General features: G+C 59.4%; 57 protein-coding genes (1 of these 57 cut by a window edge). 36 read left to right on the forward strand and 21 right to left on the reverse strand.

The genetic code is table 11. The features are described from left to right. The first annotated feature begins 335 nt into the window (after nt 1-335). A complete protein-coding gene (locus tag AWB64_RS15705) occupies nt 336-1145 on the forward strand; it encodes a class II aldolase/adducin family protein (RefSeq protein ID WP_060856363.1) in 810 nt (269 codons plus the stop codon). A 56-nt stretch (nt 1146-1201) separates the two neighbouring features. Here the strand turns inward: AWB64_RS15705 and AWB64_RS15710 are convergent, their stop codons facing one another. Next, nucleotides 1202-2191 (reverse strand): ABC transporter substrate-binding protein, encoded by a 990-nt coding sequence (locus AWB64_RS15710; protein WP_099050548.1) that lies wholly within the window; start codon nt 2189-2191, stop codon nt 1202-1204. A 230-nt stretch (nt 2192-2421) separates the two neighbouring features. Between AWB64_RS15710 and AWB64_RS15715 the strand changes: the two genes are divergently transcribed. From AWB64_RS15715 to AWB64_RS15730, 4 genes are all read left to right on the forward strand, one after another. Next, complete coding sequence (locus tag AWB64_RS15715) at nt 2422-3126, forward strand: PadR family transcriptional regulator (protein ID WP_060856365.1); 705 nt, start codon at nt 2422-2424, stop codon at nt 3124-3126. A gap of 41 nt (nt 3127-3167) precedes the next feature. After that, the gene (locus AWB64_RS15720; protein ID WP_060856366.1) at nt 3168-3983 is read left to right on the forward strand and encodes a siderophore-interacting protein; all 816 of its coding nucleotides are present in this window, start codon (nt 3168-3170) and stop codon (nt 3981-3983) included. A gap of 49 nt (nt 3984-4032) precedes the next feature. Beyond that, on the forward strand, nt 4033-5286 hold the full coding sequence (locus AWB64_RS15725; RefSeq protein ID WP_060856367.1) for an MFS transporter: 1254 nt from the start codon (nt 4033-4035) through the stop codon (nt 5284-5286). Nucleotides 5287-5721: 435 nt separating this feature from the next. Continuing rightward, the gene (locus AWB64_RS15730; RefSeq protein ID WP_060856368.1) at nt 5722-6591 is read left to right on the forward strand and encodes a DMT family transporter; all 870 of its coding nucleotides are present in this window, start codon (nt 5722-5724) and stop codon (nt 6589-6591) included. A gap of 75 nt (nt 6592-6666) precedes the next feature. Here AWB64_RS15730 and AWB64_RS15735 read toward each other — a convergent pair whose 3' ends face one another. From AWB64_RS15735 to AWB64_RS15755, 5 genes are read right to left on the reverse strand one after another with little or no spacing between them, the layout of a single operon-like run. Beyond that, on the reverse strand, nt 6667-7074 hold the full coding sequence (locus AWB64_RS15735; RefSeq protein WP_060856369.1) for a RidA family protein: 408 nt from the start codon (nt 7072-7074) through the stop codon (nt 6667-6669). 45 nt (nt 7075-7119) lie between these two features. Further along, nucleotides 7120-8085, reverse strand: a complete 966-nt coding sequence (locus AWB64_RS15740; protein ID WP_060856370.1) for an agmatinase — start codon at nt 8083-8085, stop codon at nt 7120-7122. A gap of 52 nt (nt 8086-8137) precedes the next feature. Continuing rightward, nucleotides 8138-8800: an amino acid ABC transporter permease gene (locus tag AWB64_RS15745; RefSeq protein ID WP_060856371.1), complete on the reverse strand. Its 663-nt coding sequence runs from the start codon at nt 8798-8800 to the stop codon at nt 8138-8140. Continuing rightward, complete coding sequence (locus AWB64_RS15750) at nt 8790-9473, reverse strand: amino acid ABC transporter permease (protein ID WP_060856372.1); 684 nt, start codon at nt 9471-9473, stop codon at nt 8790-8792. Before AWB64_RS15750 ends, AWB64_RS15745 begins: the two co-directional genes overlap by 11 nt. 13 nt (nt 9474-9486) lie before the next feature. After that, nucleotides 9487-10335, reverse strand: a complete 849-nt coding sequence (locus AWB64_RS15755) for a transporter substrate-binding domain-containing protein (protein WP_060856373.1) — start codon at nt 10333-10335, stop codon at nt 9487-9489. 123 nt (nt 10336-10458) lie between these two features. Between AWB64_RS15755 and AWB64_RS15760 the strand changes: the two genes are divergently transcribed. Next, complete coding sequence (locus tag AWB64_RS15760) at nt 10459-11343, forward strand: LysR family transcriptional regulator (protein WP_060856374.1); 885 nt, start codon at nt 10459-10461, stop codon at nt 11341-11343. Nucleotides 11344-11347: 4 nt separating this feature from the next. On the opposite strand, the gene AWB64_RS15765 is transcribed toward AWB64_RS15760, so the two are convergent. Then, complete coding sequence (locus AWB64_RS15765; RefSeq protein ID WP_060856375.1) at nt 11348-12268, reverse strand: DMT family transporter; 921 nt, start codon at nt 12266-12268, stop codon at nt 11348-11350. Nucleotides 12269-12411: 143 nt separating this feature from the next. Between AWB64_RS15765 and AWB64_RS15770 the strand changes: the two genes are divergently transcribed. Both AWB64_RS15770 and AWB64_RS15775 read left to right on the forward strand, forming a co-directional pair. Continuing rightward, nucleotides 12412-13329, forward strand: a complete 918-nt coding sequence (locus tag AWB64_RS15770) for a LysR family transcriptional regulator (RefSeq protein ID WP_060856376.1) — start codon at nt 12412-12414, stop codon at nt 13327-13329. Between the two features lie 90 nt (nt 13330-13419). After that, nucleotides 13420-14208, forward strand: a complete 789-nt coding sequence (locus AWB64_RS15775; protein ID WP_060856377.1) for an aldolase — start codon at nt 13420-13422, stop codon at nt 14206-14208. A gap of 68 nt (nt 14209-14276) precedes the next feature. On the opposite strand, the gene AWB64_RS15780 is transcribed toward AWB64_RS15775, so the two are convergent. The 6 genes from AWB64_RS15780 to AWB64_RS15805 all read right to left on the reverse strand — a co-directional run bounded on the left by AWB64_RS15780 (nt 14277) and on the right by AWB64_RS15805 (nt 20040). Then, complete coding sequence (locus tag AWB64_RS15780; RefSeq protein WP_060856378.1) at nt 14277-14780, reverse strand: HPP family protein; 504 nt, start codon at nt 14778-14780, stop codon at nt 14277-14279. 59 nt (nt 14781-14839) lie between these two features. Beyond that, nucleotides 14840-16042, reverse strand: a complete 1203-nt coding sequence (locus AWB64_RS15785; RefSeq protein ID WP_060856379.1) for an NAD-dependent formate dehydrogenase — start codon at nt 16040-16042, stop codon at nt 14840-14842. Between the two features lie 202 nt (nt 16043-16244). Next, entirely contained in the window at nt 16245-17174 is a 930-nt protein-coding gene (locus AWB64_RS15790; RefSeq protein ID WP_060856380.1) for a LysR family transcriptional regulator, read from the reverse strand. 63 nt (nt 17175-17237) lie between these two features. Then, nucleotides 17238-17894, reverse strand: a complete 657-nt coding sequence (locus AWB64_RS15795; protein ID WP_060856545.1) for a M24 family metallopeptidase — start codon at nt 17892-17894, stop codon at nt 17238-17240. A gap of 83 nt (nt 17895-17977) precedes the next feature. Continuing rightward, nucleotides 17978-18628, reverse strand: coding sequence for a response regulator (locus AWB64_RS15800; RefSeq protein ID WP_060856381.1), 651 nt, complete (start codon nt 18626-18628; stop codon nt 17978-17980). Beyond that, nucleotides 18625-20040 carry a cache domain-containing protein gene (locus tag AWB64_RS15805; RefSeq protein ID WP_060856382.1) on the reverse strand — a complete coding sequence of 472 codons (1416 nt, stop codon included), beginning with the start codon at nt 20038-20040 and terminating at the stop codon, nt 18625-18627. Before AWB64_RS15805 ends, AWB64_RS15800 begins: the two co-directional genes overlap by 4 nt. 285 nt (nt 20041-20325) lie before the next feature. On the opposite strand from AWB64_RS15805, the gene AWB64_RS15810 reads away from it, so the two are divergent. From AWB64_RS15810 to AWB64_RS15830, 5 genes are all read left to right on the forward strand, one after another. After that, entirely contained in the window at nt 20326-20529 is a 204-nt protein-coding gene (locus tag AWB64_RS15810; protein ID WP_060856383.1) for a DUF3311 domain-containing protein, read from the forward strand. Then, nucleotides 20529-22016: a monocarboxylate uptake permease MctP gene (mctP, locus tag AWB64_RS15815; protein ID WP_060856384.1), complete on the forward strand. Its 1488-nt coding sequence runs from the start codon at nt 20529-20531 to the stop codon at nt 22014-22016. Before AWB64_RS15810 ends, mctP begins: the two co-directional genes overlap by 1 nt. A 332-nt stretch (nt 22017-22348) precedes the next feature. Continuing rightward, the gene (locus tag AWB64_RS15820) at nt 22349-23215 is read left to right on the forward strand and encodes a cytochrome c oxidase assembly protein (protein ID WP_060856385.1); all 867 of its coding nucleotides are present in this window, start codon (nt 22349-22351) and stop codon (nt 23213-23215) included. A gap of 359 nt (nt 23216-23574) precedes the next feature. After that, complete coding sequence (locus AWB64_RS15825; protein WP_075643292.1) at nt 23575-25011, forward strand: O-antigen ligase family protein; 1437 nt, start codon at nt 23575-23577, stop codon at nt 25009-25011. 243 nt (nt 25012-25254) lie between these two features. After that, the gene (locus AWB64_RS15830) at nt 25255-25929 is read left to right on the forward strand and encodes a hypothetical protein (RefSeq protein WP_060856387.1); all 675 of its coding nucleotides are present in this window, start codon (nt 25255-25257) and stop codon (nt 25927-25929) included. A 14-nt stretch (nt 25930-25943) separates the two neighbouring features. Here AWB64_RS15830 and AWB64_RS15835 read toward each other — a convergent pair whose 3' ends face one another. Then, nucleotides 25944-26840 (reverse strand): LysR family transcriptional regulator, encoded by an 897-nt coding sequence (locus tag AWB64_RS15835; protein WP_060856388.1) that lies wholly within the window; start codon nt 26838-26840, stop codon nt 25944-25946. Nucleotides 26841-26932: 92 nt separating this feature from the next. Here AWB64_RS15835 and AWB64_RS15840 point away from each other — a divergent pair, with 92 nt between their 5' ends. The 10 genes from AWB64_RS15840 (at nt 26933) to AWB64_RS15885 (ending at nt 36566) form a co-directional block, all read left to right on the forward strand. Next, on the forward strand, nt 26933-27901 hold the full coding sequence (locus tag AWB64_RS15840) for an NAD-dependent epimerase/dehydratase family protein (RefSeq protein ID WP_060856389.1): 969 nt from the start codon (nt 26933-26935) through the stop codon (nt 27899-27901). 517 nt (nt 27902-28418) lie between these two features. Beyond that, a complete protein-coding gene (locus tag AWB64_RS15845) occupies nt 28419-30785 on the forward strand; it encodes an ATP-binding protein (RefSeq protein ID WP_060856390.1) in 2367 nt (788 codons plus the stop codon). A gap of 22 nt (nt 30786-30807) precedes the next feature. Then, a complete protein-coding gene (locus AWB64_RS15850; protein WP_060856391.1) occupies nt 30808-31530 on the forward strand; it encodes a methyl-accepting chemotaxis protein in 723 nt (240 codons plus the stop codon). A gap of 15 nt (nt 31531-31545) precedes the next feature. Further along, a complete protein-coding gene (locus tag AWB64_RS15855) occupies nt 31546-32088 on the forward strand; it encodes a hypothetical protein (RefSeq protein ID WP_060856392.1) in 543 nt (180 codons plus the stop codon). Nucleotides 32089-32143: 55 nt separating this feature from the next. Next, nucleotides 32144-32509, forward strand: a complete 366-nt coding sequence (locus tag AWB64_RS15860) for a response regulator (protein WP_060856393.1) — start codon at nt 32144-32146, stop codon at nt 32507-32509. Between the two features lie 158 nt (nt 32510-32667). After that, a complete protein-coding gene (locus tag AWB64_RS15865) occupies nt 32668-33243 on the forward strand; it encodes an RNA polymerase sigma factor (RefSeq protein WP_060856394.1) in 576 nt (191 codons plus the stop codon). A gap of 11 nt (nt 33244-33254) precedes the next feature. Then, a complete protein-coding gene (locus tag AWB64_RS15870) occupies nt 33255-33572 on the forward strand; it encodes a hypothetical protein (protein ID WP_060856395.1) in 318 nt (105 codons plus the stop codon). After that, nucleotides 33569-33904 carry a 4Fe-4S binding protein gene (locus tag AWB64_RS15875; protein ID WP_060856396.1) on the forward strand — a complete coding sequence of 112 codons (336 nt, stop codon included), beginning with the start codon at nt 33569-33571 and terminating at the stop codon, nt 33902-33904. The genes AWB64_RS15870 and AWB64_RS15875 overlap by 4 nt, the downstream gene beginning before the upstream one ends. Before the next feature lie 168 nt (nt 33905-34072). Beyond that, a complete protein-coding gene (locus AWB64_RS15880; RefSeq protein ID WP_060856397.1) occupies nt 34073-35368 on the forward strand; it encodes an L-fuconate dehydratase in 1296 nt (431 codons plus the stop codon). Nucleotides 35369-35516: 148 nt separating this feature from the next. Beyond that, the gene (locus AWB64_RS15885) at nt 35517-36566 is read left to right on the forward strand and encodes a HoxN/HupN/NixA family nickel/cobalt transporter (protein ID WP_060856398.1); all 1050 of its coding nucleotides are present in this window, start codon (nt 35517-35519) and stop codon (nt 36564-36566) included. 16 nt (nt 36567-36582) lie between these two features. Here the strand turns inward: AWB64_RS15885 and msrC are convergent, their stop codons facing one another. Both msrC and AWB64_RS15895 read right to left on the reverse strand, forming a co-directional pair. Beyond that, nucleotides 36583-37074 (reverse strand): free L-methionine (R)-S-oxide reductase MsrC, encoded by a 492-nt coding sequence (gene msrC / locus AWB64_RS15890; protein WP_060856399.1) that lies wholly within the window; start codon nt 37072-37074, stop codon nt 36583-36585. 54 nt (nt 37075-37128) lie between these two features. Next, entirely contained in the window at nt 37129-37785 is a 657-nt protein-coding gene (locus tag AWB64_RS15895; RefSeq protein WP_060856400.1) for a 4'-phosphopantetheinyl transferase family protein, read from the reverse strand. A gap of 141 nt (nt 37786-37926) precedes the next feature. Between AWB64_RS15895 and AWB64_RS15900 the strand changes: the two genes are divergently transcribed. Beyond that, a complete protein-coding gene (locus tag AWB64_RS15900; RefSeq protein WP_060856401.1) occupies nt 37927-38520 on the forward strand; it encodes a nitroreductase family protein in 594 nt (197 codons plus the stop codon). A gap of 122 nt (nt 38521-38642) precedes the next feature. Further along, a complete protein-coding gene (locus AWB64_RS15905; RefSeq protein WP_157766636.1) occupies nt 38643-39350 on the forward strand; it encodes a hypothetical protein in 708 nt (235 codons plus the stop codon). A gap of 119 nt (nt 39351-39469) precedes the next feature. Here AWB64_RS15905 and AWB64_RS15910 read toward each other — a convergent pair whose 3' ends face one another. Together AWB64_RS15910 and AWB64_RS15915 are read right to left on the reverse strand one after the other, a co-directional pair. Then, nucleotides 39470-39760 (reverse strand): H-NS histone family protein, encoded by a 291-nt coding sequence (locus AWB64_RS15910; protein WP_060856403.1) that lies wholly within the window; start codon nt 39758-39760, stop codon nt 39470-39472. A 700-nt stretch (nt 39761-40460) separates the two neighbouring features. After that, nucleotides 40461-41357: a DMT family transporter gene (locus tag AWB64_RS15915; RefSeq protein WP_060856404.1), complete on the reverse strand. Its 897-nt coding sequence runs from the start codon at nt 41355-41357 to the stop codon at nt 40461-40463. 110 nt (nt 41358-41467) lie between these two features. Here AWB64_RS15915 and AWB64_RS15920 point away from each other — a divergent pair, with 110 nt between their 5' ends. Next, entirely contained in the window at nt 41468-42865 is a 1398-nt protein-coding gene (locus AWB64_RS15920) for an aminotransferase-like domain-containing protein (RefSeq protein ID WP_060856405.1), read from the forward strand. Between the two features lie 3 nt (nt 42866-42868). Here AWB64_RS15920 and AWB64_RS15925 read toward each other — a convergent pair whose 3' ends face one another. Next, entirely contained in the window at nt 42869-43939 is a 1071-nt protein-coding gene (locus AWB64_RS15925; protein ID WP_060856406.1) for an NAD(P)H-dependent flavin oxidoreductase, read from the reverse strand. A 125-nt stretch (nt 43940-44064) separates the two neighbouring features. Here AWB64_RS15925 and AWB64_RS15930 point away from each other — a divergent pair, with 125 nt between their 5' ends. The 3 genes from AWB64_RS15930 (at nt 44065) to AWB64_RS15940 (ending at nt 45825) form a co-directional block, all read left to right on the forward strand. Then, the gene (locus tag AWB64_RS15930) at nt 44065-44952 is read left to right on the forward strand and encodes a LysR family transcriptional regulator (protein WP_060856407.1); all 888 of its coding nucleotides are present in this window, start codon (nt 44065-44067) and stop codon (nt 44950-44952) included. 98 nt (nt 44953-45050) lie between these two features. Beyond that, a complete protein-coding gene (locus tag AWB64_RS15935) occupies nt 45051-45497 on the forward strand; it encodes a MerR family transcriptional regulator (RefSeq protein ID WP_060856408.1) in 447 nt (148 codons plus the stop codon). Beyond that, complete coding sequence (locus AWB64_RS15940; RefSeq protein ID WP_060856409.1) at nt 45421-45825, forward strand: carboxymuconolactone decarboxylase family protein; 405 nt, start codon at nt 45421-45423, stop codon at nt 45823-45825. The genes AWB64_RS15935 and AWB64_RS15940 overlap by 77 nt, the downstream gene beginning before the upstream one ends. Before the next feature lie 33 nt (nt 45826-45858). On the opposite strand, the gene AWB64_RS15945 is transcribed toward AWB64_RS15940, so the two are convergent. Beyond that, nucleotides 45859-46839 (reverse strand): LysR family transcriptional regulator, encoded by a 981-nt coding sequence (locus tag AWB64_RS15945; RefSeq protein ID WP_244164081.1) that lies wholly within the window; start codon nt 46837-46839, stop codon nt 45859-45861. Nucleotides 46840-46937: 98 nt separating this feature from the next. Between AWB64_RS15945 and AWB64_RS15950 the strand changes: the two genes are divergently transcribed. The 4 genes from AWB64_RS15950 to AWB64_RS15965 all read left to right on the forward strand — a co-directional run bounded on the left by AWB64_RS15950 (nt 46938) and on the right by AWB64_RS15965 (nt 50961). Beyond that, a complete protein-coding gene (locus AWB64_RS15950) occupies nt 46938-48122 on the forward strand; it encodes a M20 aminoacylase family protein (RefSeq protein WP_060856411.1) in 1185 nt (394 codons plus the stop codon). Between the two features lie 23 nt (nt 48123-48145). Further along, nucleotides 48146-49420 carry an MFS transporter gene (locus AWB64_RS15955; RefSeq protein WP_060856412.1) on the forward strand — a complete coding sequence of 425 codons (1275 nt, stop codon included), beginning with the start codon at nt 48146-48148 and terminating at the stop codon, nt 49418-49420. A gap of 227 nt (nt 49421-49647) precedes the next feature. Then, nucleotides 49648-49860, forward strand: coding sequence for a DUF1059 domain-containing protein (locus AWB64_RS15960; RefSeq protein WP_060856413.1), 213 nt, complete (start codon nt 49648-49650; stop codon nt 49858-49860). A 45-nt stretch (nt 49861-49905) separates the two neighbouring features. Further along, nucleotides 49906-50961: a class I SAM-dependent methyltransferase gene (locus AWB64_RS15965; protein WP_060856414.1), complete on the forward strand. Its 1056-nt coding sequence runs from the start codon at nt 49906-49908 to the stop codon at nt 50959-50961. Nucleotides 50962-50980: 19 nt separating this feature from the next. Here the strand turns inward: AWB64_RS15965 and AWB64_RS15970 are convergent, their stop codons facing one another. After that, complete coding sequence (locus tag AWB64_RS15970; protein WP_060856415.1) at nt 50981-51829, reverse strand: CerR family C-terminal domain-containing protein; 849 nt, start codon at nt 51827-51829, stop codon at nt 50981-50983. 98 nt (nt 51830-51927) lie between these two features. Here AWB64_RS15970 and AWB64_RS15975 point away from each other — a divergent pair, with 98 nt between their 5' ends. The 3 genes in view from AWB64_RS15975 to AWB64_RS15985 are tightly spaced (at most 23 nt apart) and all read left to right on the forward strand, a layout consistent with a single transcriptional unit that may run on beyond the window. Further along, a complete protein-coding gene (locus tag AWB64_RS15975) occupies nt 51928-53067 on the forward strand; it encodes an HlyD family secretion protein (RefSeq protein WP_060856416.1) in 1140 nt (379 codons plus the stop codon). After that, on the forward strand, nt 53060-54652 hold the full coding sequence (locus AWB64_RS15980) for an MDR family MFS transporter (RefSeq protein ID WP_060856417.1): 1593 nt from the start codon (nt 53060-53062) through the stop codon (nt 54650-54652). The genes AWB64_RS15975 and AWB64_RS15980 overlap by 8 nt, the downstream gene beginning before the upstream one ends. 23 nt (nt 54653-54675) lie before the next feature. Further along, nucleotides 54676-56038 carry the 5' portion of an efflux transporter outer membrane subunit gene (locus AWB64_RS15985; RefSeq protein WP_060856546.1) on the forward strand. The gene runs 104 nt beyond the window's last position, so only the first 1363 of its 1467 coding nucleotides appear in the window; the start codon lies at nt 54676-54678; its stop codon lies off the right edge, out of view.

Below are 56038 nucleotides of genomic sequence, written 5' to 3' on the forward strand. Positions count from 1 at the left end.
CACTGAGTTGTTCATAGCTTTGTCCCATGCAACATATCCTATTTCAAAGGTGTTGCACTTGTACCTTGAAAACGCCCTTCGTTTCTTTTTCGCCGTTGAAAAAAGAAATGAAGTCCCGCCACGGATAGTGGCTAACAGTGCTAAATAAATCAGGCAAACCAAACCGCGCGAAAGCTCCGACCGACAGGAAGCGCCCCTCAAATGCACCCTCAAATCATGCACATCCGATATGGTTATCTGCAATCAATATTTAACCGAAGAATAAGTGAATGTTAGCCTTTGAGTAGATCCACCGGACAGCCGCCCCCGGCTCAAACGCCCAAGGACATTCACCAATGAGCACCCTCCCCGCCACCTCCATCCTCAAGCTCCACACCAAACCCATCCGCAAATTCTGGTTCGACGAAGCCCCTCCCCCGGCATCGCTCGCGGCAGAACGCCGGCATCGTCTCGAGCGTTTAGCGGGCGCATTCCGCCTGTTCGCCCGATATGGTTTCGACCAGGGCCTCGCCGGTCACATCACGGCGCGCGACCCTGAATGGACCGATCACTTCTGGGTCAACCCTTTAGGGCGGCACTTTTCACGCATGCGCGTTTCCGACTTGCTGCTCGTGAATAGTGAGGGCGAGATCGCAGTGGGAAAGGGACCGGTCAATCAGGCCGCATTTGCCATTCATGCCGCGATTCATGAAGCACGCCCGGACATTGTCGCGGCGGCGCACACCCATTCGCTATATGGCAAGGCATGGTCGACACTCGGCCGCAAGCTCGATCCGCTGACGCAGGACTCGTGCTCATTCTATGAGGATCACGAACTATTCGATGATTTCCAGGGGGTCGTTCTCGACACGAAAGAAGGCGCCCGCATTGCCAACGCACTCGGTTCGAGCAAGGCTGTGATACTGAAAAACCACGGCATCCTGACCGCAGGCCCGACAGTGGAAGCCGCCGCATGGTGGTATCTCGCGCTCGATAACGCATGTCACACCCAACTGTTGGCGGAGGCTGCGGGCAAGCCTCAACCCATTCCACACGAAGTCGCCGCGCTCACGCACGAGCGCGTGGGACGTCCCGGCGGCGCGCTGTTTTCATTCCAGAGCTTGTACGAAGGGCTGGTGGAAGCCGAACCGGACTTGCTGGACTGACAAAACCCTGAGCGTGGACCGCCAACCCTCCCACCGTCCACGCCTCGCAACCTGTTTCAGGCCTTCGCTATCTGCGTATCCGATATCGCCCGGACATCGATCCGCCTTGGCAGGATGGCATCGCGAAACGCACTATCCGCCACCTTTTGCAGCGCGACGATATCGCCATCGGCGACGAAGCGCTGCTTCAGCGCGGAGCGCGCGGTAATCGTTTTAGCGGCATCGAGCGGGAGGCGCGTCAGGGATGCATACACACGCGCGTATTCATCGGGATTGGCAATCGCCCAGTCACCCGCGCGCTGGAAGCGCTGCAGCACGTCCGCTATCGCAAGCCGCTTCAATGGATTTGCTGCCGCCTCGCCCGACGCCGTAATAAACCCCAATCCACTATTTATCCCGGTCCCGTCGCGCAGCACTCGCGCGCCGTGCTGCACGGCAGTGCCGAAATACGGATCGAAGGTCGCCCATACCTCGATACTGCCAGAAGCAAACGCAGTGAACGCATCGACCGGCAACACGAATCGCACCGATACATCGTCACGCGAAAGCCCTGCCTCTGCGAGCGCCCCATAGAGCTGGAATTGCGAAATGCTGCCCCGCGCCGACGATACGAACACCGTGCGTCCCTTGAGATCCGCGACGCTGCGCAGCTTCGAATTTGCAGGCACGAGAATGCCCAGTTGCGCCCCGGAGCCCACCCGCGTCGCGACGATCTTGAGCGTGGGATCGCCGACAGCCGCCGCCAGCACGGGCAAGTCGCCCGCCGGAGCGATATCGACCGCGCCGGCGCGCTGCGCTTCGAAAAGCGGCGCCGCACCTTGAAAATTGGCCCATTTGAACGCGTACGGCGTGCCATCGAGCACTTTCGCAGCCTCGGCCAGCGCGCGCGTGCCGCCCGCCTGATCGCCTAGGACTAGCGTGACGGAGGATAGCGCGGCGGCGCTTACTGACAACGGCGCCAATACACCGACTGCCGCCATCGCCGGGGCGGCTCCCAACAAGCGCAACGCGCGGCGCCTCGCGGCGAAAGCTTCGAAACCAGCCATATGCATCGACCCTCATGGACAAAACCAGCGCCCAGAGTATCGATGCGCGTGCGCCTTGAGAATTATTCAATTCCCATATGGTTATGAGGCTTTATGGCCTAAGCAATGCATGTTCTTCGAGTGCGTGGGAAGGACGACCGGACTACCAAAAAATCAAAAAAAACCGTTGACACGCTATCTTAAGATATATATCTTAAGATCTGTTTTACGATAATCCACGGAGTTCCACGATGAGACGCCATCACACACGCGCATACGATTCCTCGATTTTTGAAGGCCACCCCGCCCTGCATTCGCTCTGGCACGCGATTGGCCGCCACCATCATCGCCATCATAACGACGACCGCTTCGGTGGCCATGGCGGCCCCGGTGGTGGCGGATTCGGCGGCGGCGAGGACGGCATGCCCCGAGGCCGAAAATTCACATCCGACGACCTGCAACTGCTTCTGCTCGCCCTGCTCGCCGAGCAACCGCGCCACGGCTACGAGTTGATCAAGGCGCTCGAAGTCCGCTCGAACGGTTTTTACACGCCGAGTCCGGGCATGGTCTATCCGGCGCTGACCTATCTGGAAGAACTTGGCTACGCGACCGTCGAACTGGAAGGCAACCGCAAGCGTTATGCACTCGCGGAACCGGGCCGTGAGCATCTGGCGGCCAACCGCGAGCGCGTCGACATCATGTTCGCCAAGCTAAGCCACTTTGCCCGCAAGATGGATTCGGTGCGCCGCGCGTTTGCAGGCCAGGCGCCCGATGAAAACGGCGAAGGCAACGACAGCAACACGTGGCTGCCAGAATTCATCCAGGCTCGCCGCGCACTGAAACATGCGCTGCTGATGCGAACAGAAGCAAGCCCCGACGAGCAACGCCGGATCGCGGCCATTCTCATGCGCGCCACGGCTGAAATAGAAGGCAAGGCGGCGAGCGATCCAGCTTGATTGAGCCTTGTACCAACCCGCACTTTTCAAGGAAAGACAGCATGCAAAACAGACCTGATCTGGCGGTCGTTCGCGTTCGCCACGCACTCAAATTCCGCTTGCTTCAGGTCAAGCGGGTTCATCTGGTGACGCCCCATCTCGTGCGCGTCACGCTCGGCGGCGAAGATCTTCACGACTTCGAATCCGCATCGTTCGATGACCATATCAAGGTCTTCTTTCCGTCTCCCGGCGACGACAAACCCGCGTTGCCCAGCGCCGGTCCGAACGGTCCTGTGTTCGCGGAAGACCAGCCGCGACCCGTCGCGCGAGATTTCACACCGCGCCGTTTTGATCGGGAAGCACGCGAACTGGATATCGAGTTCGCGTTGCATGAAGCAGGGCCCGCGGCGACTTGGGCGAGCCAGGCACAGGTTGGACAGTATCTTGGCATTGGAGGTCCCCGTGGTTCGTTCACCATTCCCACGGGCTTCGACTGGCATCTTCTCATTGGCGACGAAACCGCGCTGCCCGCCATCGCACGTCGCCTGGAAGAGTTGCCTGCGGGAACGCGGGTTGCAGCGTTGATAGAAGTCGAGGACCCTTCCGCGCGCATCGAGTTCGATACAAGAACGGACTTGTACGCGGAGTGGCGCTACCGGAGCGAATCCGATTTCCCAGGCGGCGCGCTGTTGCTCGCGCTGCGCGAAATGTATTTGCCCAATGGCGAAGGTTATGTGTGGGCGGCGGGTGAATCGAGCGTCATTCGCGCGGTCCGCCAGCATCTGTGCACGGAACGCGGTATTGATAAAACCCGCGTTCGTGCTTCCAGCTACTGGAAACGCGGAGCGGTGGCGGTTCATGAGTCAATCGACGACTAGACAGGAATAAACAGCGCCGGGTCCGCAATAAACAATAATCAGGATGGCTATGTATAGTCTGGATACAACTCGGGAGCGGCGTCTGCTATGGCTGCTCGCGCTGACGCAATTTACCATCATCATGGACTTCATGGTCATGATGCCGCTTGGCCCGCAAATCATGCGGAGTTTTCAGATTTCCCCTGCCGCGTTTGCGACCGCGGTTTCGGCGTACTCATGGTGTTCGGGTCTTTCCGGCCTGTTGGGCGCGACGTATATAGATCGCTTCGATCGTCGTCGGTTACTGCTGGGCGTATATGCATTGTTTGCTTTGTCGAACCTTGCTTGCGCTCTTGCACCAAGCTTCTCCATCCTGCTTTTCGCGCGCGCGTTCGCGGGCATTACGGGTGGCATGCTGGGGTCGGTCGTAATGGCCATTGTCAGCGACGTCATTCCCGTTGCAAGGCGAGGCGCCGCGACCGGCACCATCATGACGGCCTTTTCGCTCGCGGCGGTAGCCGGCGTCCCTGCGGGCATCCTGCTTGGCGCGCGGTTCGGGTGGTACACGCCATTCATCCTGCTGACGGCGCTTTCGGTATTGATCTGGCTTGGCAGCATGCGCATTGTGCCCGCGCTGTCCGAACATCTGGGACGGCAACAGCCTGCATTGCGAAGCGTGTTGCCGGGGCTATGGAGGCTTCTGTCGAATCCACGTCACATGAGCGCATTTGCGATGACCTTTGTTGTCATGGGTTCGCAGATGCTGGTGATTCCGTTCATATCGCCCATACTGGTCGCCAATCACGGCGTCCAGCCAGCGCAGTTGTCATGGCTTTACATGGGCGGCGGCGCGGCGACGTTTTTCACATCGCGTTTTATCGGCCGACTTTCCGATCGCTACGGCAGCCGCAAGATGTTTCGCGTGATGGTCGCTGTCTCGCTGCTGCCAATCTTGTTTGTCACGCATTTGCCGAGTCTGCCGTACGTTGCGTTGTTACTGTTTTTCCCAGTATTCATGGTGACAGTTTCGGGCCGCATGGTTCCCATGCAGGCGCTGCTTACGACTGTTCCCGCACCCGCCAACCGTGGCGCATTCCTCAGCACGAACAGTGCACTTCAGGCGCTTGGCAGCGGCTGCGGTGCGTGGCTCGGAGGCTTGTTGCTGTCGAGCAATGCCAATGGAAGTATTCAAGGCTACGGGACCAATGGCTGGCTTGCGACTGTTCTTGTCGTGCTTGCCGCAGCGTGGATCAGCCGCGTGAAATCTTCGTCGGAGAAGCCTGTGTCTAGCGCCGTTTCCGCGGAAGCGGTCAGCGAAGCATGAGCTCGTGCAGATCAGCTTTGTTCAGTGATCTGCCACAGGACAAACCTTATTTCGTCATAACCCAGGCATTGCACAATGCATTGCTAACCGGTAATCTTGCATTTACGCAATAACAAAATCTTCATTGAATTTCGTGACCAGGCCCGCGCACATCTGCTTTGCTGGAATCGAGTTCAACTCGATGTCCGGCAGCGTGCGCACTGCCCGTCCGTTTGCGGCCTCTGTTTCTCCACCTGTCGCGTCTGCTGCAAATCCTCCCAATTCGCCTCCGAACGCTGTTACCCCAGGCGCGGTAGCGCCTCCGCGCACGCGCGTTTGCGGCTGATTATCAGCTACTGAATCCGCGGTAACCGGCTCGACCGCCGCACCTTGCGTGCCGTGGCGGCGTGACTGTGTTCGCCGTTGTTATCTATTCCCTCGACAGGTGAATGAATCATGGTCTTTATAAAAACAGCCCTCGCGGCCTATGGCTCGACGGCGCTCTTCGTGTTGCTCTGGAGTAGCGGGGCGATCGTTTCGGAAACGGGACTCCAGCATGCCAGTGCCCTTCCCTTTCTCGTCTTGCGCTTCGCGCTCGCTTCAGCCGTGCTCGCGGCTTTGGGCACATGGCGTGGGCGATGGTTGCCCGCGCCAGGAACAAGGCTTCAAGTTGCGTTCACTGGTGGCCTGCTGACCGGTGGTTATTCCACCTGCTATTTGCTCGCGCTCAACCACGGAATAACGCCTGGTGTGCTCGCCACCATTCTTGGCGTTCAGCCCGTATTGACGCTGTTGCTTGTGGAACGGCGCTGGACGACCTCTCGTGTGAGCGGGCTCTTGCTTGCGTTGAGTGGCCTGTGCCTGGTGATGCTCGGGGCGGGAAAAGTCGGATCCTTTCCAATCGTGGGACTGCTGTTCGCGTCCGCATCGCTGGGTTGCATGACGTTTGGTGCCATTTTGCAAAAGCGCGTGAAACAACAACCCATCGACGTACTGCCCTTGCAGAACGCGGTTAGCCTGATGCTTTGCGTAATGTTGCTGCCGTTGCAACCGTCGAGCATCGCGTTGAATACAGGACTGCTCCTGCCGTTGCTCTGGCTCGGCATTGTGATATCGGTATTCGCGCAGTTGTTGTTCTACCGCCTCGTGCGTGCCGGGAATCTGGTCGACGTGACAAGCCTGTTCTATCTCGTACCGGTATTTACGGCGATCATGGATTACGCGTTTCTGGGTAATCGCCTAGCGCCCGATGGCGTAGCCGGAATGGGGTCGATCCTCGCCGGACTCGTCCTTGTCTTTCGTGCAACACCTGCGCAAAGGCGCTAAATCCACGTAGGCGGCTAAATTGCCCGGAGATGGCTTTAAAAATACGTCTCCGGGCAATTGCGGTCCATGCAATGCTTAGGACTTCACCGCGATCACATCGACCTCCACCAGCCATTCAGGACGCGCAAGCGCGGTCACGGTCAGACCCGTCGATACCGCATGCACACCCTTCAACCAGCGTCCAACCACGCGATACACCGCCTCGCGATACCGCACATCGGTAAGGTAGATTGTCACCTTGCAGATATCCTCGACCTTGCTGCCAGCTTCTTCCAGCAGCATCTTCACATTGGCCATGGCTTTCTCAGCCTGCGCTGCCGCGTCGCCAATACCAACCGACTCGTACGTCTCCAGATCCTGCCCAATTTGTCCGCGCAGGAAGATCATATTGCCGGCCACAACGGCCTGTGCAAGATCATTATCGAGCGACTGTTCAGGGTACGTGACCTTCGTGTTGAACGGGCGAATGCGAGTGTGTTCCATGATGTCTCTCAGCAGATGAATCTCGGTTAGGGGCCGTTGACGGAATTAACGGCGATTGTCGAAATAGCCAGCACGGATAGCCGTGCCAATCAGGTTCAGAATCAGGCGCCCGGCCGTCATGCACGAGATCTGGTTCACATCCTTCTCAGGCTGAATCTCGACGATATCCATGCCCACCACACGTCCCTTCTTCACGAGACCGTGAATCAGCTTGCGCGCTTGCAGGAACGTCACGCCGCCCGGCGCAGGACCCGCAACGGCCGGCATGACGGAAGGATCGAGACCATCGGCGTCAATGGTCAGGTAGTAGTTGCCGCCATCGGGAATGCGCGCGAGTACCGCGTCCATGCCAATATCATGAAGCTCATAGGCGGTGATTAATTCAGAGCCGTACGCCTTGGCTGCGCGGAATTCTTCCGGACGGCCGCTGCCTTGCGCACGCAATCCAATCTGCACGATCTTTGCGACATGCTTCATTTCGGAAGCCCGGCGAATCGGGCTGGAGAGACCGTCGCGCACACCGTTCACTTCATCGCGCCAGTCGAGGTGAGCATCGACATGAACCAGCGTGATCGGGCCGAGACTGTCGAACGCGCGCAATACGGGCGTAGTAATGCCGTGATCGCCACCCATTACGATAGGCAATGCGCCCGCCGCCAGAATCTTGCGCACGACCTGTTCAACGCGCTCATAGTGGCTGCCCGGAGCGGCGAGGTCTGCGATCACATCGCCACAATCGACAAAGCGGATATCCGCGCGTTCCTGCAACAGCGGCCCGTCGATATCGAAATCATAGTGACCCGGCGAGCGCACCACGCGGTCGGTGGCCTGGCGAATGGCTGTTGGCGCGTTGGTCTGGTCGTTGGTGAAATCGGCGGCAGAATACGCGGAGCCGTAGGGCATGCCAAGCACGGCAATGTCGGCTTCGAGATTGTCGAGGTCCATCGCCAGCTCGGAATAGAGCAGCGTCTTGTGGCCCGTCTTCGGAGCAACTGTCAGTGGTTTTGCCATGATAAGGAATCCTTTATTGATGAGTTTTGACTACGCCGGGAAGAACGCAGTATCAGACGCGCCGGTAGCGGGTTGCGTAACGCTCCGACCATTGCCCGGCCACGTCGAGCAGAACGCTGCACAGCCAGTAGATGAGCGCGGTGGTGCCTAGAACTTCAACGTAAGCGAAGGTGTCGGCGGTAAGCAGGTTACTTTGATAGGTCAGCTCGGTCAGGCTCATGACCGAGAATATGGACGAGTCCTTGAACATCATGATCGTGAGGCTGGTGGTAGCCGGCGCGAGAACACCGAAGATCTGCGGCAACACCACGTAACGCTGCACTTGAATACCTGATAACCCAAGCGAGCGCGCCGCCTGCACCTGTCCATGCGCCAGACTGCCGAATGCGGCGCGCAGGATTTCGCAGAAGTAACCTCCCGTGTAAAAAGCCGTCGCGGCCACGCCGATGGCAAACGCGGGCATGGAGACGCCCAGCTTCGGCAATCCGAAAAAACTTAGATAGACGAGTATCAGGAAAGGGACGTTACGCACGATCTCCACGTAGGAGAGCGCCACTGCGCGCAGCACACGCCACGCGGACGCCCGGAAATACGCGGCAATGGTGCCGGCCACGATGCCAAGTGGAATACCGAGGACGCAAACTTGAGCCGTAACCTTCAGTCCCTTTAAAAGCGGAAGAATGGACGATTGAACAATAGCCAGATCAATGGACATTGGGCAGCACTTTCGCCACACGGCGTTCGAGTCCGCGCGACGCTGACGACGCGACAAACAGAATGGCAAAGTAGACTGCCGCCGTCGCGGAGAACACCTGCAGCGGCAAATTGGTTTGCAGCGTGGCATCTCGCGCGACCGTTGCGAGATCGTGCACCGCGATGATCGACATGAGCGAGGAGGCTTTCAACAGCATCGTGAATTCGTTGGTCAGCGGCGGTATGGAACGATAAAAAAGCTGCGGGAAAACAATGTACCTCCACACTTGAAACGCGGGCATGCCGAGCGCGCGCGCCGCCGGAATCTGTCCACGGCCAAGCGAATTCAATGCGCCGCGCAGGATCTCGGAGACATACGCCGCCGTGTTCAATGCAAGCGCAAGAATGCCTGCCTGTAGCGGCGAGATATTCAGGTTGAGCACCGCGGGCAACACGTAGTACGCCACCAGCATCTGGATCAGCGCGGGCGTGCCGCGTATCACGCTGACGTAGAGAATCACGAGCCACGCGAGCGCGCGGCCGCCATGCTGGCGTATGAGCAGCAGCGCCGCACCAATCAGGATGCCGAGCGCAAACGCGGCCACGCTCGACAAAACCGTCGTAACCGCACCCGCGATAACATCGTGGAAAAACGGCGCGAGCACGGCAAGGTGGCTGCCTAGAAAAGCAAACATGCAGCGCTCCGCCTCAGACCGCGCCTTCGGGCAGATAGCCACTGGTTGGCAGGTTCATTGTGTAACCGAACCACTTCTTTTGCATCTGCGCGAGCTGACCGCTTTTCGTCAGTTCGGTAAGCGACGTGTTGATGAACGTGCGAATTTCCAGATCCTGCGGATTCGCGACCCATGCAAGCACTTTTGGTTCGCCAATCTTGCCGATCACGCGGAATTGCCCCGGCTCTTTCTTCATCAGCACAGCAACAATGTTCGACGGCATGATGCCAATATCGAGCGTCTTGTTTGTCAACGCGACCATGACATCCGGATATGCCTGGAACAACTTGATGTCGGCGTAGCCCGCGCCCTTGCTTTTCAGCTGTGTATCAAAAGCCTGCGCAATAGGCTGCGACGACGAACCCATCTGCGTGCCAACCACATGGCCCGCCGCGTCTTCGGCCTTGGCAATGGCATTGTCGCTGGAGCGCACGACCAGCACCGTATCGACAACGCCTACCGGTTCCGAGAAAGCAAAGCGCTTCGCGCGTTCCGGGTTGATGCCCACGCTCGTCGCAACGAAGTCGAACTTGTGTGTCATCAGGCCGGGCAGCAATCCCTGAAACGGCAGGTTGACCTGGTTGAGCGTCACGCCAAGCTTGCTCGCCATGTATTCCAGAATGTCGTGACCGTAGCCCACCACTTTGCCGTTTTCCACGAATTCAAAGGGCTCGTAAGCTGCCTCGGTTCCAACTGTAAGTTTGCCTCGCTTGCGAATGTCCGCGAGCGTTCCGCCTTCCGCGAAAGCGAAAGAGGGCAAGGCCATCGCGAGCGAAACGCCGCCGGCCATGGTGATGAATTTGCGGCGGTCGAGCTTGATCATGTGATTCCCCGAAAACGTTGAAAAGCATGGATGGGGAGAAATGTAGGTAGTCAAAAAAGTTTTGAAAAACCATTTTTTCGTTGTTATGGTTCCGGAAATCAAAACCTTCTTGGGCCTGCGTCGATGAAAAAAATGGATCTGACCGAGCGCGACTTGCGTTCGCTGCGCGTATTTTGCGCGGCGGCGCAAGCAAGCGGATTCGCGGCGGCGGAGCGCGCCTTGTCAATGTCCAAGGCGTCGATCAGCAGGCATATCAACGAGGTCGAAACGCATCTCGGGCTCAAGCTATGCGAGCGTGGTCCCGGAGGATTCCAACTGACGGAGGGCGGGGAAGTCGCGCTGCGGGTAGCGTTGCAGGCACTTGAAGCGCTGGAGCGCATCAAGCCGGAAGTCGATGCCGTACGCGGAATCCTGTCCGGGCCGTTATTGCTGGGAACGTCGGAGCATGTGCTTACGCATGAGGGGTGCCGCATTTCGGAAGCGCTGGGCGAGTTGCACCGGATTGCGCCATTGGTCAGGCCGACGTTGTCGGTGATGACGTTCAGCGACCTGGGCGTGGCGCTTACCGAACGCCGCGTGCAGATAGCCATTCGTGGCGCTTACAAACGAATCCGGGCGTTTCGGCATTACCCGCTTTTTACCGAGACGCATCGCGTGTTTTATCGGCCGGCGGCTGCGGGTGAAATTCGTGCAAATGAAGACACGCGCGTTTTACCCCTTGTTTACAGGCCTCATCCGTTCGTCGAGGATGCGCTCGCGACACAGGGATTCACACAGGGACTCGAAGTGAGCGGGCTGGAGGCCGTTGCCATGATGGTCGCTACCGGCCGCTACGTTGGCTTGTTGCCCGAGCACTATGCAGCGCAGCTTTCTCCCCGTTATGAGTTCGCGGTCCTGCCCGGATCACCGTTTTATTCCATGCCCTTTTGCGCCATCGTGGAAGAAGCGCGGCCTCTCACGCGCAGCGCGGAAGCGTTCCTGAATCTTTTGCTGGAGGTGCATCGTTAAGCGATCAAGCGCTTCCAACGGATAGCTCGACAGGTGCGGTCTTGCCCCAGCGTACTGTCGCGAGCATTGACGCCACGACGATCAAGCCACCGCCAACCCACGCCATGACTGAAATTCTTTCGCCAAGCCAGAGCCACGCGAACAACGCGCCGAATGCGGGCTCGCTGCCCATCAACAATGCAACGCGGGTGGGACTGCTGCGCTTGATCGCATAGTTCTGGGCGAAGAACGCGAATAGCGTGCACGCAAGCACCAGATAAAACACGCTGATCCAGAACGGTATATGGTCCGCCAAAGCAGGGATATGTTGCCATTGCCCTGGCGCGAAAACGAGGGCCACGGCGGCGCTACCAAATGCGACCACGCCAGATTGCACGGCTGTCACGGACAATGGCGGCAACGCGGAATCGCCCATGACACGCTTGGTCACGCACACATTAAGTGCACGCAGGAACGCGGCCGCCAGTATCAGCGCGTCGCCGGGATTGAAGACGAACTTGCCGTCATTCGCCAGCAACCACGCGCCCAATAGCGAGAGCGCAACCGCGCCCCATTCCACGCGACCTGGCTTGCGCTTGAGCAGGAACCACTCCACCAGCGGCGTCAGCACGACGCACAGGCTGATCAGGAACGCGGCGTTAGCGGCGCGCGTGAGCAGCACGCCAAAAGTTTCACAAAGAAAAATTCCGAGCAACAACATGCCCGCTATCAACACGCCGCGCAAAGTCCGCGTATTAGCGTGACGCAAATGGAGCAATGCCGGCGACAACACGACAAACGTCATGCCAAACCGCAATGTCAGCAAGCCCAACACCGGATAAAACACGAGTGCGTTCTTGACGACGCCGTAGCTCGTGCCCCATACCACGGCGACCAATAGCAGCATCAAATCGGATAGCAATAACAAGCGGTCTTGCTTAGGCATGGCGGACCTCTATGAAAGAGTCCGTATTGTCGAGCGTTGCGCTTAAGGCGATAATCGGGTCCGGACGCACAGCTTTTGTGTCGCACATGCATTAATCAGGCGTCCAACTCCGTGCGTTTCACAACGCCACTGGCGACCAACCGATGAACCCTACAGAACTCTTTGCGTTGCTTCCGGATATGGCTGTATTTGCGCGCGTTGTCGATTCCGGTAATTTTTCGGTGGCGGCGCGCCAGCTTGGCAGTACGCCTTCGACCGTGAGCCGCCAGATCAAGCGCCTTGAAGAAGCATTGGCAACGCGACTGCTGGAGCGCTCTACGCGCAAGGTGCGGGTCACCGAGTCAGGCGAACAGGTGGTTCGATACTGCCGCGACATGCTGAGCGCTGCTTCGGGCGCAGTGGATGCGGCGGGCTCACTTGCCGGGCGGCCGCAAGGCAAGGTCGGTCTTAGTGCGCCGACCGCTTTTGCAAAGACCGTGATTCATCCGTTAGTGCCGGAATTTTTGCGCACGTATGCAGATGTCGATCTGCAGTTGCTTTACGCGGATCATGAGGTCGATCCGCTTCATGACGACATCGACCTTGTTATCCGGTTGACGGAACATCCGCCGCCGGGTTTGGCGGGACGGCGGCTGGGCTCGGTTCGCTGGGTGTTATGTGCATCGCCGGCTTACTTGAAGGCTCGTGGCAAACCGCTGCATCCTCGCGATCTGGCGCAGCATGACTGCCTGTACCTGGGCGAAACCGCCGATGACAATCGCTGGCGATTCCGCCGCGGTTCGGAGGCAGCGACCGTGGAGGTCCACGGGCGTTATATAGCGAATCACGCGGGGGCGAGGCTTGAGGCTGCGCTGCAAGACTTTGGCATTGCAAACCTGCCTGAGTTTACTGCTGAGGATTCGTTGTCGCGGGGTGAACTGGTGCAGGTGCTCGATGACTGGACGCTGGCGGCGCAGGCCTATGTGGGCGCGGTCTGGTTGCTTTATCCGCCGAACAGGTTTTTGCCGCCCAAGGTGCGGGTGTTGATCGATTATCTGGTTGAGAAAGGCGTTGGGGCGTAAATGGTAAAACGCCATGCGCGAGCATTAGTGCCCTAAGCCATCCGTTTCTCTTCGCTATACTCAATACACTGAAACTCCACGGCAACCATCATGGCTCACACGCTTTCAGTCGGTGCATCAAGCGAATCGTCCAAACCAATACGGCTCGATTCCGACGCGATCATGCGGGCGCGCATCGAGCTGGCGGCGTGTTTCCAGCTCGCCGCTCAGCGTGGATTCGAGGAAGGCGTTTGCAATCATTTTTCGGCGGTCGTACCAGGACACGACGACCTGTTCTTCGTCAATCCCTACGGATATGCGTTCGCGGAAATGACGGCGTCGCGCCTTCTCGTCTGTGATTTCGAAGGACATGTGATTGACGGCGTGGGCAAGCCCGAAGCAACGGCGTTTTTTATCCACGCGCGCCTGCATCGATCAAAACCGCGCCTGAAGGCGGCGTTCCATACCCACATGCCGAACGCGACTGCACTGTGTTTGCTGGAAGGGCCGCCGCTGCTTTGGCTCGGTCAAACCGCGCTCAAGTTCTATGGCCGTACCGCCGTCGACGAGCATTACAACGGTCTGGCATTGGACACGTCGGAAGGGGACCGCATTGCTTCTGCAATGGGTGATGCCGATGTGCTTTTCCTCAAGAATCATGGCGTGATGGTGGGCGGCGCGAGCATCGCAGAAGCATGGGACGATCTCTATTATCTGGAGCGCGCGGCGGAGGTACAACTAAAGGCCATGGCAAGCAATCGCCCGCTCAAACCCATACCGCATGAAGTGGCGCAGCATGCCTACGAGCAGATGCGCCTAAGCGACGCGGAAAGCGCACGCGCACATCTGGACAGCGCGCTGCGCATATTGCGCAATCAGGGAAACAGGTTCGAGGAATAGATTATTTCGAATGTTCTGGAATGACGGCAGCGCCGCTGCCGTCATTGATCAAATACAACTCGGTTGAGTTACAACCACTTATGAGGCCATCGGTGGCCGCGCACGAAGTTATTGAAGACCAGCGCAATGACCAGCAGCACGCAAACCCCCGCCAACACCGGCACGAAAAAAAATCCCGCCGATGCATTGCCGCTCAACATGATCACAAGCGGATCAGCTCCGGCTGGAGGATGGATGCAGCGTCCAAGCTGCATGAGCCCGATAGCGAGTCCAACAGCCAGCGCCATCTGCCAGATCCCCGGTCCCGCCAGCCAGAACATGGCAAGCCCGACCGCGGCGGAAAGCAAATGGCCGAAGACGAGATTGCGCGGCTGGGCAAAGGCGCTATCGGGCGCGCCAAAAAGCAGCACGCTCGACGCACCGAATGGCGCGATCACCAGGGGACTGCTTGTGACATGCCCCAGCCATGCAAGCAATCCTATTGCGCACGTCCCGCCCAGAAAACCAAATAGTGCCTGTTTGAAGTGAGTTGGAGCGACGGCTGGCGCCGCTCTTGCAATCCGCTCGTTCATAAGGTCTAACGTCCTTGCAATCTGGCACGCCGCCAATGGAGGCCGGCGTGCCGGTAACGTTATGCCTTCTTGTAACGGGCCGCTTCTTCAGAGCCCTTCGTCGCATTGCCTGCGCTGTACGAGTGGGCGCCCACGCCGGCGAGACGGCCGCCATCGACGATCAGATACTCGTCGCGAATCGGCTCGTTGGCGAACCAGCATTCGAGAATCTCACGCGTACCAGCCGCATAACGCGCCTGTGCGGAAAGCGTCGTGCCCGACGTATGCGGCGTCATGCCCTGATGCGGCATGGTGCGCCACGGATGATCGCTCGGCGCCGGTTGCGGGAACCAGACGTCGCCCGCATAACCCGCCAGTTGACCGCTTTCCAGCGCACGAACAATGGCGTCCCGATCCACGATCTTGCCGCGTGCCGTGTTGATGATGTAGGCACCACGCTTCATCTTGTTGATCATCGCTTCGTTGAAGAGATGCTCGGTTTCCGGATGCAGCGGGCAGTTGATGGTGACGATATCGCAGACTTTAGCAAGGGACTCGACAGTCGGATGCCACGTCGCGCCCAACTCGCGCTCGACGTTCTCCGGCAAGCGATGGCGATCGGTGTAATGCAGCTTGACGTCGAACGGCTTGAGGCGGCGCAACACAGCCGCACCAATGCGCCCGGCCGCTACCGTACCCACGTTCATGCCTTCCAGGTCGTATGCACGCGACACGCAATCCGCGATGTTCCAGCCGCCCTTCTTGACCCACTCATGCGAGGGCAGATAGTTGCGAACCTGCGAGAGGATCATCATTACAACGTGCTCAGCCACGCTGATGCTGTTGCAGAACGTGACTTCGGCAACGGTAATGCCACGGTCGATTGCAGCCTGCAGGTCGACGTGATCCGAGCCAATGCCTGCGGTCAGTGCAAGCTTCAGCTTGGGCGCTTTTGCAATGCGCTCAGCCGTCAGGTATGCGGGCCAGAACGGTTGTGAAATAACGATTTCGGCGTCGGCGAGTTCACGCTCGAACGTGGAATTCGGGCCGTCTTTATCTGACGTGACAACGAGTGTGTGACCTTGCGATTCCAGGAACTTGCGCAGGCCCAGTTCGCCCGACACGCTGCCCAGCAATTCGCCCGGCTTGAAATCAATTGCCTTGGGCGTGGGTGCGGTTTGGCCGTCGTGATACTTCGTGATATTGGGAACGTCATCCCGCGCGTACTTCTTCGGCATTCCGTCAACGGGATCATCGTATAAAACGCATAGAACCTTGGCCATGATTGTCTCCACTCCACTTTGATTTGATTAACACCGGCGCCTCTGGCGTAAGGCGCCGCCTCGTCGAACATGAGGTTGGTACGTCGACGAAGAGCAGTGTCGCGAAGTCGCGTCGGCGGGTCCAATCGTTTGGATGGATCAAGTGATAAGCACGTGTTATCAACGCGCGCGAACGTGCGCTGCAGGCCTTTAAAGGCTTGGCTCAGGTTGTTTGAACAGGAGTCGGCACTAGCGCGTCGAAGTCGCGCTGAAGGTCGAGTTGCTCGACCGAGCGCCACATGGCGGCGACCAGGGGCGGCAGCGTATTGCGGTTGCGCGCAATCAGGCCAATGCCTCGGGTCAGTTCGGGCAGCAAGAGCGACGCACGCACGGCGTTGCCCACGGGAAGCACGCTTAGTAAACTGTGAGGAAATATGCTGTATAAACCGGCGTGCTGGATATGAGCATAGAGAGAGAGCAGTGAATCCGTCTCGAGCACGACGCGAGGCTGTACGTTTCCCCGCCGGAACGCAGCATTGATCACCTGACGGTTCTGCATTGTCGAAGTAAGCAGCCCAAGCGGCAATTCGCTGACATCGCTCCACGGCTGCGTAGGCGCGCTTGAATTCTTTCCGGCATGCGCAGGGGACAGCAGCATATAGCGTTCGAGATAGAGCGGCAGGACGCTAAAACCGGCTTGCACCTGATCGTCGAGATAGGTCAGGCCGACATCGAGTTCATATTCGTCAAGCTGGCGAAGTATGGCGTCGGAGCTTAACGAGCGAACCTCGAAGCGCATGTCCGGATGCTCGCGCATGCAAGGCGCAAGCATGCGCGCTGTCACCGGCATGATGGTCGGAATCGCCCCGATGCGCAGTGTGCCGATGAGTTTCACTTGCGCGGCGGACGCGTCGTGCCGCATGTTCTGAAGCGACGCCAGTGTTTGTTTTGCCCATCCGAGCACCCGTTCGCCGTCTTCGGTAAACCCGACGAACCGCCGCGTTCGCTCGACAATCACCAGGCCAAGCTCTGCTTCCAGGGTGCGAATGGCCGAGGACAGCGCGGGCTGGGACACGTGGCAAGCCTCGGCCGCACGCGCAAAATGTTTCTCCCTTGCCAACGTGACGAGATACTCGAGCTGGCGAATGAACATCGATTTCCTTGGGTTTGCTGTTTATCCGTCGAGATCCATCGCACGTCTTTGCGCCCGCGCGTGCTAGACAAGCAGATCTTCGTAGAAAGCGCCGAAAGGCCGAGTTGGATGCGCAATCTGAATCTCGAGAATCCACAACCCGGCGTCCGGGTGCGGCTGGAAATCGCCGAGCTTGCCCGCCTTATAAATGGCGTGCGGAAAATCGCTCACGCGATGTCCCTTGATATCCAGATTCAGTTTCCATCCCAGCGCGTGCGCGCGTTCGGCTGCGTAGTCGTACAACGCCTTGCCGCCCGCGCCGGTTGTACGCCAATGGTGTTCGACTTCGTCGAAAACAGTCTTTGCTGCTTGTGCGCACGCGCGCATCTCGGCGTCCGCGCCTACAACGAATGTAGCCCCTGAATCCCCTTCATGGCCCTGCCAGACCACGCCAAGGTCCACAAAAAAGATGTCGTCGTTCTTAAGCCGTGGATCGCCTTCGGAAGGCTGCTTGAATGTTCGCAGCGTGTTTTCTCCAAAACGGATCAGGATGGGATGCCAGATCCGCTCCATTTCCATGTCCTGGAGAACGCGCTTGCATTCGACTACCGCTTCCGACTCGAGCATACCGGGCTGGATTTTCGAGGCAACGCGCTCCACCACATCCCACGTCCTGTCGCGGGCATGACGCATGGATTCGAGAACGAATTTTTCGCCGACAGCTTCTTGTGCGCTATTCAACACCTGAACGCTCCACCGTTATATCCTTGCAAATATATCGACGGCGACCGGGAAAGTCTACCTTCGTGACGAAAGCCGCCGGGTCAGGCGTTGAAGAATTCGACTGCGAACTTGATCAATTCCGCCTGACCCTCAATGTCAAGTTTTCGCCTGATCGACATTCGGTGCGTCTCGACCGTCCTGACGGAAAGCCCGTGCAGAACCGCAATCTGCTTGTTGGATAAGCCGTTTGCAAGATCGCGCAGCAATTCCTGCTCGCGCGGCGTGAGTTTCTCGATCTGCCTATAGCGTCCGCGATCCGTCACGTGTCCTTTGACGGGCGCTGCGGCAACCTGCTTGAGATGATCATTGAAATAGGTTCCGCCGCTGAGAATGGTATGGATGGCCGCGATGATTTCCGTCGCCGGTGCATCCTTGAGCACGTATCCGCTCGCGCCCGCCGCACGCGCTTCGGCCATGTACTCGGCGTTGTTGTGCATCGATAAAACCAGTACATGCATTGCAGGATGGCGTTGCCTTATTTCACGCGCAAGCGCCACGCCGCTGCCGCCTTTCATGCTGAGATCCGTCAGCACCAGACGCGGCGCAAGGCGTTCGATAGCCCTGAGCGCGTCCGGCATGTTGCTCGCCTCGCCCACCACCCTGAAGCCGCCGATGGAATCGAGACGCAGTCGCAACCCGTCACGCACGAGTTGATGGTCGTCTACCAGCAGGATGTCGATAGTGCCTGTCATGTGCTCGCGTGGCTCAAAGCGATTGAAGTGAGTTCCACCGGGATCGCGGCTGTCACGCCAGTCCACCCGGGTCTGGATTCGATCATGAAGGTACCGCTGAGAGACTCGACACGTTCGCGCATGTTGCGTAATCCAATACCCTGCCGCGGGTCCGACTGGACCGCGCCCGAACCGAAGCCGATACCGTCATCCACGATCGTCAGGATCACTTGCCCCGGTGTACAGGTCAGCGTGACCCGGGCGTTGGCCGCATTTGCATGGCGCTGGATATTCGTCAGCGCTTCCTGCGCGACACGAAATAGCGCTGTGTTCACCGCATCGGGTAAAGGATGCGCGTCGTTCTGCGTCGCGTTGACCGTGATGTTCGTATGCGGTGTCTTGCCCATTTCGTTGAATTCGAGCGCTAGCTGCCGCAGCGCCGCGCCCAGGCCGAAATCATCGAGCATCGCCGGACGCAGATCGTGGGAGATCTGCCGGATTTCGGCAAGAGTCCGGTTAGTCTGCGCCAATGCATTCTGTATGGGCGGTCCGCTTGGATCGTCCCGGCCAGCGTCGGCCGGCCTTAGCGCAAGTGCGGACTCAAGCAGCAACTTGATGGACACGAGCATCTGGCTGATACCGTCATGCAGTTCGCGAGAAAGGCGCCCCCGTTCAGCCTCTTGCGATTGCACGACCTGACGCGCCATGAGCTTCAGTTGCGCGTCCGAGCTGCGGTGATCGGTGACGTTCATTGCTATGCCGCACGCGCCAATAAACCCCATTCCCAGCGCACCGATCAACCCGATCAGGAACAGCGTGTGACGAATATTCGACGAAGCCTGACGACCGGTTTGCGACAGCGCCATATTGACATCGTCCAGATAGATTCCGGTGCCGACCATCCATCCCCATCGGTCGAACGTAACCACGTAACCGAGCTTCGATTCCATTTTGTGAGTTGAAGGACGCTCCCACAGATATTCGACAAGACCGCCGCCGCTACGCGCCTTGGCCAATAGCGACTGAATGGTAAGCGCCCCATGAGGATCGTGCATGGACCACAGGTTGGTGCCAACGAGTTGCGCGAGCCGGGGATGCATCAGCAAATTGCCTTGCAGGTCGTAGACGAAAAAATAGCCGTCGCTGCCAAACTCCAGTTTTGACAGGATAGCCAGCGCCTGGGCGCGCGTGGCTTCGTCGTCGCGGCCCGAATTGTAGAGCGGCGCAACCGCGCTTTCCGCAAGCGCAACGTAATTCTTGAGTTCGACTTCCTTGCTGCTGCGGTAAGCCGCTGCAATTTCGCGCTGCTCCGAATTCGACAGCGCGCGAGCCTGGAAAGCCACGGCAATAGCAATCGTGGCCATTGCTCCGATGAATGGCAAAAGGGCAAGAATCAGCCATTTTCGCTTCATCCCGTGCAGAGAGAGTCGCATTGATTTTTCCTGCCTGAATGCTGGACTTGTTTGGGCGTACAGCGCCGTCCAGCCCCGAATTGTGCCATTTCGCCACGACAAGGGCTTTTGGCATGCCCACGGCCTGCGTAGTATTACGTAGGGTGATTCCGCTCTTGACGTCCAGGAGATCGGCTTAGCATATGCCTTGCAAGCCCAGGTTTTAGCGTCACTAGCGCCCCTACGTATTACTACGGAAGGCGGCGAGCGAAATTACGCCAATACTCCGGCTCCAGTTCGAAAAGAAGCGGGTCCCAGGAGATAGATATGAGTTCAGAGAGCGCTTCCCCCGGAAAACGCGCGGCCGGCAGGCTGTTGCTGTTGATTCCTTACGTCGCCCTATTGTGGCTGCCCTTTTATAACGACGCGCGCCCGTCTTTCGCCGGATTTCCCTTTTTCTATTGGTACCAGTTGCTCTGGGTGCCGCTGACGTCGCTGATCTTGTACGTCATTTACAGGTGGGTCCGATAATGCCGACGACATTCGACTGGACCTCCGGTCTTGTATTCCTGGGATTCTTTGCACTGGTCACGGTGCTGGGCTTTTTTGCGGCGCGCTGGAAAGCAGGCGACCTGACTCAATTGCACGAATGGGGCCTCGGCGGCCGCCAGTTCGGCGCTGTCATTTCATGGTTCCTGGTGGGCGGCGACTTCTACACTGCGTACACGGTGATCGCGGTGCCCGCGCTCGTCTACGCAGTCGGTGCATATGGCTTCTTCGCGCTGCCCTACACGATCATCGTGTATCCGTTCGTGTTCGCGGTCATGCCCAGGCTCTGGGCGGCTTGCCACAAGAACAATCACATTACCGCCGCCGACTTCGTGCAGGGTATCTATGGCGGGCGCTGGTTTGCCGCGGCCATTGCACTGACCGGCATCATTGCGACGATGCCATACATAGCGTTGCAACTGGTCGGCATGCAAGTGGTGATCAAGAGCCTTGGCGTGACCGGCGAAACGCCGCTGGTGATCGCGTTCATCATCCTCGCGGTGTACACGTATGCAAGCGGCCTGCGCGCACCCGCCATGATCGCCTTCGTCAAGGACATCATGATTTATATCGTGGTGATCGCAGCGATCTGGCTCATTCCAAGCAAGCTTGGAGGCTATGCATCCGTATTCGACGCGGCCGATCATTTCTTCACGGCCAAGGGTGGAACGACCGGCATCACGCTCAAGGCAAGCCAGTTCACCGCTTACGCGTCGCTTGCGTTTGGATCTGCAATGGCGGCCTTCATGTATCCGCACACGCTCACCGGCGTGCTCAGTTCCAAGAGCGCCAAAACGATCAAGCAAAATGCGATCGCCTTGCCTGCCTATACGCTGCTGCTCGGCCTGATTGCGCTCCTCGGCTACATGGCGATTGCCGCCGGCGTGAAAGTCACTTCACCAACAGACGTGGTCCCGGCGCTGTTCCTCAAGCTGTTCCCGTCGTGGTTCGTGGGCTTTGCAGCAGCCGCGATCGCGATCAGTGCGCTGGTGCCTGCCGCGATCATGTCGATTGGTTCGGCCAATTTGTTCACGCGTAATTTGTGGAAGCCGCTGGTACAGCCGAACATTACGCCTGCGCAGGAAGCGACCAATGCGAAGATTGTGTCGCTGGCGGTCAAACTGGGCGCGCTGATATTCATCATTTTCCTGCCGACCCAGTTTGCGATCGACCTGCAATTGCTTGGCGGCGTGTGGATCCTGCAGACGTTCCCGGCGGTCGTATTTTCGCTCTATACGCGCTGGCTCAAGCTGCCCGCCTTGTTTATCGGCTGGCTGGCGGGTATAGGTCTTGGCACCACACTGGTATTCATGCAAGGCCTCAAGCCAATTTATGCTTTGCACCTGGGCGCTACTACGTATCCGGTCTATATCGGCGTGCTTGCGCTGGCGGTCAATATTATTGTGACGCTTGTGCTGTCTGCCGTATTCCCTGCGCGGATTGCTTCAGCAACGCGCTCGACAGCTTGAGTAAGCTCATTTGGCTTCGGTAACATGCCGAAGCCATTTTGAAAGGTAACGTCCAAACCGAGCGGCAAATCGACGCGCTTAAGCAAAAGCAAATCTTGCGTCGATTACTTCAATGCGCTCCCCGGCTCGTCTTTCCTTGGCGATGGACTAGCCGGCCGCGCTTCCAGGCCGAGTCGTTCGTGCTCGATCTGAATCGCATTTCTCCACGCGTACCGCGAGTCCAAGTTCAGATTCCCCGGCCGCCAGCGCCCCATCCGCGCAACTGCTAACATGCGAGTCGCCTGGACAGGCGTCCAGGCGCGCCCGGATTTCCTTACTTAATTCAAGCTGCCATGTCTCTATTCGATCTGCTCGTGCCGTGGGAACCCTCTTTTGGGCTCGTGGCCGTGTTCGCAGTGACGGCAGCGCTTTTTGCCCGCGGGTCGCGCCGCATTCGGATCAGCCGTACCCGTCAGGGTGCTTTCTGGACTGGCCTTGTAATGTTTTATATCGCGCTGCATACGCGGCTCGATTACTACGCCGAGCACGAATTCTTTGTGCACAGGCTCCAGCATCTCGTTTTGCATCACCTGGCGCCGCTGATCCTGATGGCCGCCTACCCTGGCAGCGCGCTCAGGGCCGGAATGCCCTTGCGTTGCCGCAGCGCGCTGCGGCGCTGGCAATACCGCCGTCCTGCGCGCCTCTTTGCGGCCTTCGTGCTGAACCCTACCTTCATTTCGGTAGCCTTTGTCGTATCGGTGGTGTTCTGGCTGATTCCATCGGTCCAATTCGTTGCGATGCTCGACTGGCGCATCTATACGTTCATGAACTGGTCAGTGGCCATAAGCGGATTGCTCTATTGGTGGATGCTGCTCGATCATCGTCCGCATCCGCCCAGCCGTACACGGCCGGGCTTGCGTGTGCTGTCCCCCGTCATCACCATGACGCCCCAGATTCTGGTCGGGGCGGTCATCACTTTCTCAAGTCACGACCTGTACCCAATTTTCACGCTGTGCGGCCGCGCATTCACGTCGGTTCCGGCAGCACTCGACCAAAGCCTTGGCGGACTCATCATGTGGGTGCCCGCTGCCGTGCTGGAAGCAATTGGCGCAATGATGGCGCTGCGTCATCTCATGCGGCTTTCAGAATTGCCGCAGCGTGCGGCGCCAAAATCGAAAGCCGGGAAAAACCAGGCAACGAAGCCCATTCTTGCAAAGTAAGCACGAGGCGCCTCCAATCCCGACGCTGGTCAAATTTCGCAGGCTAACGAATTCATTTGGTGGCCAGCCGCGAAATTAACACCGGTTCAGCGCCTCGAGCGTCCAGAATGGGCGCTCGACACACATTGCCACTCCGCGCTTTATCAAAAATACATGCGAAAGCGCGTCTAATTAAGGTCTCTAAGATCCGGTCAAGCCGTACTTCGCTCAAGAGATGTAAGAAAACCCGGATTTTATGATCGACAATTGTAATCCGGTAAAAATATCCCTATATCTCGCTGCCAAACCACCCAAAACGTCAACACGCGTCGTACAATTTCGCGCCGCCTCCTCCTAATTTATAAATATCCGGCATCGCAATGGTTAACCTGAGATTGAAGTCTTGGGCCGGGGATGCCCTGTCCACGGTGTGTGCCGTGCTGCTTTTCGTGGTCATGTTCGACCATATGACCGCAGTTAAATACATTGGCCTCGGCGTTCTCATCGCAATTCTCGCTTTGCTCGCCTTTAACTCTTTGCGAGACAAAGCAAGCAGGCGCTTGCTGCCCGCGCAACCCTTGTTGATCGCCTTAAGTGCCTGGGCGCTGTGGACTTTAATGTCGGCGGCGTGGTCTTTCGATCGTGCATTGTCCCTTGGCGCATGGCGCGACGAAGTCTTTTATCCGCTTGCCGGGTTCTTCGGCTTCTGGTTGATTGGAAAGGAAGCGCTTAACAAACGGCGATTACAAACAGTGGTGTGGGTAGCCTGCCTGATATTGGCGATCGCCAGCGTTGTCTTCTTCAACGACCTGGATCCCGCTATTCCGAAACCGGGTCTCCTGCACTTTTATGCTCGCGTTGGACATACGAGCACGCTTGCGCTCATGGCCATTCCGCTTTTTGCCTCGATGATCTCCGATCCCAATACGAGATTTCGAGGGCTTACGGGCATTGCATTTTGCGTGGTCATTGGTGGCGCAACATTGAACCGCTTTTTTTGGATCGCGCTCGCCGTGGTGGCCGTGGTACTGCTCTGGCCACGTTCGCCGCACGACCGCTTGCGCGCATGGACCGCGCTCGGCACACTGCTCGTGGCAACGCTGGCCGCTGTCGGCTTCAGCAACAAGCTGCGGCTCATGGATCTGCGTGCGAACGCAGCAACGGCTAATTCGGCGCAGGCATTGTCAGTTCCTCCGGTGAGCGCCTTGCGCGTGACTGCCAGCACGTCCGACCGCCCAACCTCCTTGCCGCACTCAGCGCATGTCCTCGCCGGGTCAAGTATTGCCAGCAGCGTAAATCGCGCCATGTCATCTGACGCGCGGCCAAGAATATGGGCGTTTTATTTGAGTCAGGTGCCGGCGCATCCGTGGTTGGGTGTTGGCTTTGGCAAGCCGTTGCCATCGCTTGCATATGAAAGCGTCATTCCGGACGATCTTGTCAAACTGGATGGCAATGTGCGAACCCATGCGCATAACATCTTCCTCAATACGCTGCTACAGGTCGGCGCTATAGGACTGCTTATCCAGCTTGCCGTGTTCACGTGCCTTGCCAATCAATTCTTCGCCATACGCCACGCTTATCCTCAGCTGTTCCGCGCGGGGTTCGCGCTGATCCTGGGCATGCTCGCCAAGAACCTGACCGACGACTTCATGTGGCAATCGACCATGCTGATGTTCTGGTCATATTCCGGCTGGCTGCTGGGTCAAACCGCAGTTCGCCTGAACGCGCTCAAGGCAACGACGCCTTTCTATCAGGCACCGCGAAGCGCCCGTGAAATCACGCTCGTGGAGCGGCCGCTGGAGCCCGCGAGCAGCTAAAAAGCCGTCCAAAAACGGGTACGCCCGCGGGTGCCACCGCCAAGTGATTTTCTTCGAACAAGCGAGGAAATCGCGGTCGATTTATGGTAAATGTAGCGACCGAAAAATACAGAAGATTTACAACCGGTTGTTAGCGCACCTATCCGAGAACACTCACAAATGAAAACAAGATTATTTTGCTGCGCACTAACGGCCCTCACACTTTCGGCATGCGGCGGCGGTGGCAGTGATAACAGCGGAGCGGTGAGCTTTGCCCAGCCCGATACATCCGGCGGCGTGGCGCAAGGTTTTTATGAAGGCACCGACACGGCGGGCGATGTGGTGAACGGCGTGGTGCTCGATACGGGCGTGTTCTACTTTGTGTACGCAAATCAGACGTCCAACACGCTGGGTCTTGTGCAGGGTACGGCAAGCCGCGCGAATGGCCCGTTGACGTCGACGGATGCGCGCAACTATGTCATTGCTCAAAATATAGTGACGCCTGAGAACATCGCGTTTTCGTTCGTGGCGCAAAGCAGCTTGAACGGCACGATTACGCCCGTCGCTTCAGGCAGCACGCCAGTCAATTTCACGACCCAATACAGCGCGGCCTACGATCTGGCTCCGAACCTCGCCGCCATCGCGGGCACCTACACTGCCGAGGCAGGATCGATCAAGGGCGGTGAATCCGTGTCGGTCACAATCGCCGCCTCAGGCGCGGTATCGGGTCGCGGTACGAGCGGATGCGTATTCACCGGAACCGCAACGCCGCACGGTTCGAAGAATGTCTACGACGTCACGGTCACGTTTGGCGGTTTGCCTTGCATTTATGCAAACAGGACGCTGACGGGCATACTCGCCGTCAATAACAACGCGCTGCTCGCCATTGCGCCGCTTGCCGACCGCAGCGACGCCTTCGTTCTGGCCGGGTCGAAGTAAGTGCGCAAGGGGCGCTAAGCCCCACGCACATACTTTTCCAGTCCCTTAGCCAAGATCGCAAAAGCAATCTTGCAACTGGGGTTATCGCGCAGGTCCTTGTGCATGGCGAGCCATGTATCGAGCTTGAGCGATACCCGCTTGGGGAAAAGCCGCACAAGCTCAGGATCGCGCCGGGCAAGACCAACCTGGCAAATGCCGATACCAAATCCTGCCCTCAACATTGCAAGCGAAGCAAGGTCACTGTCCGTACGCAATGCGAGCAGCTCGCGGCGCCATTCCGGCATTTGCGTTTTCATACCACGGATAAACGCGGTTTCCTTATCGAAACCGATCAGCGCATGGTTTTCCAGTTCGCCGATCCGCAAGGGTCTGCCACGCCGCGCCAGGTAGTCCTTACGTGCGTACATGCCCAGCTCCACGTCTCCCATACGTCGTGCGATCAACACGCCCTGACTGGGCCGCTGCATACGCACCGCAATATCCGCGTCACGCTGCAGCAAATCCTCGATGCGATTGGACGACATCAACTCGATCGTCAGTTCAGGATAAGCGGCGTGCAACTCCGTCACGATAGCCGGCAAGACCTCGACGGTGATCACCTCGCTCGCCGTGATGCGAATGGTGCCGCACACCCCTGCTCCCTGACTCGATGCGGCGCGCAGCAACGCCGTGCTAGTCGATTCCAGTGCCTGTGCATACGGACGCAACGCGAGCGCTTCCTGCGTCGGACTTAAACCCTGTTGCGTGCGAATAAAAAGCGCATAGCCGAGGGCCTCCTCAAGAGCGTCCACGTGGCGGCCGACTGTTGGCTGCGTAAGCCCTAGCGAGCGCGCCGCGCCGGACAACGAACCTTCTCGCAGCACGTCCAGAAACGTACGATAAAAATCCCAGCTCAGTCCGGATTCGTTCATACAAAAATGTATACCTGATCTATCGATTTCGACAATTTCATTTAATCACGATTCGCGCAAGAATTGTCGCTATTGAAAACCAGGAGGCAAAGATGAGCAACGAACGAATCGCATTGGTGCTGGGCGCCACGGGTGGAATTGGCGGAGAAGTGGCGCGTCAACTTTCCAGGCATGGCTGGCAAGTGCGCGCGCTGCATCGCCAACCCGCGCACCTGACCCAGCGGGATGAACGTTTCGAATGGCGACAAGGCGACGCAATGAATCGCGACGATGTCATCGCGGCCGCGAGCGGCGCAAAGCTCATCGTTCATGCGGTCAATCCGCCCGGATATCGCAACTGGGCGGCGCTGGTATTGCCCATGATCGACAACACCATCGCGGCGGCGCAAGCCTCAGTTGCGAGAATTCTTCTGCCTGGCACACTCTATAACTACGGACCCGACGCGCTGCCATTGCTCACCGAAACGTCGCCTCAGAATCCGGTCACGCGCAAGGGTGCAATCCGTGTTGAACTAGAGCGACGCTTAAAGGACGCGACGGAAAATGGCGTGCGCAGTCTTGTCGTCCGTGCAGGCGATTTCTTTGGACCGGGCAGTACGGGCAATAGCTGGTTCTCAAGCGGACTGGTGAAGCCGGGTAAGCCGGTGCGAACCCTGTTCTATCCGGGCAAACGCGGCACTGGACATCAGTGGGCCTACGTGCCGGACGTAGCGCAAACAATGGTGCGGCTGGTAGAACGAGAACACACGCTTCCTGCGTTCGCCACTTATCACATGCAGGGACATTGGGACAGCGACGGCACCCGCATGATCAGCGCGATCAAACACGCCGTCGATCGGCCGCATGCCAAGGTCTATGCTTTTCCGTGGTGGGCTTTACCTGTCATCGCTCCATTTTCGGAAACATTTCGAGAGCTTCGCGAAATGGGATATCTGTGGAGAGAGCCCGTTCGCATGGACAATGCTTCGCTGCTGAGTGTGCTAGGTGAAGAACCGCACACACCCTGGAACGAAGCGGTAAAGACCACTTTGAACGCGCTGCATTGCCTTGAAACACGTTGAGCGCTAAACCTCAATTCAATTCGTTCAAGATAAACCATTACAAATCACAGAGAGTAAAGCGCCGGATTGCACACGTGATCCGGGCAACTATTTCTTCGGTAATTATTAGATCCAGGTTATAAGCCATGCACTAAATGCATCGCGCGCATATTGCGAGATGATTGGTCACTAATTTTCCGTGGTTAAAAGCAAACGTTGGCTATTTCGATTTCAAAGCTTTATTATGAGTTTCATCTTCCTCAATCATCCCGGCGGCCTTTAGGCCCATAGCCGGCGCGTGGTTAACGGCCGTCATTCGTAAAACTTTAGACCGCCCTCCCAATTTTCTCCATTTAAAACAAAAATAATCCCTGACTAAAAAGTCTTTTCATCAAACCCCGGCTTTTCTTCTATTTAGTCACTGCTTGGTAACATTCGAGACACACCATGCGAGTCTCTTCAGATAACCATATCGCTCACAAAGACAACCTGTCTTTAGTGAAGGCCTGATAAGACTGTTTGGACCGGGGGTTCTCAAATGACTATTCGTCATCGCATCACGCTATTGGTGGTCCTGATGTTTGTCGCGCTATCCGCCATAGGCGGCTATGCCGTGTACCAGACACGCGCCGGCGCCGCCGAGGTCAGGAAGGTAACGGAAGGCGTCGTTCCCAGTGCGCTTGCATCGGCCGATCTGGTCTCGCAAGTCAAGGACGTGCAACTGGCAACCATGACCCTCGTCTATTCGCCCGACGGCAACATGGTGGCGCAGGCGCAAGAAGAATTGAAGGCGAAGAAGCTCGCGCTGCAACAGGCGCTTGCCTTGCAGGGAAGAGATGCTGCAAGCCACGCGCAAGTGGGTCTGGTCTCGCAAGCGAATGACAGCCTCGAGAACTATTTCTCGGCAATCGCCGATACAGCCAAGATGAAGGCTGAAGGAAAGGCCGAGCTTGCTCAAGCCTACTTGTTCGCCAACGTCGCCCAGTACAGGGACGAGCTCGAAGGCATAGTCGAAACACTTCGCGTGGAGAAGAACCGCGAGAAAGATGACGCGATCTCCGCGCTGAACCAGACGCTTGCAACAACGGCGACCGCTATAGCCATAGTCACGGGCATAGCAGTCTTGCTGCTGACAACCATCGGTTCATTGCTGTACCGGCAGATCACGCGACCGCTCAGCAGCATGCAGGCCATGATGAGCGAGATTGCCTCTAGCCAGGACTTTACGCGCCGCGTGCCGGTGGGACGCATGGACGAGGTGGGCCATTCCATCGTGGCGTTCAACGGCATGATCGAAAAGATCCAGCAGAACTCCGCGTTGCTCAAGCAGAAGACCGCGGATATCCAGGCAATGCTGCAAAACATGCAGCAAGGCATACTGACCGTGGTGGAAGGCGCGACCGTTCATGCGGAATATTCGGCGCATCTCGAAGCCATCTTCGAGACCAACGAGATCGCCGGACGAGAGTTGATGGACCTGGTGTTCACCAATACCGATCTTGGCGTGGATGCACGATCGCAAGTCGATGCGGCAATCAACGCCTGCCTCGGAGAAGACAGCATCAACTTCGAATTCAACCAGCATCTGCTCGTGCGCGAGACCGCTAAGCGCATGGCCGATGGCCGCGTCAAGATTCTCGATTTGAGCTGGTCGGCCATCACGGACGAGACAGACATCATAGTGCGCCTCATGTTGTGCGTGCGCGACGTAACCGAACTGCGTCAACTCGCGGCTGAAACAAGCGAACAAAAGCGCCAGCTCGAAATGATCGGCGAGATCCTCGCGGTCAATCAGGAGAAGTTCCATCAGTTCATCGAGAGTTCGGCGGGCTTCGTGAGCGAGAACGAGCGGATCATCCGCGAACATCGTCAGGCCAATGGCGCGGCAATCGCCGAACTGTTCCGCAACATGCACACCATCAAGGGTAACGCGCGGACTTATAGCCTTCAGTACCTGACCGACGTCGTGCACGAGACAGAGCAGAGCTACGATGCGCTGCGCCGCGACGACGCCGCGCAGGAATGGGATCAGGAAGGCCTGGCTCAGGAACTTGCACGCGTGCGCGATGTGATCGAGCGCTACGCGCATATTAACGAGGTGAGTCTCGGCCGCAAAGGGCCAGGGCGCGGCAGCAACGCGGAGCGCTATCTGACGGTGGATATCGAGCATATCCAGGCAAGCCTGCGTCAACTCGAGGCCGTCAATCTCGGCAACCCCGCCGACCTGATCGCCATGCGCGACGCGATGCATCAGACGCTGCGCTTGCTCGGCACTGAAAGCATTGGCGAGGTGCTCGCAGGCGTGCTGGATTCATTGCCGTCACTTGCAAAGGAACTTGGCAAGGATGCACCGGTAGTTCGCATTCGCAACAACGATCATAGGCTGCGCAGTCAGGCCAGCGGCGCGCTGAAGAACGTATTCATGCATCTGCTGCGCAATTCGGTGGACCATGGGCTCGAAACGCCGGACGTTCGTACGTCGCAAGGCAAGGCATCCAGCGGCACCATAGAAATTGAAATGAGCGTCGACACGGATACGCTTCAAATCACGTTGAGCGATGACGGCCGCGGACTCGCCCTTGGCCACATTCGCAACATTGCAGTGGAGCGCGGCTGGATCGGCGCGGACGAAACACCCAGCGACGAAGCGATTGCCGATCTGATTTTCCGTCCAGGCTTTTCCACCGCCGAGAAGGTGACGGAAGTATCGGGTCGCGGTGTGGGCATGGACGCCGTGCGCGATTTTCTCAAGCGCGAGAACGGCAGTATCGAACTGCGCTTCACCGATAGTCGCACGGGCGCCCCATTCCGCCAGTTCCAGACAGTCGTGAGCCTGCCGGACAGCATTCTGGTGCGCAGCGCCTTGTCACGCGCTCACCACGAAAGCGACGCTGTCACCGCCTGAACCGCACCCTGAAGGATGAATCGTGATTGAACAGTATCTCCTGGCCGCACTGGCAGGTTGTGCGGTAACCGCCGCCGGTGCCTGGTCCTTGCACAAGTTGTACATCGTCAAGCAGGCTGCGCGTCTTCAATCCGGAGACGCGGCCCGGGTCAAGTCGCAAATGGAAGAGCTCGCGCGCCTGAGCGCATCGGCTGACCAGCGCGATGAAGAATGCCGCGTGCTCGAAGCGGAGCTTGCGCAACTGCGCGATGATCTCGCACGACAATCCGCGATTTCGGAAGAACACCGTGCAGCGCTCGCGGCGGCCATCGACGACAAGGATCAGTGGCTCGATCACGCAAAGCGAATAGCCGACGAAGCGTCGAGGCTCAAGGCGCTCGCCTCCACTTTCGAGCGATGGCACGAACAGATGATCTCGCTCATGGCGCAGAACCAGGACATGCACGCGAAGAATCACGAGCTGTCATCCATCGTCAAGCATGTAGTGATCGTCTCGCTCAACGCTTCAATAGAAGCGGCTCGCGCGGGCGCGGCGGGACGCGGTTTCGCCGTCGTGGCAGGCGAAGTGCGCACGCTCGCGGCGCGCTCGGAAGAGTTGTCGCGCAGCTACCGCGACAGCCTGCATCGCAACGACCTGACCACCACCGCGACCTTCCAGGATATCCAGGCGGGCGGAAAGATGATCACGGCGTCGCTGAGCAGCGTGGAAGTGCTCGCGGATCAATTTCAATCAAGGCTTCACTAGGCATCAGGCAGCAACATGATCAGCAGCAACGCACAGGCGAGCATTGAAGGTCTTTTCATGAAGGCGGTCCGGTCAAGGCTGCCTCAGGAAGCGGAGGATACCTGCGACATCGTCCTGCTCGCGCGAGACGAGAACTCAATGAACGTGCGGGATTCAAATGTCGTTTTCCTTACTATTTCATCCATCCAGTTCCGGATCTTGCTGGTATTTCATTTCGACGAAGATGAACGCACACGCGGCTATTTCGTCAAGGACGTAGAAGAAGGGTCGCTACGCGACGCATTGCTCGAAACCTGCAATCTCTGCTGTGGCGCGATGAACCAGGAGCTGCTTCGATATTTCCCGGATCTCGGCATGTCCACCCCCTATGTATTGAGCGCCCGCTGCCTCTCTTATCTTGAGGAGTTAAAGCCTGACTATCTTGCGTCTTACGCCATCACCATCAGCGGATCGGTAAAGCTTGGGGCAACCGTTTGTTTTTGCGCGCATGCGCCTGTCGACTTTATCGCCGATGTGAACATGGCCGAGGAAACCAGCGGCGAGCTCGAATTGTTCTAAGGGCCAGCGAGCAAGTCCGCTCCGATTTGCATTAGAGGAAAGAAAGGAAAATATCATGTCGAAAATTCTCGTAGTGGATGACTCGAGCACCGTGCGCGACGAGGTCGCCGGTTTCTTGCGAAAGAATGGCCTCGATGTCGATACCGCTGTCGACGGTCGCGACGGACTCGCTAAACTGAAGTCGAGCCCCGGCATCAAGCTCGTGATCAGCGACGTCAACATGCCGAACATGGACGGCCTGACAATGGTCGAAAAAATTCGCGGCGAGCTTGCAAACAAGACGGTGAACGTCATCATGCTGACAACCGAAAGCAGCCCCGCTATGAAGGAACGCGGGAAGGCCGCCGGAGTCAAGGGCTGGATCGTCAAGCCGTTCAAGGGCGACGCGGTGCTGGAAACCTTCAGGAAACTCGCGAGTTAGTCAGACGTTACGGCGCGCGCCATCGAGGCGCGCGGCCGTTTCAAATTCCCTCTCCCCGCTTCACTCGCAAACCGTCTACTCTTTCCTGTAAAGCGGCCGCGCCGCCGCTTTTTTTCGTTCCGCCACAATATTCCCGTTTGTGGATCGTCATCAGGCGTATGGAACCGCCGAAGCCTCTGGGCCCGAACATCATCGAAAGCGACAACGATATCACCGCAACCGTCTTGCGTGAGCGCTCGAAGCTCGGAAATTTTATCCGGCGCCGTGTGCACGATCCCAGCGACGCCGAAGACATCCTGCAGGATGTGCTGCATGAATTCGTCCAGGCGTACCGGCTGCCCGAGCCTATAGAACAGGTCAGCGCGTGGCTGTTCCGGGTGGCGCGCAATCGCATCATCGACCGTTTTCGCAAGAAAAGAGAGCAGCCGCTGAGTGAGACCGGCGATGAAGCCGACGACGAATACCGGCTGGATCTCGCGCTCCCGGCGCAGGACGGCGGTCCCGAAGCGGCCTATGCGCGATCCGTGCTGCTCGCGGCGTTGCAGGAAGCCATCGACGAGCTTCCGCCAAATCAACGCGACATTTTCATCGCCCACGAACTGGAAGGGCGCGGCTTTAAAGAGCTTGCGTCGGAAACCGGCGTGAGCATCAACACCTTGCTTGCTCGCAAGCGTTATGCGGTGCTGCATTTGCGCACGCGTTTGCAGCCTGTGTATGACGACCTGAATATTTAAGGAGAAAACAGATGAATTTCCGATTGAAGATATTGGCCAAGATAGTTTTGGCATTGATCGCGGTCGCTGCTTTGGGATGGCTGGTCATGACCTTGTGGAACTGGGTCGTTCCGGCGTTATTCGTTGGCGGCCGTCTGATTGATTTTCCGCATGCACTGGGCCTTCTGGTATTGAGCCGGATACTGTTCGGCGGTTTCCGGGGACACGGCGGAGGCTGGCGTGGACGGCGGGAATGGCGGCGCTGGGAACGAATGACGCCTGAAGAGCGCGAGCAATTCAAGAACAACCGGTGTTCAGTTCGCAAGCCGCGTCAGGCTGACAGTGTATGAGCGTCGAACACGCGTCCACGGCCGGGGCCGGATTAGGGTCCCCCGCTGCCTGCAAGCAGGCGCCCGGCGTTATCGTACCGGTGGTGAACCTGAAGCGTTGCGAAGGCAAGGCCGACTGTGCCGTAGTCTGCCCGGAAGACGTGTTCCTGATTCGCCGCATCGACACAGCGGACTATGCCCGCATGGGGCCGTTGAATAAACTCAAGCTGCGCGTGCATGGAATGAAAGTCGCCTATACGCCCAACGCAAACGCGTGCCGCGCATGCGGCTTGTGCGTCACCGCATGTCCTGAGCGCGCGATTACTTTAGCGAAGGCTATCCAGGAAGCTTGAGGCAACACCCATTGGCCTTCGATACCACCGGCGCATCGCGTGCTAGCATGCCAGCAACCAGACTCAGCGGGTGCGCTTGATCGAGGCGCTGCAAAAAGCCTTGCAACGTTCAAGCGTCGTGCCCGGGTTTCTACTGAGCCTAACTTGCCATTGCACGGAGGTGTTCAGATGACCACGATCACGAATCTGTCTGTCAGGGACATTCGCTTTCCGACCTCGCGATCGCTCGACGGCTCCGACGCAATGAACGCCGCGCCGGACTATTCCGCCACCTACGTCATCCTCGAAACCGACTCGCCCGCGCATCTGTCGGGCCACGGCCTCACGTTCACCATCGGACGTGGCAATGAAATCTGCGTAGCCGCGGTCAATGCGCTTGCGCCGCTGATCATCGGCAAGAAGATCGAGGACATCACCGCAAACATGGGCGCGTTCTGGCGCGCCTTTACGTCGGACAGTCAATTGCGATGGATCGGCCCGGACAAAGGCGCAATCCATCTCGCGACGGCCGCGGTCGTCAATGCAGTCTGGGACCTGTGGGCGAAATCCGCGCAGAAACCTGTATGGAAATTGCTCGTTGACATGAACCCCGAGGAACTGGTGCGCTGCCTCGACTTCCGTTACGTCACGGACGCGCTCACGCCCGAGGAAGCGCTCGCAATCCTGCGCCGCCACGCGGCAACACGTGCCGAACGCGAGCAGGAAATGCTGGCTCAGGGCTATCCGGCTTACACCACATCGGCGGGCTGGCTTGGCTATGACGACGACAAGATCCGCCGGCTCGCGCGCGAAGGCGTGGCGCAGGGATGGACACATTTCAAGCAGAAGGTGGGCGGCGACATAGAAGAAGATATTCGTCGTGCACGCATTCTTCGCGACGAGATCGGCGCCGATCGCAAGCTGATGATGGACGCCAATCAGGTATGGGATGTCGATCAAGCCGTTGCGAACATGCGCCGCCTGGCCGCGTTCGATCCGTGGTGGATCGAAGAGCCCACGAGCCCTGACGATATCCTCGGCCACGCCACCATCCGCCGCCGGATTGCACCCATTGGCGTTGCCACCGGCGAGCATTGCCAGAACCGCGTGATGTTCAAGCAATTGCTGCAGGAAGGGGCCATCGATTTTTGTCAGATCGACAGTTGCCGGATGGGCGGCCTGAACGAAGTGATCGTGGTATTGCTCATGGCGGCGAAGTTCGGCGTGCCAGTATGCCCGCATGCGGGCGGCGTGGGCTTATGCGAGTACGTCCAGCATATTTCTATATTCGACTATGTCTGCGTCTCGGCGTCTCTCGAGAATCGCGTGCTCGAATACGTCGATCATCTGCATGAACATTTCGTCAGTCCGGTCGTGATTCGCAACGGCCGATATATGCCGCCGGCATCGGCTGGCTACAGCATTGAAATGCACGCGGATTCGCTCGAGCGTTTTCATTTCCCCGATGGTGAAGGCTGGGCTTAACGTCTTACGCGGGTCAAAAGTCTCATCGAAGCGGCCGCTATCCACTATTCAGGCGATAGAATTTTGGCACGCTATCATTTGAACGCGATCGTGGTCAGTCAGGTCTACATTCGATCCAGCATTCAAAAAAATCAACGACGGAAAATCAATGCAAGCCCTGATAAAGGCAGTCTTCGGCGACGAACAAGGCCCCATGCGCCAAAAGATCATCAGCATTTATGCCTTACTGATTGCCTTCAACGTAAGTGCCTGGATTTGGGCCTTCATCGCATTCCACAACTATCCCCTGCTGCTCGGAACCAGCCTGCTTGCATACTCTTTCGGCTTGCGTCATGCGGTTGACGCCGACCATATTGCGGCTATCGACAATGTCACGCGCAAGCTCATGCATGACGGCAAGCGCCCTATCACCGTAGGCTTGATGTTCTCGCTGGGACATTCGACTGTTGTGGTGCTGGCGTCGGTGGCAATTGCAGCAACCGCCATGGCGCTGCAAACGCGAATGACGGAATTCAAGGAGATTGGCGGGCTGGTCGGCACGCTGGTTTCCACGTTCTTCCTGTTCGCCATCGCGATCATGAATCTGATTATTTTGCGCGCGGTAATCGGCGCATTTCGCCGCGTGCGCCGTGGCGAACCTTATGCGGAAGAAGACTTCGACTTGCTGCTCGCGAACCGCGGTTTTCTCGCCCGTATTTTCAGGCCGCTCTTTCGCCTGATTACGAAAAGCCGCCACATGTACCTGCTTGGCTTTCTTTTCGGCCTCGGGTTCGATACCGCCACCGAAGTCGGCCTGCTTGGCATTTCCGCCGCAGGCGCGTCGCAAGGCCTGCCGATCTGGTCGATCGTCGTGTTTCCCGTGCTGTTCACCGCGGGCATGACGCTGATCGATACAACCGACAGCATCCTGATGCTCGGCGCGTACGGCTGGGCTTTCGTCAAGCCTATCCGCAAGCTCTATTACAACATCACCATTACCACGATCTCCGTGGTCGTCGCGCTGCTGGTCGGAAGTATCGAGGGGCTGGGACTGCTTGCGGACAAGCTGCAACTCAGCGGGTGGTTCTGGAACGCGATCGGCAACCTCAACGATAACTTCGGCATGATCGGCTACGTGATCATTGCCGTGTTTGCAGCAAGCTGGCTGATCTCGGCCGCCGTGTACCGATGGAAACGGTTCGACGAACTCGAAACGTAATCAGCGCGCGGGGCAATCAAGCCCATGCGAGCTCCATGAACACACGGCAAAGCGCTTCCATGCCACGGGCGTCGTCGGCATCGAAGCGATGCACAATGGGGCTGTCAACGTCCCACACGCCGGCGAGCGTTCCGTCCTTTGCGATCAACGGCACCACGATCTCCGATTGCGATGCGGAGTCGCACGCAATGTGTCCGGGAAAGTCGTGGACGTCGCGAACGACCTGCGTCTCGCGCGTTTGTGCTGCTGTTCCGCAGACGCCTTTGCCAAGCGCTATGCGAACGCAGGCCGGTTTTCCCTGGAATGGACCCACGACAAGTTCGACGCCGTCGAAGAAATAAAAGCCGCTCCAGTTCAAGTCCGGCAACGTGTGATAAACGAGCGCCGAAAAATTCGCGGCGTTGGCAATGCGATCGGTTTCATCGCTTAGAAGCGAGCGGGCCTGCGCAAGCAGTTCTTCGTATTGCGCGGCTTTTGGGGCGGTACTGCGCTGGATTGCTAGCGACATAGAAATGCGTGTTGGCTATAAAGAGGTTGACGGCTCAACCGGTGCTTCAACATATCACAGCGCATTGGAATCGGCTCGAACGCTGAACGCTATGGCGGCGGCATAACCGTCGAAATCATCGAGCCACGCGAAACCTAATCCTTCCGGAATCCGGCTGTTCGCCAAATCGATGGACTTCAATCCGTCGCCGCTGCCAATGCCCGCGCCGGTTGCTTTCAGCAATGCTTCCTTAGCGGTCCAGCACTGGTAAAAATCGCGCACATTACTTATTTTCAGCGCTTCTTCTTTCACGCATACGATCCCCAATAGCGCTCGCCAGTCGAGCGCCTGATTCGCTTCTTCAATATCAACGCCGACGGCCCGTTTCATCGATACAGCAATCAGGACGCGCTCGCCCGAGTGCGACACGTTGAAGGAGACGTGCGGATACGCGACGAGCGATGGCCGGCCATAAGCGCCCGCCCCGAACTCAAGCTGCGCAGGATCGCGGCGCACGTGCGCGCCGAGAATTTCGCGCAAGCCCGAACGCGCGGACGCAAACCGCAAACGGTCCTCGATCCGCTTGTAACGCCCCATCCGCTCGCGCTCGCTTGGGCTGAGAAAGCGGCTGATGGCGTCCGTGTCTTGCCTCAGATCCACATCCAAGCGCCACAACTCGACATCCGAGGGCCAGCGTCCCTGGTTGGCAATCGGAATCGGCGAAATAAGCATCGGCCAGAGCAATTAAAAGGAGGCAAAAAGGAAACGGGAAGTATAAAGGCTTGTCACGACAAATTCATGGTATTGAGAATCATTTGCAATTAGCGGCGAATTTAGCGATCATGGATGCCTTTGGAAAATCTGGACATTCCTATGGAAACCATGATTCCGGCTGGCGCCGATGCGTTGCGTGTATTGATGACGCGCCAGTCTCACTGGCCGCTTAGCGAACCCGCGCCTGACGACGCACAGCTCAGGCAGATCTTCGATACCGCCCTGCGCGCGCCCGACCATGGCGGTTTGCGTCCGTGGCGGTTCGTCCTGATTCGCGGCGACGCCCGGCTGAAACTCGGCGAAGTGCTGGTGGATCTGGCGTCTTCGCGCTCACCCGGCGAACCCCATTCGGCGCACGAACACCGCCGCAGCCGGGCGCTGGCCGCGCCCGTGGTAATCGCGGTGGTGGCATCGGTCACGACCCGGACCAAGGTGCCTGAAGTCGAGCAACTGCTGGCAGTCGGCGCAGCTGCCATGAACATGCTGAACGCCGTCCACGCGATGGGTTTCGGCGGCTTCTGGGCGACCGGCGCGGACAGTTATGAGCCGGGAATGCATCGCGCGCTAGGCCTTGCCGACAACGACCGCTTGCTCGGATTCCTGTTTGTCGGCACGCCGCCCCAAGGCGTGCGCGCAGTCGAGCGCCCTTCCAGCGAAGCCTATGTCACCGAGTGGTTCGAGGCGAGCGCATAACCGGTACCCATATGGCAAGCCTTGTTCCAAATGACGCACCGTGCGCGGAGCGAAGCCGTGATGACACCGCGCCGATAAAGCGAGCCGATCACAGTCCGCCGCCACAGTTCGTGCCATTGCGCATGAACGAAACATTGTCGATCGATCCATGCGTGCCTGCGCGCGGCGAGGTCTTCGTATTCCGGTTTCGAAGTCAATGGCAGCGCATCAGCGCGCACGATGCCGCAACCTGGCTGACTCAGGACGAGACACGCCGGGCGGCCTTGCTGCCAAGTCCGGCACTGCGCTACCGCTATATATCGAGTCGCGCCGTGCTCAGGCTTGCCGTGGCACGGCTACTGGACTGCGCGCCGGATACCGTCGATCTGCGTGACGACACGAAAGGCCGCTTGCTTGCGCAGGCCACGGGAAGCGACGCAGTTCTTTGCGCGGATATTGGCTATGCGGGCGTGTGGATCATGCTCGGCATCAGCGCGACGCATGTTGGACTGGGCACGTCGCTGCCGTCGTTCCGGTCGGGCTCCGACGACACTAATCCGCCGATTTCCGATGGCTCCAAAGGCTCCAATGGCTTCAGTGCCGTGGCGTTCGGAAGACAACGCGCGCGCGACAACAGCATGCTGAGCGCCGCGGGGTATCGCTCTTCCATAGACAGTGCGCGGGTATCGCCATTTGTTGAAAGACATACCCATGAACTGGCCGCGCGCGAGCCGTGGTACGTATTCGATTTGCCCATGCCCGGACAACTCTGTGCATCGATTTGCAGTGCTGCGCCGTTGAACATCATCCATGCATTTGGATGGAGTAAACGCAATGAGAACGGACGATAGCCGGGATGCGGACGCTTTAAGCCGCCGGGTAATCGCCATCGCTGGCAAGTCTCATTCATGGAGGCGATGACCGTCTGCTCGCAACGAAGCGAGCAATCACGTTCAGCCAGGAAACGCTCTTACGCGCTTACCAGGTAATCCGCGCGGTTCTTGTCAGCAATCCAGTGCGGCGCACGCCCGCGTCCTGACCACGTCGCGCCAGTAACGGCATCGCGATATTTAGGCACGGCCGCCGAGACTTGCGCCTTTGCCGGAACGTTGTGCCCCATCAACTCGGACAGCGAAATCTTGTATTCGCCCATTTTCGCGACTATTTCCGCGAGGACGATTTCCGCCTGACGTTGCCGCGCAACTTCCAATTGATTCTGCAGCGCTTCGCGCTGCGCAAGCAGTTCTTTGAGAGTGGGCATTTCAGTTTGCATTATAAAAGTGAGTCTTCAAAAGCGCGTTGATGTTCTTTGGGTGCAGCATTCCCGAATGCGATTGCATAACCACTATCGAGGATAGCCGGACTGCTCCGCTGCAATGAGCCGATACAATGAGCCAATGCAATCGGATAAACAGGAAATCCAGTTTGGGCTTCAACAGCGTTGATTCAGTATCCTGCCCCGATTTGGCCGCGAACCTAGATGAGGTGCGTGCCGGGAAATGTCAGCAGAGGAAAAGACCAGGAAAGCCGCAGGACGACTTCTCGCCTCTTCGTGGCAGCGGAGCCAAGTGTACGCGTTTATTCGGCGACGCGCATCAACAGCGCCGCATTGCCGCCATTAAAGCATACGAACCGGTATTCCAATAATCGGAAATCAGCGCTACGTTGAAAATGCTTCATTAACGCTGGGACTGAGGACTTATTGTAATGTTCCGCATCAATGCCGGGATAATTGGCGTGCATAACCGGCTCACATCACGGTCACAGATTCGCCAGCCTGCGGGTAACCAGATCGAGCAACGCCCGCAATCTTGCAAGCCGACGCAAGCCGGATGATATTCAAACCACACGTCGCGTCCCGGTGGCGTTTCACTCAGTTCGATGCGGCGAATACCCTGCGTGGTGTCTCCAGGCGGACACGGCAGCACGGTGAGCCCGGCGCCTTGCGCGCACATTTTCGCTCAGCGCGCCGCCACAAGCGCGACCGGCCGCGCAAACCGCTTCGCTCCGACAACGCACAAAACCACGGCGGTGGCGACGGCCACCATCGACCAGCCAACCGGTTCATGAAGCAGGGTTGCCGCGAGCAACAGCCCGAAAAAGGGTTGAAGCAATTGAAGCTGGCCGACAGCGGCAATGCCGCCCTGAGCGAGCCCGCGATACCAGAACACAAAGCCGATCAGCATGCTGAACAAAGACACGTAGGCGAGCCCCCACCACGCGGATTCGCTGATTCCGGCCCACGATACGGGCAAGGTCGCCAGCGCGGCCGGGATCATCACGGGCAGCGACATGACCAACGCCCACGATATGACCTGCCAGCCGCCGAGCTTGCGCGAGAGCCGCGCACCTTCCGCGTAGCCAAGGCCGCAGACGATCACGGCGCCGATCATCAATCCGTCGCCAATAGACGACGCCCCTTGGCCCTGCATCAGCGCAAAACCTGCAACAAGCGCCGCGCCCAGACCTGAAAAAAGCCAGAACGCCGGGCGCGGCCGCTCGCCGCCACGCACGACGCCGAAGATCGCGGTGGTGAGCGGCAACACTGCCACGAAAACCACCGAATGCGCCGCCGTGATGTGCTTGAGCGCGAGCGCGGTCAGCAACGGAAAGCCGATGACCACGCCGGACGCCACGACAGCCAGCGGTATCAGGTCATGGCGCTCCGGCCGCTTTTCGCGAAATACCAGCAAGAGCGCAAGCCCAAGCGCGCCCGCTATGCACGCACGCGCCACGGTCAAAAACAGCGGGTCGAAGCCCGCAATCGCAAGACGCGTAGCGGGAAGCGATCCGCTGAAGATCAGCATGCCGAGGAAGCCGTTCGTCCAGCCGCTTGCTGCCTTGTCCGTCTTGTTCATTCCCGTACCTTTCTGGATTCAAGCCAGCAGTATCGGGCGAAGATGCGTGGCTTTTCCAGAGACAGTGCATTACAGTTCACCCAAACTGTCCTGATCGAAAACCAGTACACATGAAAGACACTACACAAGCCGAAGCCGGCACGCTCGTTGAACGGGTGATGCAGGCGATTCAGCAGCGGATCTCCGGCCGCACGCTCGCAGCGGGCGCACGCCTGCCGTCCATTCGCGGTCTGGCGGAGACGCTGCGGGTATCGAAATCCACGGTGGTCGAGGCGTATGACCGGCTTGCGGCCGAGGGGGTCATCCAGTCGCGTCGCGGTTCGGGCTTTTACGTCACGAGCCATTTGCCGCCGCTTTCGCTGACAGAACTCGGTCCGCTTCTGGATCGCGCGGTCGATCCGTTCTGGGTGTCGCGCCAGTCGCTGGATGCCGCCGATGACACCCTGAAAGCCGGCTGCGGCTGGCTGCCCGGATCGTGGCTGCCGGAGACCGGAATCCGCCGCGCCTTGCGAACCGCCGCACGCGCGGACGTCGCCATGCTTGCCGATTACGCCACGTCGCTCGGGCTTCCGGCGCTTCGGCACCTGCTCGCGCGGCGCATGGCGGAGCGCGGAATAGAAGCCGCGCCCGACCAGATCATGCTCACCGAATCCGGCACGCAGGCGATCGATCTGCTCTGCCGCTTCCTGCTGGAACCAGGCGATACGGTACTCGTCGACGACCCTTGTTATTTCAACTTCCTCGCGCTGCTGCGGGCACATCGGGTGAAAATCGTCAGCGTGCCCTACACGCCCGCAGGATCCGACGTAACCCTGTTCGCACAAGCGCTGGCCGAGCATCGGCCGCGTCTTTACATCACGAACTCGGCGCTGCACAACCCGACAGGGGCGACACTTTCGCCTGTAGTCGCGCATCGCCTGCTCAAGCTCGCCGATCAGGCCGGGCTGACGATTATCGAAGACGATATTTTCGGCGACTTCGAGCATGAGCCGTCTCCCCGGCTCGCGGCGTTCGACGGCCTCGACCGGGTCGTCCATATCGGCAGCTTTTCCAAGAGCCTTTCGGCTGCGATGCGTTGCGGGTTTATCGCGGCGCGCCACGACTGGATTGAAGGCTTGGTCGACCTGAAGATCGGTACGTCGTTCAGCAGTGGACGGCTTTCGTCGGAACTCGTGTTGAGCGTGCTGAAAGACGGCGCATATCGCAAGCATATGGAAGGGGTGCGCGAACGCCTGTCCCGTTCCATGGGACCGGTGAGCGCCAGGCTGGATGCGCTTGGTATCAAGCCGTGGATTGAGCCGCGTGGCGGCATGTTTCTCTGGTGCGCATTGCCGGCGGGAATAGACGCGGCGGACGTCGCCCGGCGCGCGCTGGTTGAGAACGTGGTGCTTGCGCCGGGCAATGCATTCAGCGTAGCGCAGTCCGCCAGCCGTTTTCTGCGCTTTAACGTGGCGCAATGCGGCGACCCGCGCGTCTTCAGGGTGCTTGAGCGCGCCATGCGCGGGTAGTGCTCAGGACAGTCGCGCCAGCGTCTCGGCTATCAGCACGCGCGTGAATTCGCCTGCGGGCATTTCCCGCGCGAGGCGTGCCGCCTGCCCGGACCACAGGCTCGTGAAATCGCCCTTGCCCGCCTCCTCGGCTTTCGCCTTCAACGGCGCGAGCGCAGCCGATGCAAGCGGAAACGCAGGCGCCGCTTCTGACAGCGGCCCGACTTCCCGCATCACCCGGTTCATGATCCCGCGAGCCGGCCGTCCTGTGAACACGTTGGTCACGGCCGTGGAATCATCGCTCGATTCGCGCAGCGCAACGCGATGCACCTCCGGCACCCGGGCTTCCGGACAGAACAGATAAGCCGTGCCAATCTGCACCGCCGACGCACCCAGCGCAAGCGCGGCAACAATTCCGCGTGCGTCGGCAATGCCGCCCGCCGCAATGACCGGCACCGATACAGCGTCGGCGACCTGCGGCACCAGCGCAAAGGTGCCGACCTGCGTCGCCATCTCGTGATTCAGGAATGTACCGCGATGCCCGCCTGCCTCAAGCCCCATTGCAATGATCGCGTCGCAGCCATGTGCTTCGAGCCAGCGTGCTTCCGCCACCGTCGTTGCCGACGCGATGATTTTTGCCCCCGTCGCCTTGACGCGATCGAACAGCGCTTTCTCCGGCAGTCCGAAATGAAAGCTCACGACCTCCGGCTTGAACGCTTCGACGACTTCGCAAAAGTCGCTATCGAAGGGACGACGGACCGCGCCTGCCGGCGTCAGTTCCGGATCGATCCCGTGTTCGACGTAATACCCGGCAAGCCGCGCGCGCCACCTGAGGTTGCGCGCGGCATCGGCTTCTGGCGGCGTGTGGCAAAAGAAATTGAGGTTGACCGGCGCGTGCGTTTTCGAGCGGATCAACGTCAGCGCTTCCCGCGCCTGCTCAACGCTCAACAGGGCGCAGGGCAAAGAAGCCAGACCGCCCGCTTCGCCCACCGCGATGGCAAGTTCCGGCGTGCCCGGTCCCGCCATGGGCGCAAGAATGATAGGTGCATCAATGCCAAATAAATCGATGATTCGACGATCGCGCCAGGTGGCCATGTTGCTTCCTTTCTTCATGATGTGGCTTAAGGCAAAGTCCTCGCCAAGCTTAGCAAGCTTTGACGCAGGAGAGCGGCGCTTTGATGTGATAATCGCTATCACTTGTTCCGATACCGGGAGTCGACATGGACGCCGCCGATCTGCGCATCTTCGAGTCGGTCGCACGAAATGGCAGTATGAATCGCGCGGCATTCGAGTTGCATACCGTGCAATCGAACGTGACTGCCCGCATTCGGTTGCTTGAAGAAGAACTCCGCGCACCGCTCTTTCACCGGCATCATCGGGGCGTTGAATTGACGGCGGCGGGACGCAGGCTTCTGCCTTTCGCGAGGCAAATGGCGCGCCTGCTTGACGATGCCCGCACTGCAGTGAAAGACGAAGGCGTAGCGAGCGGTCCGCTTGCGCTAGGCACGCTCGAAACCACCGCCGCGTTACGCATGCCGAATGTGCTTGCCGAGTTCACGCTAGCCTATCCGAAGGTCGAACTCGTGGTGCGCACGGGCACCACGGCGAGTCTGCTGGAAGATGTCTTGCAGTATCGGCTCGATGGCGCGTTTGTCGCCGGTCCCATCGACCACAACGATCTGCATGCCGAAACCATCTTCCGCGAGGAAATGGCGCTCGTGACCGCGCGCGGGGTTCGATCCGTCAAAGACCTCGCGCAACTGGGCAGGGTGAAGACCATCGTGTTCCGACAGGGATGCTCGTATCGCGTGCGGCTCGACAGCGTGCTCACACGGCTTGGCTTGCAGGTCAGCACGCCGCTCGAATTCGGCTCGCTCGACGCCATGCTTGGATGCGTCGCGGCGGGCGTGGGCGTCACGCTCCTGCCCAAGGGCGTGGTCATGGCGGCGCTGCGTGAAGGGCGCGTCGCGTTGCATGCGCTCGCGCCTGAAGACGCCTTAGTGGAGACCGTTTTCGTGCGCCGTCGGGACGTGTACGCAAGCACCGCCTTGAATGCCTTTCTCGCCATCGCGCGGCCGGTGACGGCTCCTGCGCTTTTGCCCGCTTGAAACATGCTGCGGGGCCGCTGGTTTTATCGATAAAAACATGCTTGACTTAGAGTGCGCTCCAAGTCCTACCATGCATGACGTAGTAACGAGAAATAGCCATGAAAATCGGTGATATCGCGAAACATACGGGACTGACAGCGCACACGATCCGCTATTACGAGCGAATCGGATTGCTGCCGTTCGCACCGCGTGACCGCACGGGCCGACGTGTCTACGACGCGTCGGTGCTGACGTGGATCGAATTCCTCGGCCGTCTCAAGACGACCGGCATGACGATCCAGGAAATGCTGCGTTATGCGCAGCTTCGCGCGCAGGGCGCGGCGACCGGGAAAGAACGCAGCGCGTTGCTGGCCGCGCATCGCGACAACGTCCGCATTCGAGTGGCTGAACTTCAGGCCTGCCTCGCCGTTCTCGACACCAAGATAGCAGGCTACGCCAATACCGAACCCATTCTTCCCGGGACGAAACATGCAAAGCACGAGCGCACACGTAGCAAATCAGGAAAGCCGGCTCGAACGCGGCAAACGAGTGTTGTCGGAGATTGACGGCACGGCGGGCGAAAAGGTCGTTAGTTCGCTCGCCGATATCGCGCCGGATTTCGCTCAATATCTGCTTGAGTTTCCATTCGGCGATATCTACTCAAGACCCGGTCTCGATGTACGGGCGCGGGAAATCGCGACCATCGCCGCACTGACCGCAATGGGCACAGCGACGCCTCAGTTGAAGGTGCATATTGCCGCAGGCCTGAACGTCGGAATCACGCGCGATGAGATTGTCGAGATCGTCATGCAGATGGCAGTCTATGCGGGTTTTCCGGCAGCGCTGAACGGCTTGTTTGCCGCGAAGGAAGTCTTCCAGGCGCATGTGGATTGAGGAGGTTCTTCGGGCATTGCTCAGGCGATTTGCTCAGGCGACGCCTGCTCCTCGCGCCGACGTTGACCATCTGCGCTGCATTGCTTCCACGAGTTGCCGCCATAGAAATTCGGCGGCCGGCGACAAGCGCCGCCCTACCCGGCGGATCACCTGGCTGCTGAATTCGCGCGCTATCGGATGCTCGAGTTCGAGCGCGACCAGACGCCCCGCATCCAGATACTGGCGCGCTGCATCAGTGGACATGAAGGCCACGCCCAGGCCTGCCGCTGCAATTGCCTGAGCGGCGGAAAACAGGTCGCACCGGTACGAAGGCGTCACGCTAAGCCGTTCTGCACGGATGATGGCGTCGAGATACTGCTGCACGCCAAAGCGCTCCGGCATGAAGATCAGCCGCTGGTCGCGCAACTGTTCGAAGCGAATCCGGCGCTCGCCGGCAAGCGCGTGACGCGGACTGACAAGCGCGCAAAACGGCGCCGCGCGAAAGACCCGCGCGCGAATCGCGGGATCGCTGCCGCCGCCCGCGCACAAGCCCAGGTCGACGTCGTCGTTACGCACCATCGCAATGATTTCGGAGGTCGCACCGCTACGAAATTCCACCACGATGTCAGGAAACTGCAAGCTGAACCGCTCCAGAACGGTCGCAAGCAAATTTTCGATAAACCCCTCGCCCACGCCAATTCCAAGCCGCCCGCGCCGCAGGCTCTTGAAGTCTTCCAGTTGGGCAAGCATGTCGGCGTCGCGGCGCGTGCTCTCGCGAAAATGTTCCACGAGACTCATGCCGATTTCGGTCAACACCGCGCGCCGCCCGCTTCGTTCGAGCAGGACAACGCCGTATTCGCTTTCGAGTTGCCCGACCTGCCGGCTGATTACGGAGGGATTGATACCCAGTGCATCCGCCGCGGCCCGCACGCCGCCGTGCAACTCGACTTCATGCAGGTAACGCAGGCTTCGAGCGGTGAACCCGTTTTCACGCGAAGCGGAAAGATTGATGGACATGACGTTGTATGTTGACATTCAAGTCAACATTATCGGCCAGGTAACGTCATTGATTGGTGGTTTTTGCAGCGGAATACTGCCCCATTCCGTTTCCCCAAATACAGGCCTTGCCGACCATGGAAAATACCAAGGGTTTCTGCTTACTCGAAGACACGAGCGATCTGCGCGATGAACTGAGCGTCATTCGCCATCATCTCCACCAGAATCCAGAGCTCGCGTACAAGGAATTCCAGACCTCCGACTTCGTGGCGCAGAAACTTGAAGCGTGGGGCTACAAGCTCACGCGCGGTTTGGGCGGAACGGGCATGGTCGCGTCGCTCACGGCGGGCACGGGAACGCGCGCGGTCGCCGTCCGAGCCGATATGGACGCATTGCCTATCGCGGAGGAAACGGGGCTGCCGTATGCAAGCTGCAACGCCGGCCTGATGCACGCCTGCGGGCACGACGGCCACACCACCATGGTCCTTGGGGCGGCGCGCCATCTCGCCCGCACGCGCGCATTCAACGGCACGGTTCACCTCGTATTCCAGCCCGCCGAGGAAATCGGCGCGGACAGCGGCGCGAAACGCATGATTGAAGACGGCCTCTTCGAGCGCTTCCCATGCGAAGCGATCTTCGGGCTGCACAACCATCCCGGCTATCCCACCGGCACGTTCATGTTCCGCAGCGGGCCGTTCATGGCGGCGTCGGATACGGTCAACATCACCGTCCATGGCCGCGGCGGCCATGCGGCGCGCCCGCATCTGGCGGTCGACCCCGTGGTGATCGGCGCGGCACTCGTGGGCGCATTGCAGACGGTCGTCGCGCGCAGTATCGACCCGATGCAAACGGCCGTTGTCACCGTCGGCGCATTCAATGCGGGGCACGCGGCGAACGTCATTCCGGAATCGGCGCGCCTGCAGATCAGCGTTCGCTCCTTCGACGCCACCGTGCGCCAGCAGCTTGAAACACGCATTCGCGCACTCGCCGAAGCACACGCAAGCGGCTATGGCGCGAAGATCGATATCGACTACGTGCCGGGTTATCCGGTCGTGATCAACAGCGTTGCGGAAACGGAACTGGCGCTCGAAGTAGCGCGCGAACTGGTGGGCGAAGAACGTGTCGTGAACAATTTTGGCCCTATCGCCGGAAGCGAGGACTTCGCTTATTACCTGCAGCAAAAGCCGGGATGCTTCTTGCGCCTCGGCAACGGCGAAGGCGCGCCGATGCTTCACAACGCGTCCTACGATTTCAACGACGACAACCTGACCGTCGGCGCAGCGTACTGGACGCGTCTGGTCGAACGGTTCCTCGCGCGATAAGAAAAACCATCTACGGGTTCCCCATGGCGACCACCACAGTTCAACCTGCCAAAGCCGTATCGCAAAGCAAGATCGTGATTGCGGCGATCATCGGCAACTTGCTCGAGTTCTTCGACTTCACCGTCTACAGCTTTTTCGCGCTGACGATAGCCAAGCTGTTTTTCCCGGCGCACGATCCGGTGGTGTCGACATTGCTTGCGTTATCCGCGTTCGCGATTGGCTTCGTCGCGCGTCCGGTCGGCGGTTTCGTGCTCGGACATTACGCCGACAAACGCGGTCGCCGCGCCGCCCTCACGCTCACCATCTTCCTGATGGCGCTCGGCTCGGCAATGATCGGCCTCGCGCCGACTTACGCGAGCATAGGACTCGCCGCGCCCGCGCTCATCATCTTCGCGCGCCTGTTGCAAGGCTTCGCGCAAGGCGGCGAGTTCGGCGCGGCGACGGCCACGCTGCTTGAAACGGGATCGGCGAAAGGACGGGGATTTCGCGCAAGCTGGCAACTCGCAAGCCAGGGCGCGGCTGCGTTGATGGGCTCCGGCATCGCGGCATTGCTCACGTATCAATTGAGTCCCGAGCAACTGCTCGACTGGGGATGGCGCGTGCCGTTCCTGATCGGCACGGCGATCATGCCCGTGGGCGTTTATCTGCGCCGCCACATTGTGGAAGAGCCGCCGAAGGCGGCGAAGACCCAGGCATATGCGTTCGAACCAGGGATGGTCCGCAAGTGGATCCTGACCGTGTTCGCGATCATGGGCATGACGGTCGCGACCTATGTGCTGATGTATTTTATTCCCACCTACATGATCCAGTATCTCAAGGTGCCGGCGAAGCTCTCCATGTTGGTCTCGATCAGCGCGGCTATTTCCTCATTGGCGCTGTGCCCGGTGTGGGGCGCGTTATCGGACAGGATGCAGCGGCGCAAACCGTTGATTCTGGTTGGGCGTGTTGCGCTGATCGCGCTGCTTTATCCATGCTTCTGGCTGATGAACCAGTTTCCCTCGCTGCCCGTGGTGATGAGTCTGATCGTGTTGCTGATGCTGTTCTATACGATGGGTTCCGCGCCCGCCTATTCGCTGATGCCGGAGAATTTTCCCAAGCATCTGCGCGCGGGATATCTGGCGAGCGCCTATGCGGTGGCGGTATCGGTATTCGGCGGGAGCGCTCAACTGGTGGTCGCGTGGTTGATCAAGGTGACGGGCAATACCATGGCGCCGGCGTGGTACATGATCGTGTGCGTGGTCATCTCGCTGATAGCCGTCTCCATGCTCGACGAAACGGGCGGCCGCGAACTGACCTGACCAATCGTTGCCGGAGTCGTGATCGAAAAAAGCCGGCCGCTCAAGCGTTTTATGTCGCCGGCGAAATAAAAGCTTGAGTGCGGTGAACAGCAATCGAACAACCATTAAGACCGCAAGCGCACTGTCAGCGACCTATACTTTTGCCAAGCGCTGTTCGTTGGCAAAGCGTCATGACATCCACTCAACGCGCCGCGCTTTTCGTCTAACCACGCAATGAGGAGGACGCCATGACCCGCAAATACATAGACTGCCGGGAATTTCCCAGCGAAATGAACTGCAGTATCGCGCTGTCTGCAGACTCTGACGAAGAGCTTCTCGACGCAGCGGTACAGCATGCAGTGACCGTTCACAAGCACACCGACTCGCCTGAACTGCGCTCACAACTGAGCGCGCTTTTTCGTCAGGGGACTCCGCCGGTAGAGTCGCCTCGCGCCGCCTAGGAAACGCCCGCGTGATTGAACGACGTGCTTTTAAAGGAGCGCATCATGGCAGTCGATCAGGCAAGACTCGATGCATTCATGGGTGGATTCGTGCACGACCTCGGGGCTGTGATGCACGCGGCCACGGTGGTCGTGGGCGATCAGCTTGGACTTTATAAAGCGCTTGCTGCAAAACCTTTACTCCCGGAAGAACTCGCACGCGAAACCGAAACCGACGCACGATATGTACGCGAGTGGCTGAGCGCTCAGGCAGCGAGCGGCTACGTCAATTACGATCCCGCGTCCGGCCGCTTCAGCCTGAGCGAAGAACAGTCGTTCGCGCTCGCGCAGGAAGGCAGCCCCGCCTTCATTCCGGGCGCATTCCAGATCGCCGTCGCGCAGTTCAAGATCATTCCAAAGATGCTCAAGTCCTTCAAGACAGGACTCGGCGTGGGTTGGCACGAGCACGACGTGTCGCTCTTTCACGGCACCGAGCGCTTCTTTCGCCCGGGATATGCCGCATATCTCGTGAACGACTGGATTCCATCGCTGGACGGAATGAAGGCGAAGCTCGACGAAGGCGTGCGCGTTGCGGATATTGGCTGCGGGCACGGGGCGTCCACGGTCATCATGGCGCAGGCTTTTCCGGAATCCACCTTCGTAGGTTACGACTATCACGAGCCGTCCATTGCATATGCAAAAGAAGCGGCGGCAAGCGCGGGTGTGGGCGACCGTGTGAGTTTCGAGGTCGCTTCTGCTGCCGACTATCCCGGCCGCGATTACGACTTCGTCACCATGTTCGATTGCCTGCACGACATGGGCGATCCGCTTGCGGCATCGCGCCACGTGTTCGAGACCCTCCGAAACGACGGCACCTGGATGATCGTGGAGCCGTTCGCCAACGACGAACTCGAAGGCAACCTGAATCCGGTAGGACGGATCTTTTATTCGGCTTCCACGCTGATATGCACACCGGCTTCGAAAGCGCAGCCCGGCGCAATGTGCCTCGGTGCTCAGGCCGGGGAGCGGCGCATCAGGGAAGTCGTGACGGGAGGAGGATTCCAGCAGTTTCGCCGCGCAACCGCTACGTCGTTCAATCTTGTCTTTGAAGCACGCCGCTGATTGGATTCGGCAAACCGCCTTATGCTGACTTCCTGGTTTTCCTCGCGGCGCCGGCCGTTGTCAAACGCTTTCTCGCGGCCGGCGCGGCGGGCTTGGGCAGCTTGGCTGCAGACTTGACGGCGGCCCTGGCCGCTACTTTCGAGCTGCTTTTGCTTTCGCTCGCCGCGGTCTCGCGCGCCCATTTTTCAAGCAGCGTACGCGTCTGCTCGCGCACGATTCCCTTCAGGAATTCGCCCTTCTCCACATCGATTTCCTTCCAGCCGAGCAACGCGAGCGTTGTGCGCGGCGCGACGTGGAACATGAGCAGCTGGCCGTGCATGCTGATCATCCGGATCAAGGTGCCGGGGTCATCGGGTTGCGTGCCTGTGATGCGCGCCATCAGCCGAGCACTGACGTCGTTCAGCGGCTGGCGCACGCGGCGCGTCAGGATTTCGGTTGCGATCATTGGCTCATGGCCCACCTGTTCGCGCGCGAAGAACAGCCGGTGATTCGTCGTCCCGCAGCCTTTTGCAAACATCCGGTCGGCAATGGCCTCCTGAATGCGAATGAAAGCATCGATCAGCACTGGCATGGCTCCGCCGCTTTCCAGCACGTGCGTTGCATGCGCTATGACAGGCCCGAAATTGACCACGGCTTCGTCCGCCATATATTCGGCGCACGCGCGATACACACCCTCTTTGTTCTCGAAGTAATACTGCAGCGCCGGTGCATTGACGCCCGCACGCGCCGCGATTTCGCGCGTGGATGCACCGTCGAAACCGTGTTCTCCAAAAGATTCGATCGCCGCCACAATAATCCGCAGGCGTGTTTCGTCTCCACGTACGTACCCGCCCTCTGGCGGACGGCGCAGCCGCTTTGTGTCGTTCATTCCAGCCTCCCAGCGTCCAGGTGCAAAAATATATCACTTGACACATTTTTACCAACTGGAATAATTCTTCCGATTGGAATAAATTGGATCGATAAACGATGTCAACAACAGTTGATTCACCGGGGCAGGATCGCCTGCCGCAAGACACTGCCGCTCCCGCTCCGCGCTCGCGAAGGCGCCTGATCCTGCTCGGCGTCGGGCTCGTGGCCATTGTGGCTGGCGGAATCTGGCTCGCACGCTGGTGGACGGTCGGGCGCTTCATTGAAAGCACGGACGACGCCTATCTCCAGGCCGACAGCGTCACGGTCGCGCCGAAAGTCAGCGGCTATGTGACCGACGTGTACGTGGGCGACAACGCGACCGTCAAGGCGGGCGACCCGCTCGTGCGGCTCGATACGCGCCAGTACCAGGCTTCGCTCGACCAGGCCGAGGCGACGATTGCGGCGCGCACGGCGGATATCCAGAAGGCGCAGGCCGATATCTTGCAGCAGCGGGCGAATATCGATCAGTCCAAGGCACAGGAGCAGGTCGCCCGTTTCAGCGCCCAGCATGCGCGCGATGAAGTCCAGCGTTACGCGCCGCTCACCGCCACGGGCGCGGAGACCAGCGAGCGCCTCGCGCAGCTTGTCAATACCCGCGATCAGGCCAACGCAACGCTCGCGGCCAATGCGGCGGCGGTGAAGTCGGCCGAAACCCAGATCGCTTCCACCACGGCGCAAATCGCCCAGGCGCGCGCCCAACTGGAAGCCGCGCAGGCCAGCGCCAAGCAGGCGCAACTCGACATGCAGGACACCATCGTGCGCAGCGCCTTGCCCGGCAAGGTCGGCGACCGCTCGGTGCGGGTCGGCCAATACGTGCAGCCCGGAACGCGGATGATGAGCGTGGTCCCCATACAGAGCACGTATCTGGTCGCCAACTTCAAAGAAACGCAGGTCGGCCACATGCGTATTGGCCAGCCGGTGACGCTGCACGTGGATGCGCTGTCGGGCACCGACCTGCACGGCGTGGTGGACAGCTTCGCGCCGGGCACGGGCGCGCAGTTCGCGCTGCTGCCGCCGGAAAACGCGACCGGCAACTTCACGAAGATCGTCCAGCGCGTGCCGGTGCGCATTCGTATCAATACCGGTCCGGAAACGCGCAGCGTGCTGCTGCCGGGTTTGTCGGTGACCGCCGACGTCGATACCCGCTCGTCCCGCGAAGGCGACAAGCGCATCGAAGCCGAGAACAATCATGGCTGAGGCGACCAGCACGGCGCCCGCCGCGCCCGCGCCGGAAGCCGAGCGCGCGAGCGCGGCGGACTGGCTCGCCGTTGCCGCCGGTTCGCTGGGCGCGCTGATGGCGACGCTGGATATTTCGATCACGAACTCGGCGCTGCCGCAGATCCAGGGTGAGATCGGCGCGACGGGCACGGAAGGCACGTGGATCTCGACGGGCTACCTCATGTCCGAGATCGTCATGATCCCGCTTGCCGCGTGGCTGACCCGCGTGTTCGGCTTGCGCAATTTCCTGCTCGCCAATGCGACGCTGTTCATCCTGTTTTCCATGATGTGCGGCTGGTCCCACAGCTTGCCGATGATGATCGCCGGGCGCATTGGCCAGGGTTTCGCTGGCGGCGCGATGATCCCGACAGCGCAGACCATCATCCGCACGCGGCTGCCGCGCTCGCAGATGCCCGTTGGCATGACCATGTTCGGCCTGATCGTGCTGCTGGGTCCGTTGCTGGGTCCGGTGCTTGGCGGCTGGCTTGCGGAAAACATTAGCTGGTCATGGTGTTTCTTCATCAACCTGCCCGTGTGCATTGCGCTGATCACGTTGCTGATTGTGGGGCTGCCGTCGGACCGGCCGAACTGGAGCACCTTCCTGAAGGCTGACTGGATCGGCATTGTGGGGCTCACCATTGGCCTGAGTTCGTTGACCGTGGTGCTTGAGGAAGGCCAGCGCGAACGCTGGTTCGAATCCAGCATGATCGTGACGCTGAGTTGCGTGACGCTGGCGGGTTTCCTGCTGATCGCCATCTCGCAGTTTGTCGCGAAAAAACCCATCATGCGGCTGAGCCTGCTGCAGAACCCGCGTTATGCAAGCGTCATCATCATTGTGTTCGCGGTCGGCGCGGGTCTGTATGGCGTGTCGTATCTGCTGCCGCAGTTTCTTGGCATCGTGTCGGGATACAACGCGCAGCAATCGGGCGCGATCATGCTGATATCCGGCGTGCCGGCGTTCCTCATCATGCCGTTCCTCCCGCGCATTCTCGGCAAGCTCGACTTTCGCGTGCTGGTGATCGCGGGGCTCGTGCTGTTCGCGTGGAGCTGCATGCTGGACATCGATTTGACAGCGCAAAGCGTGGGCCACGATTTCTTCTGGTCGCAACTGATTCGCGGCTGCGCGCAGATCCTCGCACTGATGCCGCTGAACCAGGCGTCCATGGCCGCCGTCTCGCGCGAAGACTCAGGCGATGCAGCCGGCCTCTACAACATGGCGCGCAATCTCGGCGGCTCGGTGGGACTGGCGATCATCGGCACGGTCATCGACCGACGCACGACGTTCCATACCGCCATGATCCGCGAGTCGCTGACGGCGAATTCGGTGATCGGCCAGGACCGCGTTGCGTCCAGCGCCGCCAGCTGGTTCGCGCAAACCGGCGACATGGCCTACGCGAAGATGCGCGCGATCGGTCAGATAGCCGCCCAAATCCACATGCAGGCCACGGTGATCACCTATTCGGAGACGTTCTACCTGCTCGGTCTCGCGCTGCTTGCCTGCATACCGCTCGCGCTGTTGCTCAAAACGCCCAGCGGACCCGTGTCGTCCTCCGCCGGCCATTGACGGCTAAAAAAATGATATCGACGATGTTTTCTCGCTCTACGCCTCCTTTCGTTCTCACGCTGCTTGCGGTTGTCGCCACGTCCGTGCTTTCCGCCTGCACTGTCGGTCCCGACTACGCCGGCGCACCGCAAGTCGCGCCGGACGCCGCGCACGCGCCGGGTTTCGTGCGCACGCCAGCAGCCGGCATGGCGAGCACGCGCGCGCCGAGCCAATGGTGGCTCGCGCTCAACGATCCGCAACTGAACGCGCTGATCGACGCCGCGCTCGCCCATAACCCTGACGTGCACGCCGCGCAGGCGCGCTTGCGCGAAGCGCGGGCGCAGTTGCAGCACTCGAAGGCGAACGGCATGCCGACCGCGTCATTCGACGCCGCCGCGCTGCGCACGCGCTCGCCCGACCTCAATTCGTTGTCGGCGTCTCAAGATGGTTCGTCGGGTTCGTCTGGCCGTGGTCCGCTGCAGCTCTATACCGCGGGCTTCGATGCATCGTGGGAAATCGACCTGTTCGGCGGCACGCGGCGCGCGGTCGAAGCGGCGTCGGCGCAAGCGGACGCCGTGGATGCCGATCTCGCCGATACCCAGGTTTCGCTCACCGCCGAAGTTGCGCAGGCGTATATCGATTTGCGCGACGAGCAACATCGGCTGCAACTGGCCCAGCAAAGCGCCGAGCTCGAGCAGCAGATGCTCACGTTGACGCAGCAGCGCCGGGCGGGCGGCACGGCGGCGGACGTCGATGTGGAACGTCTGACCACACAGGTTGAAAACACCCGCGCCACGCTGACGCCGCTCGACCAGCAAGTGACCGAGTCGCTCGACCAGCTAGCGATGCTGACGGGCCAGGCGCCGGGCGCGCTGGATGACGAGTTGTCGGCGCTACGTGAAATGCCGGCGCTGCCCGCTTCAATACCCGTCGGCGATCCGGCTTCAATGCTGCAGCAGCGGCCCGATATTCGCGCCGCCGAACGGCGGCTGGCATCGAGCAATGCGCAGATCGGCGAGCAGACGGCCAGCTTCTTTCCGAAGGTGACCTTGCTCGGCGACCTCGGTTTCAGCGCCGCCGATCCCGGCCATCTCGTGCGCAAGAACAGCTTCTCCTGGCTTGGCGTGCCGTATCTGCAATGGAACATCCTCGACTTCGGACGCACGTTGTCGAACGTTCACAGCGCGGAGGCTTCGCGTGATGAAGCCGACGCCAAGTACACGAAAGCCGTGCTCGGCGCGTTGCAGGACGCCAATACGTCGTTGTCGCGATACGGGCATCAGCGTGAACATCTGGTTACGCTGCAGAACGTGCAGGCATCGGCGGACAGGTCGGCTACGCTCACGCGCCAGCGGTATCGCGCGGGGGCGTCGAGTCTTATCGACTTGCTCGATACGCAGCGCACCC

It is taken from the genome of Caballeronia sordidicola, assembly GCF_001544455.2.
GTDB classification, from domain to species: domain Bacteria; phylum Pseudomonadota; class Gammaproteobacteria; order Burkholderiales; family Burkholderiaceae; genus Caballeronia; species Caballeronia sordidicola.

Coding starts and splice junctions, on each gene's coding strand:
- AWB64_RS15705 (WP_060856363.1), top strand. CDS start 336: ATGAGCACCCTCCCCGCCACCTCCATCCTCAAGCTCCACACCAAACCC.
- AWB64_RS15710 (WP_099050548.1), bottom strand. CDS start 2,191: ATGGCTGGTTTCGAAGCTTTCGCCGCGAGGCGCCGCGCGTTGCGCTTG.
- AWB64_RS15715 (WP_060856365.1), top strand. CDS start 2,422: ATGAGACGCCATCACACACGCGCATACGATTCCTCGATTTTTGAAGGC.
- AWB64_RS15720 (WP_060856366.1), top strand. CDS start 3,168: ATGCAAAACAGACCTGATCTGGCGGTCGTTCGCGTTCGCCACGCACTC.
- AWB64_RS15725 (WP_060856367.1), top strand. CDS start 4,033: ATGTATAGTCTGGATACAACTCGGGAGCGGCGTCTGCTATGGCTGCTC.
- AWB64_RS15730 (WP_060856368.1), top strand. CDS start 5,722: ATGGTCTTTATAAAAACAGCCCTCGCGGCCTATGGCTCGACGGCGCTC.
- AWB64_RS15735 (WP_060856369.1), bottom strand. CDS start 7,074: ATGGAACACACTCGCATTCGCCCGTTCAACACGAAGGTCACGTACCCT.
- AWB64_RS15740 (WP_060856370.1), bottom strand. CDS start 8,085: ATGGCAAAACCACTGACAGTTGCTCCGAAGACGGGCCACAAGACGCTG.
- AWB64_RS15745 (WP_060856371.1), bottom strand. CDS start 8,800: ATGTCCATTGATCTGGCTATTGTTCAATCGTCCATTCTTCCGCTTTTA.
- AWB64_RS15750 (WP_060856372.1), bottom strand. CDS start 9,473: ATGTTTGCTTTTCTAGGCAGCCACCTTGCCGTGCTCGCGCCGTTTTTC.
- AWB64_RS15755 (WP_060856373.1), bottom strand. CDS start 10,335: ATGATCAAGCTCGACCGCCGCAAATTCATCACCATGGCCGGCGGCGTT.
- AWB64_RS15760 (WP_060856374.1), top strand. CDS start 10,459: ATGAAAAAAATGGATCTGACCGAGCGCGACTTGCGTTCGCTGCGCGTA.
- AWB64_RS15765 (WP_060856375.1), bottom strand. CDS start 12,268: ATGCCTAAGCAAGACCGCTTGTTATTGCTATCCGATTTGATGCTGCTA.
- AWB64_RS15770 (WP_060856376.1), top strand. CDS start 12,412: ATGAACCCTACAGAACTCTTTGCGTTGCTTCCGGATATGGCTGTATTT.
- AWB64_RS15775 (WP_060856377.1), top strand. CDS start 13,420: ATGGCTCACACGCTTTCAGTCGGTGCATCAAGCGAATCGTCCAAACCA.
- AWB64_RS15780 (WP_060856378.1), bottom strand. CDS start 14,780: ATGAACGAGCGGATTGCAAGAGCGGCGCCAGCCGTCGCTCCAACTCAC.
- AWB64_RS15785 (WP_060856379.1), bottom strand. CDS start 16,042: ATGGCCAAGGTTCTATGCGTTTTATACGATGATCCCGTTGACGGAATG.
- AWB64_RS15790 (WP_060856380.1), bottom strand. CDS start 17,174: ATGTTCATTCGCCAGCTCGAGTATCTCGTCACGTTGGCAAGGGAGAAA.
- AWB64_RS15800 (WP_060856381.1), bottom strand. CDS start 18,628: ATGACAGGCACTATCGACATCCTGCTGGTAGACGACCATCAACTCGTG.
- AWB64_RS15805 (WP_060856382.1), bottom strand. CDS start 20,040: ATGCGACTCTCTCTGCACGGGATGAAGCGAAAATGGCTGATTCTTGCC.
- AWB64_RS15810 (WP_060856383.1), top strand. CDS start 20,326: ATGAGTTCAGAGAGCGCTTCCCCCGGAAAACGCGCGGCCGGCAGGCTG.
- mctP (WP_060856384.1), top strand. CDS start 20,529: ATGCCGACGACATTCGACTGGACCTCCGGTCTTGTATTCCTGGGATTC.
- AWB64_RS15820 (WP_060856385.1), top strand. CDS start 22,349: ATGTCTCTATTCGATCTGCTCGTGCCGTGGGAACCCTCTTTTGGGCTC.
- AWB64_RS15825 (WP_075643292.1), top strand. CDS start 23,575: ATGGTTAACCTGAGATTGAAGTCTTGGGCCGGGGATGCCCTGTCCACG.
- AWB64_RS15835 (WP_060856388.1), bottom strand. CDS start 26,840: ATGAACGAATCCGGACTGAGCTGGGATTTTTATCGTACGTTTCTGGAC.
- AWB64_RS15840 (WP_060856389.1), top strand. CDS start 26,933: ATGAGCAACGAACGAATCGCATTGGTGCTGGGCGCCACGGGTGGAATT.
- AWB64_RS15845 (WP_060856390.1), top strand. CDS start 28,419: ATGACTATTCGTCATCGCATCACGCTATTGGTGGTCCTGATGTTTGTC.
- AWB64_RS15855 (WP_060856392.1), top strand. CDS start 31,546: ATGATCAGCAGCAACGCACAGGCGAGCATTGAAGGTCTTTTCATGAAG.
- AWB64_RS15860 (WP_060856393.1), top strand. CDS start 32,144: ATGTCGAAAATTCTCGTAGTGGATGACTCGAGCACCGTGCGCGACGAG.
- AWB64_RS15865 (WP_060856394.1), top strand. CDS start 32,668: ATGGAACCGCCGAAGCCTCTGGGCCCGAACATCATCGAAAGCGACAAC.
- AWB64_RS15870 (WP_060856395.1), top strand. CDS start 33,255: ATGAATTTCCGATTGAAGATATTGGCCAAGATAGTTTTGGCATTGATC.
- AWB64_RS15875 (WP_060856396.1), top strand. CDS start 33,569: ATGAGCGTCGAACACGCGTCCACGGCCGGGGCCGGATTAGGGTCCCCC.
- AWB64_RS15880 (WP_060856397.1), top strand. CDS start 34,073: ATGACCACGATCACGAATCTGTCTGTCAGGGACATTCGCTTTCCGACC.
- AWB64_RS15885 (WP_060856398.1), top strand. CDS start 35,517: ATGCAAGCCCTGATAAAGGCAGTCTTCGGCGACGAACAAGGCCCCATG.
- msrC (WP_060856399.1), bottom strand. CDS start 37,074: ATGTCGCTAGCAATCCAGCGCAGTACCGCCCCAAAAGCCGCGCAATAC.
- AWB64_RS15895 (WP_060856400.1), bottom strand. CDS start 37,785: ATGCTTATTTCGCCGATTCCGATTGCCAACCAGGGACGCTGGCCCTCG.
- AWB64_RS15900 (WP_060856401.1), top strand. CDS start 37,927: ATGGAAACCATGATTCCGGCTGGCGCCGATGCGTTGCGTGTATTGATG.
- AWB64_RS15905 (WP_157766636.1), top strand. CDS start 38,643: ATGAACGAAACATTGTCGATCGATCCATGCGTGCCTGCGCGCGGCGAG.
- AWB64_RS15910 (WP_060856403.1), bottom strand. CDS start 39,760: ATGCCCACTCTCAAAGAACTGCTTGCGCAGCGCGAAGCGCTGCAGAAT.
- AWB64_RS15915 (WP_060856404.1), bottom strand. CDS start 41,357: ATGAACAAGACGGACAAGGCAGCAAGCGGCTGGACGAACGGCTTCCTC.
- AWB64_RS15920 (WP_060856405.1), top strand. CDS start 41,468: ATGAAAGACACTACACAAGCCGAAGCCGGCACGCTCGTTGAACGGGTG.
- AWB64_RS15925 (WP_060856406.1), bottom strand. CDS start 43,939: ATGGCCACCTGGCGCGATCGTCGAATCATCGATTTATTTGGCATTGAT.
- AWB64_RS15930 (WP_060856407.1), top strand. CDS start 44,065: ATGGACGCCGCCGATCTGCGCATCTTCGAGTCGGTCGCACGAAATGGC.
- AWB64_RS15935 (WP_060856408.1), top strand. CDS start 45,051: ATGAAAATCGGTGATATCGCGAAACATACGGGACTGACAGCGCACACG.
- AWB64_RS15940 (WP_060856409.1), top strand. CDS start 45,421: ATGCAAAGCACGAGCGCACACGTAGCAAATCAGGAAAGCCGGCTCGAA.
- AWB64_RS15945 (WP_244164081.1), bottom strand. CDS start 46,839: ATGTCAACATACAACGTCATGTCCATCAATCTTTCCGCTTCGCGTGAA.
- AWB64_RS15950 (WP_060856411.1), top strand. CDS start 46,938: ATGGAAAATACCAAGGGTTTCTGCTTACTCGAAGACACGAGCGATCTG.
- AWB64_RS15955 (WP_060856412.1), top strand. CDS start 48,146: ATGGCGACCACCACAGTTCAACCTGCCAAAGCCGTATCGCAAAGCAAG.
- AWB64_RS15960 (WP_060856413.1), top strand. CDS start 49,648: ATGACCCGCAAATACATAGACTGCCGGGAATTTCCCAGCGAAATGAAC.
- AWB64_RS15965 (WP_060856414.1), top strand. CDS start 49,906: ATGGCAGTCGATCAGGCAAGACTCGATGCATTCATGGGTGGATTCGTG.
- AWB64_RS15970 (WP_060856415.1), bottom strand. CDS start 51,829: ATGAACGACACAAAGCGGCTGCGCCGTCCGCCAGAGGGCGGGTACGTA.
- AWB64_RS15975 (WP_060856416.1), top strand. CDS start 51,928: ATGTCAACAACAGTTGATTCACCGGGGCAGGATCGCCTGCCGCAAGAC.
- AWB64_RS15980 (WP_060856417.1), top strand. CDS start 53,060: ATGGCTGAGGCGACCAGCACGGCGCCCGCCGCGCCCGCGCCGGAAGCC.